This window comes from Leucobacter weissii (assembly GCF_017565745.1).
Classification (GTDB): Bacteria; Actinomycetota; Actinomycetes; order Actinomycetales; family Microbacteriaceae; genus Leucobacter; species Leucobacter weissii.
Window position 1 is genome coordinate 57,265 of record NZ_JAGDYM010000016.1, and the last position, 56,500, is coordinate 113,764.

Annotated in this window: 51 protein-coding genes, 1 tRNA gene and 1 pseudogene (2 of these 53 running past the window's edge); 10 read left to right on the plus strand and 43 right to left on the minus strand. The window is 71.2% G+C overall.

Going from position 1 to position 56,500, the window contains the following annotated elements; all coding sequences use genetic code 11:
• The 3 genes from J4H92_RS13690 to J4H92_RS13700 form a co-directional block, all read right to left on the minus strand.
• Window positions 1-298, minus strand: the start of a protein-coding gene (locus J4H92_RS13690) for a TatD family hydrolase (protein ID WP_208098750.1). The gene continues 638 nt to the left of window position 1, outside the view; only the first 298 of its 936 coding nucleotides appear in the window; it begins with the start codon at window positions 296-298; its stop codon lies off the left edge, out of view.
• Complete coding sequence (metG, locus tag J4H92_RS13695; protein ID WP_208098751.1) at window positions 295-1,890, minus strand: methionine--tRNA ligase; 1,596 nt, start codon at window positions 1,888-1,890, stop codon at window positions 295-297. Before metG ends, J4H92_RS13690 begins: the two co-directional genes overlap by 4 nt.
• Before the next feature lie 143 nt (window positions 1,891-2,033).
• Window positions 2,034-2,513, minus strand: a complete 480-nt coding sequence (locus J4H92_RS13700) for an OsmC family protein (protein ID WP_208098752.1) — start codon at window positions 2,511-2,513, stop codon at window positions 2,034-2,036.
• Window positions 2,514-2,614: 101 nt separating this feature from the next.
• Between J4H92_RS13700 and J4H92_RS13705 the strand changes: the two genes are divergently transcribed.
• On the plus strand, window positions 2,615-3,958 hold the full coding sequence (locus J4H92_RS13705) for an aminotransferase class III-fold pyridoxal phosphate-dependent enzyme (RefSeq protein WP_208098753.1): 1,344 nt from the start codon (window positions 2,615-2,617) through the stop codon (window positions 3,956-3,958).
• A gap of 13 nt (window positions 3,959-3,971) precedes the next feature.
• Here the strand turns inward: J4H92_RS13705 and J4H92_RS13710 are convergent, their stop codons facing one another.
• Genes J4H92_RS13710 through J4H92_RS13720 form a run of 3 tightly spaced genes read right to left on the minus strand, consistent with a single transcriptional unit; the run spans window position 3,972 to window position 6,657 of the window.
• A complete protein-coding gene (locus J4H92_RS13710) occupies window positions 3,972-4,886 on the minus strand; it encodes a PP2C family protein-serine/threonine phosphatase (RefSeq protein WP_208098754.1) in 915 nt (304 codons plus the stop codon).
• Window positions 4,887-4,940: 54 nt separating this feature from the next.
• Window positions 4,941-5,717, minus strand: a complete 777-nt coding sequence (locus J4H92_RS13715) for a YaaA family protein (protein WP_208098755.1) — start codon at window positions 5,715-5,717, stop codon at window positions 4,941-4,943.
• 37 nt (window positions 5,718-5,754) lie between these two features.
• Window positions 5,755-6,657 carry a DMT family transporter gene (locus J4H92_RS13720; RefSeq protein WP_208098756.1) on the minus strand — a complete coding sequence of 301 codons (903 nt, stop codon included), beginning with the start codon at window positions 6,655-6,657 and terminating at the stop codon, window positions 5,755-5,757.
• Window positions 6,658-6,702: 45 nt separating this feature from the next.
• On the opposite strand from J4H92_RS13720, the gene J4H92_RS13725 reads away from it, so the two are divergent.
• Window positions 6,703-7,200 (plus strand): CGNR zinc finger domain-containing protein, encoded by a 498-nt coding sequence (locus J4H92_RS13725; RefSeq protein ID WP_208098757.1) that lies wholly within the window; start codon window positions 6,703-6,705, stop codon window positions 7,198-7,200.
• A 136-nt stretch (window positions 7,201-7,336) separates the two neighbouring features.
• Here the strand turns inward: J4H92_RS13725 and J4H92_RS13730 are convergent, their stop codons facing one another.
• From J4H92_RS13730 to J4H92_RS13780, 11 genes are all read right to left on the minus strand, one after another.
• On the minus strand, window positions 7,337-7,597 hold the full coding sequence (locus J4H92_RS13730; protein ID WP_208098758.1) for a F0F1 ATP synthase subunit epsilon: 261 nt from the start codon (window positions 7,595-7,597) through the stop codon (window positions 7,337-7,339).
• A gap of 2 nt (window positions 7,598-7,599) precedes the next feature.
• Entirely contained in the window at window positions 7,600-9,045 is a 1,446-nt protein-coding gene (gene atpD, locus J4H92_RS13735) for a F0F1 ATP synthase subunit beta (protein ID WP_208098759.1), read from the minus strand.
• Window positions 9,046-9,071: 26 nt separating this feature from the next.
• Entirely contained in the window at window positions 9,072-9,962 is an 891-nt protein-coding gene (locus J4H92_RS13740) for a F0F1 ATP synthase subunit gamma (protein ID WP_208098760.1), read from the minus strand.
• A 78-nt stretch (window positions 9,963-10,040) separates the two neighbouring features.
• On the minus strand, window positions 10,041-11,669 hold the full coding sequence (gene atpA / locus J4H92_RS13745) for a F0F1 ATP synthase subunit alpha (protein ID WP_208098761.1): 1,629 nt from the start codon (window positions 11,667-11,669) through the stop codon (window positions 10,041-10,043).
• A 53-nt stretch (window positions 11,670-11,722) separates the two neighbouring features.
• Window positions 11,723-12,499 (minus strand): F0F1 ATP synthase subunit delta, encoded by a 777-nt coding sequence (locus tag J4H92_RS13750; RefSeq protein ID WP_208098762.1) that lies wholly within the window; start codon window positions 12,497-12,499, stop codon window positions 11,723-11,725.
• Entirely contained in the window at window positions 12,499-13,050 is a 552-nt protein-coding gene (locus tag J4H92_RS13755; protein WP_208098763.1) for a F0F1 ATP synthase subunit B, read from the minus strand. Before J4H92_RS13755 ends, J4H92_RS13750 begins: the two co-directional genes overlap by 1 nt.
• A 36-nt stretch (window positions 13,051-13,086) precedes the next feature.
• Window positions 13,087-13,311 carry an ATP synthase F0 subunit C gene (gene atpE, locus J4H92_RS13760; RefSeq protein ID WP_200132758.1) on the minus strand — a complete coding sequence of 75 codons (225 nt, stop codon included), beginning with the start codon at window positions 13,309-13,311 and terminating at the stop codon, window positions 13,087-13,089.
• Window positions 13,312-13,362: 51 nt separating this feature from the next.
• Window positions 13,363-14,190, minus strand: coding sequence for a F0F1 ATP synthase subunit A (gene atpB, locus J4H92_RS13765; protein ID WP_208098764.1), 828 nt, complete (start codon window positions 14,188-14,190; stop codon window positions 13,363-13,365).
• Between the two features lie 181 nt (window positions 14,191-14,371).
• Complete coding sequence (locus J4H92_RS13770) at window positions 14,372-14,857, minus strand: Cg1360 family ATP-synthase-associated protein (RefSeq protein WP_341783110.1); 486 nt, start codon at window positions 14,855-14,857, stop codon at window positions 14,372-14,374.
• Between the two features lie 75 nt (window positions 14,858-14,932).
• Window positions 14,933-15,598 carry an L-threonylcarbamoyladenylate synthase gene (locus J4H92_RS13775; protein ID WP_208098765.1) on the minus strand — a complete coding sequence of 222 codons (666 nt, stop codon included), beginning with the start codon at window positions 15,596-15,598 and terminating at the stop codon, window positions 14,933-14,935.
• A 136-nt stretch (window positions 15,599-15,734) separates the two neighbouring features.
• A complete protein-coding gene (locus tag J4H92_RS13780; protein ID WP_341783111.1) occupies window positions 15,735-16,733 on the minus strand; it encodes a N5-glutamine methyltransferase family protein in 999 nt (332 codons plus the stop codon).
• Window positions 16,734-16,853: 120 nt separating this feature from the next.
• Here J4H92_RS13780 and cysK point away from each other — a divergent pair, with 120 nt between their 5' ends.
• Together cysK and epsC are read left to right on the plus strand one after the other, a co-directional pair.
• Window positions 16,854-17,789 (plus strand): cysteine synthase A, encoded by a 936-nt coding sequence (gene cysK / locus J4H92_RS13785; RefSeq protein WP_208098766.1) that lies wholly within the window; start codon window positions 16,854-16,856, stop codon window positions 17,787-17,789.
• Window positions 17,786-18,358: pseudogene (gene epsC / locus J4H92_RS13790) on the plus strand (serine O-acetyltransferase EpsC). The gene cysK and the pseudogene epsC overlap by 4 nt, the downstream one beginning before the upstream one ends.
• Before the next feature lie 72 nt (window positions 18,359-18,430).
• Here epsC and J4H92_RS15820 read toward each other — a convergent pair.
• The 9 genes from J4H92_RS15820 to argS form a co-directional block, all read right to left on the minus strand.
• On the minus strand, window positions 18,431-19,474 hold the full coding sequence (locus tag J4H92_RS15820; RefSeq protein ID WP_208098767.1) for a D-alanyl-D-alanine carboxypeptidase family protein: 1,044 nt from the start codon (window positions 19,472-19,474) through the stop codon (window positions 18,431-18,433).
• 61 nt (window positions 19,475-19,535) lie between these two features.
• The gene (locus J4H92_RS13800) at window positions 19,536-20,939 is read right to left on the minus strand and encodes an MFS transporter (RefSeq protein WP_208098768.1); all 1,404 of its coding nucleotides are present in this window, start codon (window positions 20,937-20,939) and stop codon (window positions 19,536-19,538) included.
• A 46-nt stretch (window positions 20,940-20,985) separates the two neighbouring features.
• Complete coding sequence (prfA, locus tag J4H92_RS13805; RefSeq protein ID WP_208098769.1) at window positions 20,986-22,059, minus strand: peptide chain release factor 1; 1,074 nt, start codon at window positions 22,057-22,059, stop codon at window positions 20,986-20,988.
• Window positions 22,060-22,070: 11 nt separating this feature from the next.
• Window positions 22,071-24,254 (minus strand): transcription termination factor Rho, encoded by a 2,184-nt coding sequence (gene rho, locus J4H92_RS15825; RefSeq protein WP_341783112.1) that lies wholly within the window; start codon window positions 24,252-24,254, stop codon window positions 22,071-22,073.
• 200 nt (window positions 24,255-24,454) lie between these two features.
• The gene (gene thrB / locus J4H92_RS13815; RefSeq protein WP_208098770.1) at window positions 24,455-25,372 is read right to left on the minus strand and encodes a homoserine kinase; all 918 of its coding nucleotides are present in this window, start codon (window positions 25,370-25,372) and stop codon (window positions 24,455-24,457) included.
• Window positions 25,369-26,679, minus strand: coding sequence for a homoserine dehydrogenase (locus J4H92_RS13820; protein WP_208098771.1), 1,311 nt, complete (start codon window positions 26,677-26,679; stop codon window positions 25,369-25,371). Before J4H92_RS13820 ends, thrB begins: the two co-directional genes overlap by 4 nt.
• Before the next feature lie 106 nt (window positions 26,680-26,785).
• On the minus strand, window positions 26,786-28,177 hold the full coding sequence (gene lysA, locus J4H92_RS13825; protein ID WP_208098772.1) for a diaminopimelate decarboxylase: 1,392 nt from the start codon (window positions 28,175-28,177) through the stop codon (window positions 26,786-26,788).
• A gap of 23 nt (window positions 28,178-28,200) precedes the next feature.
• Window positions 28,201-28,950, minus strand: a complete 750-nt coding sequence (locus tag J4H92_RS13830) for an LmeA family phospholipid-binding protein (protein WP_208098773.1) — start codon at window positions 28,948-28,950, stop codon at window positions 28,201-28,203.
• A 2-nt stretch (window positions 28,951-28,952) separates the two neighbouring features.
• Window positions 28,953-30,641, minus strand: coding sequence for an arginine--tRNA ligase (gene argS / locus J4H92_RS13835; protein ID WP_208098774.1), 1,689 nt, complete (start codon window positions 30,639-30,641; stop codon window positions 28,953-28,955).
• A gap of 154 nt (window positions 30,642-30,795) precedes the next feature.
• Here argS and J4H92_RS13840 point away from each other — a divergent pair.
• Together J4H92_RS13840 and J4H92_RS13845 are read left to right on the plus strand one after the other, a co-directional pair.
• Window positions 30,796-30,871: transfer RNA gene (locus J4H92_RS13840), tRNA-Arg, on the plus strand.
• Window positions 30,872-31,048: 177 nt separating this feature from the next.
• Window positions 31,049-32,443 carry a YibE/F family protein gene (locus J4H92_RS13845; RefSeq protein WP_208098775.1) on the plus strand — a complete coding sequence of 465 codons (1,395 nt, stop codon included), beginning with the start codon at window positions 31,049-31,051 and terminating at the stop codon, window positions 32,441-32,443.
• A 46-nt stretch (window positions 32,444-32,489) separates the two neighbouring features.
• Here J4H92_RS13845 and J4H92_RS13850 read toward each other — a convergent pair whose 3' ends face one another.
• Entirely contained in the window at window positions 32,490-33,038 is a 549-nt protein-coding gene (locus tag J4H92_RS13850; RefSeq protein ID WP_208098776.1) for an NADPH-dependent FMN reductase, read from the minus strand.
• A 181-nt stretch (window positions 33,039-33,219) separates the two neighbouring features.
• Window positions 33,220-34,254 (minus strand): hypothetical protein, encoded by a 1,035-nt coding sequence (locus J4H92_RS13855; RefSeq protein WP_208098777.1) that lies wholly within the window; start codon window positions 34,252-34,254, stop codon window positions 33,220-33,222.
• Between the two features lie 178 nt (window positions 34,255-34,432).
• Here J4H92_RS13855 and J4H92_RS13860 point away from each other — a divergent pair, with 178 nt between their 5' ends.
• Window positions 34,433-35,533, plus strand: a complete 1,101-nt coding sequence (locus J4H92_RS13860; protein WP_341783113.1) for an Rv2578c family radical SAM protein — start codon at window positions 34,433-34,435, stop codon at window positions 35,531-35,533.
• A 42-nt stretch (window positions 35,534-35,575) separates the two neighbouring features.
• On the opposite strand, the gene J4H92_RS13865 is transcribed toward J4H92_RS13860, so the two are convergent.
• Window positions 35,576-36,505 (minus strand): ribokinase, encoded by a 930-nt coding sequence (locus tag J4H92_RS13865; protein WP_208098778.1) that lies wholly within the window; start codon window positions 36,503-36,505, stop codon window positions 35,576-35,578.
• A complete protein-coding gene (locus J4H92_RS13870) occupies window positions 36,502-37,485 on the minus strand; it encodes a nucleoside hydrolase (RefSeq protein WP_208098779.1) in 984 nt (327 codons plus the stop codon). Before J4H92_RS13870 ends, J4H92_RS13865 begins: the two co-directional genes overlap by 4 nt.
• Before the next feature lie 270 nt (window positions 37,486-37,755).
• Between J4H92_RS13870 and J4H92_RS13875 the strand changes: the two genes are divergently transcribed.
• On the plus strand, window positions 37,756-38,436 hold the full coding sequence (locus tag J4H92_RS13875; protein ID WP_208098780.1) for a 4'-phosphopantetheinyl transferase family protein: 681 nt from the start codon (window positions 37,756-37,758) through the stop codon (window positions 38,434-38,436).
• A 119-nt stretch (window positions 38,437-38,555) separates the two neighbouring features.
• Here the strand turns inward: J4H92_RS13875 and J4H92_RS13880 are convergent, their stop codons facing one another.
• Genes J4H92_RS13880 through glmS form a run of 8 tightly spaced genes read right to left on the minus strand, consistent with a single transcriptional unit; the run spans window position 38,556 to window position 50,187 of the window.
• Window positions 38,556-39,872 (minus strand): M1 family metallopeptidase, encoded by a 1,317-nt coding sequence (locus J4H92_RS13880; protein ID WP_341783114.1) that lies wholly within the window; start codon window positions 39,870-39,872, stop codon window positions 38,556-38,558.
• Between the two features lie 8 nt (window positions 39,873-39,880).
• Window positions 39,881-43,813 carry a Pls/PosA family non-ribosomal peptide synthetase gene (locus J4H92_RS13885; protein WP_424960873.1) on the minus strand — a complete coding sequence of 1,311 codons (3,933 nt, stop codon included), beginning with the start codon at window positions 43,811-43,813 and terminating at the stop codon, window positions 39,881-39,883.
• A gap of 49 nt (window positions 43,814-43,862) precedes the next feature.
• Window positions 43,863-44,978: a tRNA (adenosine(37)-N6)-threonylcarbamoyltransferase complex transferase subunit TsaD gene (tsaD, locus tag J4H92_RS13890; RefSeq protein WP_208098782.1), complete on the minus strand. Its 1,116-nt coding sequence runs from the start codon at window positions 44,976-44,978 to the stop codon at window positions 43,863-43,865.
• Entirely contained in the window at window positions 44,975-45,424 is a 450-nt protein-coding gene (rimI, locus tag J4H92_RS13895; protein WP_208098783.1) for a ribosomal protein S18-alanine N-acetyltransferase, read from the minus strand. Before rimI ends, tsaD begins: the two co-directional genes overlap by 4 nt.
• Window positions 45,421-46,182, minus strand: a complete 762-nt coding sequence (tsaB, locus tag J4H92_RS13900; RefSeq protein WP_341783115.1) for a tRNA (adenosine(37)-N6)-threonylcarbamoyltransferase complex dimerization subunit type 1 TsaB — start codon at window positions 46,180-46,182, stop codon at window positions 45,421-45,423. The genes rimI and tsaB overlap by 4 nt, the downstream gene beginning before the upstream one ends.
• Window positions 46,179-47,915: an alanine racemase gene (alr, locus tag J4H92_RS13905; protein ID WP_208098785.1), complete on the minus strand. Its 1,737-nt coding sequence runs from the start codon at window positions 47,913-47,915 to the stop codon at window positions 46,179-46,181. The genes tsaB and alr overlap by 4 nt, the downstream gene beginning before the upstream one ends.
• A complete protein-coding gene (locus J4H92_RS13910) occupies window positions 47,912-48,313 on the minus strand; it encodes a holo-ACP synthase (RefSeq protein ID WP_208098786.1) in 402 nt (133 codons plus the stop codon). Before J4H92_RS13910 ends, alr begins: the two co-directional genes overlap by 4 nt.
• Before the next feature lie 23 nt (window positions 48,314-48,336).
• Complete coding sequence (gene glmS, locus J4H92_RS13915; protein ID WP_208098787.1) at window positions 48,337-50,187, minus strand: glutamine--fructose-6-phosphate transaminase (isomerizing); 1,851 nt, start codon at window positions 50,185-50,187, stop codon at window positions 48,337-48,339.
• A 30-nt stretch (window positions 50,188-50,217) separates the two neighbouring features.
• Between glmS and coaA the strand changes: the two genes are divergently transcribed.
• The gene (gene coaA, locus J4H92_RS13920) at window positions 50,218-51,201 is read left to right on the plus strand and encodes a type I pantothenate kinase (RefSeq protein ID WP_208098788.1); all 984 of its coding nucleotides are present in this window, start codon (window positions 50,218-50,220) and stop codon (window positions 51,199-51,201) included.
• Between the two features lie 34 nt (window positions 51,202-51,235).
• Here coaA and J4H92_RS13925 read toward each other — a convergent pair whose 3' ends face one another.
• From J4H92_RS13925 to truA, 5 genes are all read right to left on the minus strand, one after another.
• Window positions 51,236-51,652, minus strand: a complete 417-nt coding sequence (locus tag J4H92_RS13925) for a DUF4190 domain-containing protein (RefSeq protein WP_208098789.1) — start codon at window positions 51,650-51,652, stop codon at window positions 51,236-51,238.
• Window positions 51,653-51,822: 170 nt separating this feature from the next.
• Window positions 51,823-53,172: a phosphoglucosamine mutase gene (gene glmM / locus J4H92_RS13930; protein ID WP_208098790.1), complete on the minus strand. Its 1,350-nt coding sequence runs from the start codon at window positions 53,170-53,172 to the stop codon at window positions 51,823-51,825.
• Window positions 53,173-53,184: 12 nt separating this feature from the next.
• Complete coding sequence (gene rpsI / locus J4H92_RS13935; RefSeq protein ID WP_208098791.1) at window positions 53,185-53,661, minus strand: 30S ribosomal protein S9; 477 nt, start codon at window positions 53,659-53,661, stop codon at window positions 53,185-53,187.
• Between the two features lie 55 nt (window positions 53,662-53,716).
• The gene (rplM, locus tag J4H92_RS13940; RefSeq protein ID WP_208098792.1) at window positions 53,717-54,163 is read right to left on the minus strand and encodes a 50S ribosomal protein L13; all 447 of its coding nucleotides are present in this window, start codon (window positions 54,161-54,163) and stop codon (window positions 53,717-53,719) included.
• A 128-nt stretch (window positions 54,164-54,291) separates the two neighbouring features.
• Window positions 54,292-55,110, minus strand: a complete 819-nt coding sequence (truA, locus tag J4H92_RS13945) for a tRNA pseudouridine(38-40) synthase TruA (RefSeq protein WP_208098793.1) — start codon at window positions 55,108-55,110, stop codon at window positions 54,292-54,294.
• Window positions 55,111-55,242: 132 nt separating this feature from the next.
• On the opposite strand from truA, the gene J4H92_RS13950 reads away from it, so the two are divergent.
• Window positions 55,243-56,500, plus strand: partial view of an acyltransferase family protein gene (locus J4H92_RS13950; protein WP_208098794.1) — the 5' portion only. Its footprint extends 698 nt past the window's final position; 1,258 of the gene's 1,956 nt are visible here — the first part of the coding sequence; it begins with the start codon at window positions 55,243-55,245; its stop codon lies beyond the right edge, outside the window.

A 56,500-nucleotide genomic window follows, 5' to 3' on the forward strand; every position in this document is an offset into this window, starting at 1 on the left:
CGGCGAGCACGCGAGGATCCCGTGCCGCGAGCTCGGCCCCCCAACGGCTCGTCTCCAGGTCGGTGCCGACCTGGACGACACCGCGCACGCCCACCGCCTGGGCACGGTCCAGCGAGTCGAGCGGATCGAGCACGTCCACGCCGTCCTCGAACTCGAGATGCGCATGATTGTCGTAGACGGGCACCGGCAGGGGCTCGGGCGACACCGGCCTGGTCAGGTCCCGCTTGCCCGAGCCGGCATCGCCGCGCTTGCGCAGCCCGCCCTGCGGCGCGCCCGAGGCGACGCCCGAATCGCTCATTTGCCCTCGTCGCTCTCGATCCGCGGGAAGAGCGCGTCGAGCGGCTGCTGCGGCGTCCCCTCCGGGAGGCGAGGCCAGCGCCCGGCCTCGCGGATCGGCTGCGCGCCCAACTCGCCCAGCGCTTGCTCGGCGCCGAGCGCCTTCCAGAGCTTCGCCGTGGCGATCGGGACGACCGGGTGCAGCAGTTCCGCGAGCGCGCGCAATCCCTCGGTGGCGGTGGCGAGCACCGTGCCCAGCCGCTCGCGCTGCGCGGGATCCTTGGCCAGCGCCCACGGCTCCTGCTCGGTGAGGTAGCCGTTGAGCGCGTCGACGAGCCTCCAGATCTCGGCGAGCGCCTCGTGGATCGCGAACGCCTCGATCCGCTCGTCGGCCGCGGCGGTGACGGCGGCGGCCAGTTCGCGGATGGCGCGATCCGGCGCCTGCTCCGCGCCGGCGGCGGGCAGCGCACCGTCGAAGTACTTCGCGTTCATCGCGAGCACGCGGCTGGCCAGATTGCCGAAGCCGTTGGCGAGTTCCGCCTGATACCTCGCGGCGAGATCCTCCCAGCTGAACGAGCCGTCCTGCCCGAAGGAGACCGCGCGCATGAAGTAGTAGCGGAAGGCGTCCGAACCGAAGGTGTCGGTGATCTCGTTCGGCGCGATGCCGGTCAGCTTCGACTTCGACATCTTCTCGCCGCCGACCAGCAGCCAGCCGTGCCCGAAGACGTGGTTCGGCACCTCGAGCCCCGCCGCCATCAGCATGGCCGGCCAGATCACGGCGTGGAAGCGCAGGATGTCCTTGCCGACGATGTGGCTGCCCGGCCAGCGCCTGGCGAACTGCGCCGCGGCCTCCGGCCCCTCACCGCCGTAACCGGTGGCGGTGATGTAGTTCAGCAGCGCGTCGAACCACACGTAGGTGACATGGGAGTCGTCCCAGGGGATCGGGATGCCCCAGTCGAAGGAGGTGCGGGAGATGGAGAGATCCTCGAGCCCCTGCTGCACGAAGGCGATCACCTCGTTGCGGGCGCTCGCGGGGCGCACGAAGTCCGGGCGCTCCTCGTAGAGCGCGAGCAGGCGGTCCTGGAACGCGCTCATCTTGAAGAAGTAGTTCTTCTCCTGCAGCAGCTCCAGCGGCTTCGAGTGGATGGCGCAGACCTTCTCGCCCGCGAAGGCGCCCTCGCCGTCGACGATCTCGCTCTTCGGCTTGAACTCCTCGCAGCCGACGCAGTAGAGCGCCTCGAACTCGCCCGCGTAGACGTGCCCCTCGTCGTAGAGCTTCTGCAGGAAGACGGCGACGCCCCGTTCGTGGCGCTCGTCGGTGGTGCGGATGAAGTCGTCGTTCGCGATGTCGATCGTGTCGAGCAGCGGTTTCCAGGCCGACTCGACCAGGCGGTCCGCCCATGCCTTCGGCTCGGTGCCGTTGGCGGTGGCGGTGCGCAGGATCTTCTGCCCGTGCTCATCGGTGCCGGTGAGCAGCCAGGTGTCGTCGCCGGCCTGACGGTGCCATCGGGCCAGCACATCGGCCGCCACCTCGGTGTAGGCGTGCCCGATGTGCGGCGCGTCGTTCACATAGAAGATCGGGGTGGTGAGGAAGAACCGCTGGTGTTCGGGCATGGGCATTATTCTATGGCCGATCCTGCCCCAGGCCCCACCCGTCACGCGATCAGGACGGTCGGCTCGTGCCGCACTGCACCGGGGCGCTCAGAGCACAGCATCGCTGTGCGCGCCGTATGCGCCGGGGCCGCCCTCGGCCCCGGTCACCTCGCGATTCGGATCTCAGGTTCATGTCTGACCGGGAAGTTCACCGAGGACGCGATGAAGCAGTGCTCCGATGCCTCGGCGTGCGCCTCGCGGGCGGCATCCGCCATCGACGCATCGGCCACGGTCACGACCGGCCGGAGCACGACCTCGGAGAAGGACCCGCCGAGTCCCTCCTGCCGCATCGTGCCCCGCGCGTCGTCGCGGTAGGCGGTGACGACGACTCCCGCGCGGACCGCCATGTGCAAGTAGGAGAGCATATGGCACTGGGCGAGCGCCGCGACGAGCAACTCCTCGGGGTTCCAGCGATCCGCATCGCCGCGGAAGGTCGGATCCGCCGAGGCCTCGATCTCGTGCTTGCCCTCCGGATCGGCGGCGCGCACGACGAGCTGACGCCCGTAGTCGCGGTAACCGCTCGTCCCCGTGCCCCGGTTGCCGAGCCACTCGATCCCGACCCGGTACTCGTGCGTGCCGCTCATACGCCCCACCCTACCTCTCCCCCGCTCCCGCTTACCGTCTGCGGCGCACCCCGAGACCGGGGAAACGAGGCGGTAACCTCCGCGGGAGTAAACTTGCGGGCATGACTGCAGACATCGAGATCGCACAGGAGCCCCGCGTCGTCACCGAGATCCCCGGCCCGCGCAGCCGCGAGCTGCACGCGAGGCGGCGGGCCGTGGTGCCGCCGGGCGTCCACAGCGTGCTGCCGGTCTACATCGAGCGCGCGCACGGCTCGATCGTCGTCGACGTCGACGGGAACCACATCGTCGACGTGTGCGGCGGCATCGGCGTCACCACCATCGGGCACACCGACGACGCCGTGGTCGCCGCGGCGACCGCGCAGCTGCAGAAGGTCACTCACACCCTCTTCACCATGACCCCCTACGAGCCGTATGTGCGTGTCGCGGAATATCTCGCGCAGCACGTTCCGGGCTCGACCGCAGCGGCCCCGTACAAGACCCTGCTGATGAACTCCGGCGCCGAAGCCGTCGAGAACGGCGTGAAGATCGCGCGGAAGCACACCGGCCGGCCGGGCATCGCGGTGCTCGAGCACGCCTATCACGGCCGCACGCTGCTCACGAGCAGCATGAACCACAAGGCGGCGCCCTACGCGCTCGGCTACGGCCCGCGCGCCGGCGACATCTACAAGGCGCCCAACTCCTATCCGCTGCGCGACGGTCTGAGCGGGCCGGAGGCCGCCGCGCGCACGATCGCGCACCTCGAGAAGTTCGCCGGGGCCGAGGATCTCGCCTGCCTCGTGGTCGAGCCGATCCAGGGCGAGGGCGGCTTCATCGTGCCCGCCGACGGGTACCTGCCGGCGCTCGCGGAGTGGTGCCGCGCGAACGGGATCGTCTTCATCGCCGACGAGGTGCAGTCGGGCATGGCCCGCACCGGCACCGTGTTCGCGATCGAGCAGTTCGGCGTGGAGCCCGACATCGTGCTCTCGGCCAAGGGCATCGCCGGCGGCCTGCCGCTCGCCGGCATCACCGGGCGCTCCGAGATCATGGACGCCTCCCAGCCCGGCGGGCTCGGCGGCACCTTCGGCGGCAACCCGGTCTCCTGCGCCGCCGCCGTCGCGGTCTTCGAGCAGATCGAGAGCGAGGGGCTGCTCGCGGAGGCCAAGCGGATCGAGGAGGTCTTCGGCGGCGGGCTGCGCGAGCTGGCGGAGCGGCACCCCGCGATCGCGGAGGTGCGCGGGCGCGGCGCGATGCTCGCGATCGAGCTGGTGAAGCCCGGCACCCTCGAGCGGGATCCGGAGCTGGTGAACCGGGTGATCGCCGAGGCCGCCCGGCGCGGCGTCCTGCTGCTCAGCGCGGGCATCCACGGCGAGGCGATCCGCTTCCTGCCGTCCCTGCAGTTCACCGACGAGCTCGCCGCCCTCGTGGTGCGCGTGCTCGACGAGACGCTCACCGCCGCCGGGGCGTAGTAGCGGACGCGCCTCAGTCGGCGACGGGCTCGGCCTCGAGCGCGCCGCCCCCGACGACCGGGGTCTCGGCCGTGTCGGCGAGCACGATGCCGCTGAGGTCCTGCGTGTCCCGATCGTCGCCGACCGCGTGCACGTCGATGACCACGGCGGTGACGTTGTCGCGGCCCGCGTTGTCGAGCGCGTGCTCCAGCAGCAGCGTCGCCGCCGCCTCCGCGGTATCCGCCTCGGAGAGGAAGTGCTGCAGGCCGATCTCGGTCAGCTCCTTCGTCAGACCGTCGGAGCAGATCAGCAGCCGCTGACCCGGGATCAGAGCGAGTTCGGCGAAGTCCGGGACCGGCTCCTCGTTGAATCCGACCGCACGGGTGATCACGTTCGCATGGGGATGGAACTCGGCCTCCTCCGGAGAGATCGCGCCCGTGTCGAGCAGGTGCTGCACGACGGAGTGGTCGACAGTGACCTGTGTGAGCGAACCGCGATAGAACTGATACACGCGGGAATCGCCGATGTTGAAGACCAGCCAGCTCGGCGCCCCGGGATCCGAGCCGAGGACCACGCCGGTGACGGTCGTGCCCGCGCCGAGCTCGCTCTCTCCAGCATTGAGCTCGATGTCCTCCACCGCGTCGCCGAGGGCCGCCTCGATGTCGGCGGGTCCGACCGCGCGGGTCCCTCCGAGATCCGCCAAGCGCCGGATCACCGCCTCCGAGGCGATCTCTCCCGCGGAATGGCCGCCCATGCCGTCCGCGACCGCGAACACGGGCGGCACCACCGCATAGCTGTCCTGATTCGTCTCGCGGCGGTGGCCGACATGGGTCACCGCGTGCCAGGAGAGCTCGACCTCCAGCTCCCGGGCGGGATCCGACGAAGTCCGCTCTCCCGGAGACGCGAACACGACGCGACGATGCGCGGCGTTCTCGCCCCTGGCGGTCATCGCGTCGTCCCCGGATTCACCCGAACAGCTTATCGCGCCGAAGGCGGTCCGGATTCACCGCGACCGGGCCGGGGCGCCGATTTCCGTAACAAGCGTGAACTCGTCATCGCCCGGTCCGGCGAGCAGTTCGAGGCCGTGAGCGCGACCCCATCCGATCAGCTCGTCCGCACCCGAGAGAGGGACGCTCGAGGACGCCAGGCGCCGCACCAGATCGCCCTTCGCCGCCTTGTTGAAGTGGTTGAGCGCCCGCACCTCTCCTCCGGGGCCGCGCTGCACGACGCTCAGGACCGACCCGCGGCCCGGCGGAAGCGGATTCAGCGCCGCATAGTCCTTCGAGCGCAGATCGAGGACCCAGCCGAGGGAGTTCCACTCGAGTCCGCGATGCGCCTCTCCCCAGACGCGCTTCAGCGGGGCGCCGAGCCCGGGCAGCCGGGATCCGGCCGACAGCCGATAGGCCGGAACGGGATCGGCCGCGGAGATCAGGCCGAACAGCGCCGACTGCACGGAGACGTGGGCGTCGACCCACTGCCGCGCCGCGGCGTCGAGCGTCTCGATGTCGATGGCGTCGTAGAGCACGCCCGTGTACCGCTCGATCGCCGGCAGCACGCCGCTCCCGGCGAGACGCAGATTGCGGGCCGCCTCGTCCCGGTTCTTGACGCCGAGCCCCAGTGCGCGAGCCGCGAGGTCCTCGTCGGCGCTCACCTCTTCGAGCGCCCTCCTCACCTCGGCGCGGGCGGGACCGAGGTCGCCCGCGCGGGAGAGGTCGGCCGGATCGAAGCTTCCTCCGCCGCCCGTTCGCTTCGTCTCGGACGGGGGCAGGAGGACATGCATCGTGATCCAATCCTACTGCGACGGGCGGGGCGCGCCGTCATGCCGCGAGCGCGAGCAGCACGCACCCGCCCAGCGCCAGGCCTATGCCGACGAGATGCGCTCGTGCGAGCCGTTCCCCGAGGACGAACCGCGCGAGGATCGCCGTCGTCACCGGGTAGAGGCATACGATCACGCCGACGACCGCGAGATCGCCGTTCCAGAGCGCGAGCATGAGCACGATGTTCGCCGCGCCCTGCAGACCGCCGGCCAGAGCGCCGAGGATCGCGCCGTGCCGGTCGAGGCGCACGGCCGTCACCACGCCGACGGAGCCCGCGATCCGACGCGCGCGCTCCGACCGGAAGACGATCGCGAGGAGCGCCCCGGTGATCACGAGCCCGCCCACCATCTCCAGGCTCGGCGCGAGCATCCCGGAGGTCGGCGGCGCCAGGTCGAGCGCGACCACCGCCAACCCGAACGCCACCCCCGCGATCGCGGCGAGCAGGAGCGCACGAGTCGTCGTGCGCACGGATCCGCGATCCCGGGCGCCGCTCCCCTCGGCCGCCCCGACCACGACGGCGCCGATGGCCGCCGTCGCCGCACCGGCCCAGGAGAGCACCGACAGCGGTTCACCGTGCACCCCCACGCCGACCACCACGGGAACGACCACCTCGGTCGCCGCCACGATCGCGGTGACGACGCCCATCGGCGCGAGCGCCAGGCTCACGTAGAAGGAGACGAACCCGACGGCGCTGCAGACCGCGGCGATGAGACCTCCGGTGATCGCGGAGGCGGAGGGCCGGCCCGGGTCCAGCAGGTGGACGATCACCAGGAGGGAGGAGGCCAGGAGATAGGTCAGCAGAGAGGTCCTGAGAGCATCCGAGCGCCGCGCGCCGAGGCCGGCGGCGAAATCGGCCGCTCCCCACAGCGCGCTGGAGAGGAACGCGAGGGCGAGACCGATCATGTAACCATCATAATGATTTGACCGGTTACATGACAGGATGGGACCATGACAGCGCACGATACGGAACTCGTCGTCGGCTTCATGAACACGATCGATCTCGAAACGGGACTCGACCTGCTCGATCGCGAGGCCTCCTACGCGGGATGGTGCCGAGAGCGATCGCTCGCACCCGGCGACCTCGATGCGGCGCGATCGGTGCGAGACGCGCTGAGGAACGCCGTCGTGCGACGCACCGGCACCGTCCGCGCGATGACCGACGGAGAGCTGCGCCCCGTGCGACTCCGCGCGACGCTGACCCCGGACGGGGTCGAGGTCGGAGGCCCCGACGCCCCCTCCGCCGTGATCGCCGCGGCGGCCAGGATCACCTCCGCGGGCCGGTGGGCGCGCGTGAAGATCTGCCCCGGAGACGACTGCGGCGAAGCGTACTACGACCGCTCCCGGAACTCCTCACGGGTCTGGTGCGACATGGCGGTCTGCGGCAACCTCGCCAAGGTGCGCGCCAACCGTGCTCGGAAGCACGATGGACCCGGCGCGAAACGCTGAACGCGTTCCGCCCTCAACCAGCTGACGCAGGAGCGCCAGCGGCGATCGCGGGAAAACGCTGATCGCGTTTTCCTCTCAACGATCTGACGCAGAAGCGCCAGCGGCGATCGCGGGAAAACGCTGATCGCGTTTTCCTCTAAACGATCGCCGCCTTTCCGGCGACGATGGTGACGGTGTCGTGATCGACGGAGAAGAACCCGCCCTCGGCGTCGACGGCGATCTTCTCGCCGCCGGACGTCGTGACGCGAACCTGGCCTTCGGCGAGCAGCGCGAGCATCGGCTCGTGCCCGCTGAGGATGCCGATCTCGCCCTCGACGGTCTTCGCGACGACCTGGGAGGCCTCGCCCGTCCAGATCTCCCGCTCCGCGGAGACGACGCTCACGTTCAGGCCGGCCATGATCAGGCGTTCTCCTTCTGGATCTGCGCCCACTTCTCCTCGACGTCGCTGATGCCGCCGACGTTGAAGAACGCCTGCTCGGCGACGTGGTCGAACTCGCCCTTCGTGATCGCGTCGAACGACTCGATCGTCTCCTTGAGCGGCACCGTCGAGCCCTCGACACCGGTGAACTTCTTCGCCATGTAGGTGTTCTGGGAGAGGAACTGCTCGATGCGGCGCGCGCGCGCGACGGTGATCTTGTCCTCCTCGGAGAGCTCGTCGACGCCGAGGATCGCGATGATCTCCTGCAGCTCCTTGTTCTTCTGCAGGATCTGCTTCACCGAGGTCGCCACGCGGTAGTGATCCTCGCCCAAGTAGCGGGGGTCGAGGATGCGCGAGGTCGAGGTGAGCGGATCGACCGCGGGGTACAGACCCTTCGAGGCGATCGCACGCGACAGCTCGGTGGTCGCGTCCAGGTGCGCGAAGGTCGTCGCGGGAGCCGGGTCGGTGTAGTCGTCGGCGGGCACGTAGATGGCCTGCAGCGAGGTGATCGAGTGGCCTCGGGTCGAGGTGATGCGCTCCTGCAGGACGCCCATCTCGTCGGCGAGGTTCGGCTGGTAGCCCACCGCGGAGGGCATGCGTCCGAGCAGCGTCGACACCTCGGAACCGGCCTGCGTGAAGCGGAAGATGTTGTCGATGAAGAGGAGCACGTCCTGCTTCTGCACATCGCGGAAGTACTCGGCCATGGTCAGGGCCGACAGCGCGACGCGGAGACGAGTTCCCGGCGGCTCGTCCATCTGGCCGAACACCAGGGCGGTCTTGTCGAACACGCCCGCCTCGTCCATCTCGTGGATGAGGTCGTTGCCCTCACGGGTGCGCTCGCCCACGCCGGCGAAGACCGAGACGCCGCCGTGATCCTGGGCGACGCGCTGGATCATCTCCTGGATGAGCACCGTCTTGCCCACGCCGGCGCCGCCGAAGAGGCCGATCTTGCCGCCCTGCACGTAGGGGGTCAGCAGATCGATGACCTTGATGCCGGTCTCGAAGAGCTGCGTCTTCGACTCGAGCTGATCGAAGGCCGGGGGCTCGCGGTGGATGCTCCAGCGCTCCGTCGCCTCGAAGGTCTCGCCATCGGGGAGGTTGAGCACGTCGCCGGTCACGTTGAAGACCTTGCCCTTGGTGACATCGCCGACCGGGACGGTGATCGAGTCGCCGGTGTCGATGACCTCCTGGCCGCGGACCAGACCGTCGGTGGGCTTCAGCGCGATGGCGCGCACCAGGTTGTCGCCGAGGTGCTGCGCGACCTCGAGCACGAGCTTCAGCGGCTCCTGGTCATCGCTGAACTCGATGGTGGTCTGGAGCGCGTTGTACACGGCGGGAATCGCGTCGTGCGGGAACTCGATGTCGACGACGGGGCCGGTGACGCGGGCGATGCGCCCGGCAACCTGAGTGCTGGCCTTCTCGGTCATGGTGTTCTCTCTCTTCGTAGGCGTGGCTAGTCGGCGAGGGCGTCGGCGCCGCCGACGATCTCGGAAATCTGCTGGGTGATCTCTGCCTGACGGGCGTTGTTCGCCAGGCGGGTGTAATCGCGGATCAGCGCATCCGCGTTGTCGCTCGCGCTCTTCATCGCCTTCTGCGTGGCCGCGTGCTTCGCCGCCGCCGATTCGAGCAGCGCGTTGAAGAGCCGGGACTCGATGTAGGCGGGCAGCACGCGGTCGAGCACGCTGTCGGCGTCGGGCTCGAATTCGTACAGCGCCTCCGGCCCGGTCTCCGCGTCGGCAACACCCTCCACGATCTCCAGCGGCAGCAGCCGATGCACCTGGGGAAGCTGGCTCACCATGCTGATGAGGCGGTTGTACACGAGGTGGATCTCATCGACGCCGCCCTCGCTGGTCTCCTTCGTGAAGGCCTCGAGCAGCGCGTCGGCGATCTCCTTGCCGTTCTCGAAACCCGGGCTCTCGGTGAAGCCGGTCCAGACCCGCTCGGCCGCGCGATGGCGGAAGGTGAAGTACCCCTGCGCCTTGCGTCCGATCAGATAGTAGGTGACCTCTTTGCCCTCCGAGCGGAGCAGCTCGGTGAGCTCTTCCGCCTCCCGCAGCACCTGCGAGTTGAAGGCGCCCGCGAGTCCGCGGTCCGAGGTGAAGATCACCACGGCGGCGCGGGTGATCGTCTCCGCCTCGGTGAGGAGCGGATGATCGATGTTCGAGTGCGTCGCGACGGCCGAGACGGCGCGGGTGATCGCTCGCGTGTAGGGCGTCGTCGCTTCGACGCGCGCCTTCGCCTTCTGGATGCGAGAGGCCGCGATCAGCTCCATCGCGCGAGTGATCTTCTTGGTCGTCTGGGCAGAACGGATCTTCTGCCGGTAGACCCGAAGTTGCGCTCCCATGTCTCTCCTGTGTCGTTGAAAACTGTGATGGTCGTTGCGTTGCGGGATCGGGTGGGCGCGGGGCGCCCACCCGACGCGCTACTTCTTGGCGACGACCAGCTGCTCCTGCTGGATCTCTTCCTCGGCCAGCTCTTCGAACTGCTCGTGCAGCGCCTGGCCCGACGAGGTCCGGAACTGGAGCTTGAACTCCGCGATCCTGGTCTCGAGCTCGGCGACCGTGTCGTCGTCGAGCACGTTCGTCTCGCGGAGCGTGCTCAGCGCGCTGCTGTTGTTCGCGACGTCGTCGAGGAACTCGCGCTCGAAGCGAAGGATGTCCTCCACCGGCACGTCGTCGAGGTAGCCCTTGGTACCGGCCCAGATCGAGACGGTCTGCTCCTCGACCGGGTAGGGCGAGTACTGGGGCTGCTTGAGCAGCTCCGTGAGCCGCGCTCCGCGCTCGAGCTGGCGGCGGCTGGCCGCGTCGAGATCGCTGGCGAACATCGCGAAGGCCTCCAGCGCGCGGTACTGGGCGAGCTCGAGCTTGAGCGTGCCCGACACCTTCTTGATGCTCTTGACCTGCGCGTCGCCGCCCACGCGGGACACCGAGATGCCCACGTCGACCGCGGGGCGCTGGTTGGCGTTGAACAGATCGGACTGGAGGAAGATCTGGCCGTCCGTGATCGAGATCACGTTGGTCGGGATGTAGGCGGAGACGTCGTTCGCCTTGGTCTCGATGATCGGGAGACCGGTCATCGAGCCCGCGCCGAGATCGTCGCTGAGCTTCGCGCAGCGCTCGAGCAGCCGGGAGTGCAGGTAGAACACGTCGCCCGGGTAGGCCTCGCGCCCCGGCGGACGGCGGAGCAGCAGCGACACCGCGCGGTAGGCCTCGGCCTGCTTCGACAGATCGTCGAAGATGATGAGCACGTGCTTGCCGCCGTACATCCAGTGCTGGCCGATGGCCGATCCGGTGTAGGGCGCCAGGTACTTGAAGCCGGCCGGATCACTGGCGGGCGAGGCGACGATCGTGGTGTACTCGAGCGCTCCGGCATCCTCCAGCGCGCCCTTCACGGAGGCGATGGTCGAGCCCTTCTGGCCGATGGCGACGTAGATGCAGCGCACCTGCTTGCTCGGATCGCCCGACTCCCAGTTCGACTTCTGGTTGATGATCGTGTCGATCGCGATGGCGGTCTTGCCGGTCTGGCGATCGCCGATGATCAGCTGGCGCTGGCCGCGGCCGACCGGGATCATCGCGTCGATGGCCTTGATGCCGGTCTGCAGCGGCTCGTGCACCGACTTGCGCTGCATCACGCCGGGGGCCTGCAGCTCGAGCGCGCGACGCCCCTCGGTGCCCGCGATCTCGCCGAGGCCGTCGATGGGATTGCCGAGCGGGTCCACCACACGGCCGAGGTAGCCCTCGCCGACGGGCACGGAGAGCACCTCGCCGGTGCGGGTGACCTGCTGGCCCTCCTCGATGCCGGTGAACTCGCCGAGCACGACGACGCCGATCTCGTCCTCGTCGAGGTTCTGGGCCAGGCCGAGCGTGCCGTCGGCGAAGCGCACCAGCTCGTTGGCCATGACGCCGGGAAGCCCGGCGACGTGGGCGATGCCGTCGGCCGCGTCGATGACGGTGCCGACTTCGGTCTTTCCGGCCTGCTTCGGATCGTACGACGCCGCGAACTCCTTCAGGGCATCGCGGATCTCATCGGGGCTGATGGTGAGTTCTGCCATTTCGTTCTCTCTATCTCTTCCGAAGGCTCGGCCCCCGGGCTGAAAAATCTGGTCTAGCCCGCCAACTGCAGGCGGAGGTCTTCGAGGCGCGAGCGCACGCTTCCGTCGATCACGTCGTCGCCGATCTGGATGCGCACGCCGCCGATCAGCCCCGGCTCGACCACGGTGGTGACGCGAACCGGTCGTCCTGCGCTCTGCTCCAGCAGTCCGGCCAGCCGGGTCTGCTGCTCGGGGGTCAGCGCGGAGGCAACGGTGACCGTGGCGAGCTCGCTGCCGCCCTGATCAGCCGCGATGCGCGCGCTCTGCCTGAGCGCCGCGCTGATCCGACGTCCGCGGGGATCGGCCACCAGGTGGGCGACCACGGCCAGGGCGCTGGATGAGATCTTGCCGGTGAAGAGCTTCTCGACGAGCGCGACCTTCGCGGCGGGATCCCCGAGTTTGCTGCCGAGGCCGAGTTCGAGCTCGTGGTTGGAGTCGATCACGCTCGCCGCGGCGAGGAGCTCGTCCGCCAGATCGGCGTGGGCCGCGGCTTGGGCGCGCAGTCCGAGTTCCTCGACCCCGGCGACGAGCTCGTCGGGACTCGACCAGGTCTGCTCCGCAGCCGCGGTGAGCACCGCACGCGTCTCGACCGAGGCGCCGGCGAAGAGGCGCCCGATGAGCTGGGTCTTGGCCGCGAGATCGGCGGAGCCGTCTGCCAGCGCGCTGAGCAGAGCCGGGGCCGCTGCGATCCGCGCCGATGCGTCCAGGAGCTCGCCCCCGACCGATGCCGCGGGCCGCTCGCCCAGTGAGGCCCTGGCGACGGCCAGGGCTCCGCGTGAGGCGCTCCCCATTACTGCTTCGCCTTCTCGGAGGCCTCGAGATCCGCGAGGAAGCGATCGACGATCGCGGAGGCCTTCGCATCGTCGGAGAGCTGCTCGCCCACGACGCCGGACGCGAGGTCGATCGCGAGGGTGCCGACCTCCTTGCGCAGCGAGACCACCGCGCTCTGACGCTCGGCCTCGATCTGGGACTGCGCGGACTGCGCGATGCGCGCGGCCTCGACCGAGGCGTCGTCCTTGGCCTTGGCCACGATCTTCGCGGCGTCGGCGCGCGCGGCATCCCGGATCTCTCCGGCCTCCTGGCGGGCTCCTGCGAGCTGCGCGGTGTACTCCTGCAGCGCGGCCTCGGCCTTCGCCTGCGCCTCGTCGGCCTTGGCGATGTTGCCCTCGATCGCCTCGGCGCGCTCGTCGAGGAGCTTCTGCAGCTTGGGCAGGAAGACCTTCCAGAACGCGACCAGGATGATGGCGAAGACGACCGCCGACCAGACGATGTCATAGGTCGCGGGCAACAGCGGATTCGGTGTTGCGCCCTCTTCGGCCGCAAGAATCACTGCGGTACTCATCGAGCCTCCCTTTCGAGACTGGGAAAGGTGGACGGCTTACTGGAAGATGAAGTGGGTCGCGATGCCGATGAGCGCGAGGGCCTCGGTGAACGCGATACCGATCCACATCAGCACCTGGAGGCGGCCGGCCAGCTCGGGCTGGCGTGCGACGCCCTCGATGGTCTTGCCGACGACGATGCCGAGGCCGATCGCGGGGCCGATCGCGGCGAGGCCGTAACCGACGGTCGAGATGCTGCCCGAAACTTCAGCGAGAACAGACACAGTGGGTGTTTCCTTCCGGTTGGTGAGTGCGGCGGCTGCCGAACCCGGTCGTTAGTGCTCTTCAGCCAGCGCGAGCTGGATGTAGACGCCAGTGAGAATGGTGAAGATGTAGGCCTGGAGGAACGCCACCAGGATCTCGAAGAGGGTGAAGGCGAAGCCGACCGCGAAGGTGCCGACGCCGAAGAGCTTGATCAGGCCCTCGCCCTGGAACAGGAAGAAGTCGGTCGCGCTGAAGAAGAGGACCAGCAGGAGGTGGCCGACCAGCAGGTTCATGAGGAGTCGGAGCGTCAGCGTGACCGGCCGCAGGACGAAGGTCGAGAAGAACTCGATCGGCGTCACGATCACGTAGAGCGGCCAGGGCACGCCTGCCGGGAAGAGCGAGTTCTTGAAGAAGTTCTTCGGGCTCTTCTTGACTCCCGCGTAGATGAAGGTCGCGTAGGAGACGATCGCGAGCGTGAGCGGCAGGCCGATGACCGCGGAGACGCCGATGTTGAAGCCGGGGATGATGCCCGTGATGTTGAAGGTGAGGATCGTGAAGAAGATCGCCGTCAGGATGGGCAGGAAGCGCCGCCCGTCGACCTTGCCGAGCAGATCCTCCGCGATGTTCACGCGCACGAAGTCGAGCGCCATCTCGGTGATCGACTGGCCGCGCGTGGGGATGACCCGCATCTTGCGCGTGCCGATCCAGAACAGGAGCAGCAGGAGGACCGTCATGATCACCCGGATGATCATGATCCTGTTCATCTCGAACGGGGTTCCGACGAACAGCACGCTCTCCGGGAAGAAGTCCGCGATCGAGGGCGGATGGAATCCGCCGTCTTCCGCGGTGAAGATGAGTGCGGGGGTCACGATGTGCACAGCGTTAGAAAACAGCGCCATTCTCCTGATTCGGGGTGCAGATCACCTCTGCACGGCGTCGAACGATAGTCGTGCCCCCAGTGCGCACAGTCCTGCGTGAAGCGCGGCCCTGCCGGGAACGTAACGATCCTATCAACAAGTTCGCCGTGAGAAAAACCCGTCCGTCCTGCGCCGCGCCCGCAAGAGGGCCGCAGGACGGTCGTCACGCCTCCGGTCGCGGGTCGGAGACGTAGGGGAGGCGGTTCTTCAGCATGACGTACGCATCGACGCCGAGCGAGACGAGCACCCCCGCGATGAGCGAGAAGAAGAGGATCTTCGGCTCGAGCCAGGGCTGATCGCGCAGGAGCACCGCGGCGACGATGAAGGCGATGAACTTCAGGAGCCACCCGCCGACGACGATGGCGAAGAACACCGGGACGTAGAGCTCGCTCTCGATGAAGCGGTTGGCGAAGGCGATGCTGCCCACGGTGAGCCCGAGGAAGAGCCCGGCGAACGCGGCGCCGAGCACGCCGCCCACCAGGCCCGGGGATCCGGCGATCCACCACCCGATCCCGCCGCAGACCACCAGCAGGACGGCGGTCGCTCCGGCTCCGAGGACGAGCGCCCGGATCAGCACCGGCTGGGACGAGGGCATGCGCGGGCCCTCCGGCTGCGGCGCGGCTGCGGTCTGGTCGCCGGCTTCGGTCACGGCTGGTCTCCTCTCGGCGTCCCGTCGGCGCGCTCCGGGATGGAGGCGCTCGACGGAATCTTCGGGTGCGGTGTCTCAGGCATCGATGGTCACCTGCGGCACCGCTGCGGCGATCTCGTCGCGCGCGAGGGCGCCCTCGCGGAGCACCCGCAGGCCGGCTCCCTCGGCGGCGAGACGGGTCGCATCGACGATCGTGGAGGCGGCGCCGGAGCCGGGGAGCTCGCCGGCGTCGAGGTAGACGGCGACGTCGCCGCCGAGCATCTCGCGCGCTCGCGCGACGCTCCGCGCCGCCGGCTCTCCCGTGCGGTTCGCGCTCGAGACCGCCAGCGGCCCGGTCTCCCGCAGGAGCTCGAGCGCCAGTTCATGATCCGGGATGCGCAGCGCGACCGTCCCGCCGGTCTCCCCCAGGTCCCAATCGAGCGACGGGCGCGCGGGGAGGACGATGGTCAGCGGACCCGGCCAGAAGGCCTCCGCGAGCTCGCGCACCGCCTCGGGGATCTCGGCGGCGAGCGCCGCCGCGGTCTCGATGCCGGGGATGAGCACGGGCGGCGGCGAGGTGCGTCCGCGGCCCTTCGCGTCGAGGAGCCGCTGCACGGCGTCCGGCGAGAAGGCGTCGGCCGCGACGCCGTAGACGGTGTCGGTCGGCAGCACGACGAGCTCGCCCCGGCCGATCGCCTGGCGGGCGGCCCGCGCGGCGGAGATCAGCTGATTCCCGTCGCTGCAATCGAAAACCTCGGACATAGGTTCCGATTCTACCGCCCGCGCGCGGTGCACGACTCACGAGGACACCGCTCCCCCGCGAGAAGGGTGCTCCCGGCCGGGAGGACGGGAGCATTCTCGTGGTGGAGCATGCCTTTCGCGAAAGCGGCGACCGCGCTCAGCGCACGGCCGTGGTCGCGCGATCCCTGCCGGTCTGGTCGGGGAACGTGGCGGGCGCGCGCCAGCCGTCCGCAGAGAGCAGCGCTCGGATCGCGGCGCCCTGCTGCTCGGCGTGCTCCAGCACCAGCGTTCCGCCCGGGGCCACGAGCACCCGCCCCGCTCGGCTGATCCGACGGATCAGATCCAGACCGTCGGCGCCCGCGTAGAGCGCCGACTCGGGGTCGTGGTCGCGCACCTCGGGGTCTCTCGGAACCATCGACTCGGGAACATACGGAGGATTGGAGACCAGAACGCGCACCCGGCCGGCCAGGGCTCGGATCTCCTCGATGTCACCGCCCGTCCCGCCCGAGCCACGGGCATCACGATCATCCCGGGCCTCCCGAGCGGACAGCATCCGGCGCGGATCAGCCGGTTCCCCGGACGAGGCCGAGGAGTCGGCGAAGGAGGGGTCGAGCGCGCGGACGTCGCCCCGGATCAGCCTGACCCGTCCCCGCCCGAGCGCCGACACGTTGCGCTCGGCCCAGGCCAACGCCTCCGGACTCCGCTCCACCGCCCAGACCCGAACGGTGGACAGCTCACTCGCGAGCGCCAGGGCGATGGCGCCGCTGCCGGTGCACAGGTCGAGGGCGACGGGCTCGGCCTCCGGCGCCGCGAGGAGCGCGTCGAGCGCGAACTGCACGACCGTCTCGGTCTCGGGTCTCGGGACGAAGACCCCCGGCCCCACCTCCAGCTCGATGGTGCGGAAGGGCGCCCGGCCCGTGAGGTGCTGCAGGGGGATCCTGCGGGCGCGCTCCTCCGCCAGGCCGAGCGCGGCGGCGCGATCCCCGTCCCGGATCGCGGCACCGGTGATGGCGAGCGCCTGCACGCCGCCGCGCGAGGCGCCGAGCACGTGCCCCAGGATCAGCTCGGCGTCGACGGCGGCGCTCTCGATCCCGGCGGCGTCGAGCCGATCTCGGATCTCGCTCAACGTCTCGTCGATGGTGCTGCCTCCGGCCACCCCCCAACTCTGCCACAGCCAGGGTCGTAACAACCGATAAGAGAGGATGAAACGTGGAATAAGTTGTCGATATAGTTTTGAGTGGCCGAAGCTCGCAATCGAGAAGAAGGACTCCTCACCATGGCACGCACCTACGCAAACATCACCGAAGCCGTCGGCAACACCCCGCTGGTGCGCTTGAACCGAGTCACCGACGGCGCGGAGGCCGAGGTGTACGCGAAGCTCGAGTTCTACAGCCCCGCCAGCAGCGTGAAGGATCGGATCGGCGTGGCGATCATCGACGCCGCCGAGAAGTCGGGCGAGCTGAAGCCCGGCGGCACCATCGTCGAGGGGACGAGCGGCAACACCGGCATCGCGCTCGCCTTCGTCGGCGCGGCGCGCGGCTACCGGGTGATCCTCACCCTGCCCGAGACCATGAGCATCGAGCGGCGCAAGCTGCTCCGCGCCTACGGCGCCGAGCTCGTGCTGACCGAGGGCCCGCTCGGCATGAAGGGCGCCGTGGCGAAGGCGGAGGAGATCGTGGCGAACACCCCGGGCGCCATCCTCGCCAAGCAGTTCGCGAACCCCGCCAACCCCGCGATCCACCGCGCCACCACGGGCCCCGAGATCTGGAACGACACCGACGGCGAGGTCGACATCCTGATCTCCGGCATCGGCACCGGCGGCACCATCACGGGCGCCGGCGGCTACCTGAAGGAGCAGAACCCCGACATCCGGATCGTCGCCGTCGAGCCGGCCGATTCGCCGCTCCTCAGCGAGGGCACCCCCGGGCCGCACAAGATCCAGGGCCTCGGCCCGAACTTCGTGCCCGAGATCCTCGATCGCGAGATCTACGACGAGGTGATCGACGTGCCGCTCGCCGACGCCATCGCCAAGGCTCGCTCGCTCGGCACCGACGAGGGCATCCTCGCCGGCATCTCCGGCGGAGCGGCGGTCTGGGCCGCGGTCGAGGTGGCGAAGCGCCCCGAGAACGCCGGGAAGAAGATCGTCGTGGTCGTGCCCGACTTCGGCGAGCGCTACTTCTCGACGGTGCTGTTCGACGACCTCGACGTGTGAGTATTCTCCGACGCGTCCGGGAGGACCTCCGCGCCGCGCGCCGCCACGACCCGGCGGCGCGCGGCGCGCTCGCGGTGTTCTTCGTCTAAACCCGCCGGCACGCCGGCAGGTGGCACCCCTGCTCGCACGCGCTCTGGCGGCGCGGTCTGCGGTTCCTCCCCCGGGCCCTGTCGCAGCTGACCCGCTTCTTCACCGGCGTCGAGATCCACCCCGGCGCGCGCATCGGGCGGCGCCTGTTCATCGATCACGGCATGGGCGTGGTGATCGGCGAGACCGCGGTGATCGGCGACGACGTGCTGCTCTACCACCAGGTCACGCTCGGCGGGACCGGCCATGAGCGGGGCAGGAAGCGGCATCCCACGATCGGCGACCGCGTCGTGATCGGCGCGGGCGCGAAGGTGCTCGGAGACATCGAGCTCGGGCACGACAGCGCGGTCGGGTCGAACGCGGTCGTCGTGAACTCCGCGCCGCCGCACTCGACGCTCATCGGGATCCCCGCGACGGCGCGGCCGCGGCGCGGCGCTCCTCAGCCCGAGCTGCCGGACGAGGCCGACTTCTACATGATCTGACGGATACCGGTTTCGACGGAGCCTCTGCGCCGCCCCGGGCCGGAGCGCCGGCGGTTGCCGGGACGCGGGCCGTCAGCGGTAGTCGGGCGCGGCTTTCAGCCCTCGGTACTGCTCCAGGGTGCGGATCTTCTTCCGCTTCATCTCCTTCGCCGCCTTCTCGCCGACGTAGCGGAAATGCCAGGGCTCGTAGGTGTACCCGGTGATGTGCGTGTATCCGCGCGGGTAGCGCAGGATGAAGCCGTACCTGTGGGAGTTCTTGGCGAGCCAGCGCCCGGCGCTGGTGTCGGCGAAGCACGTGCCGATGCCGCAGCCGCTCCAGTCCCCCAGGTCGACGGCGAACCCGGTCTGATGCTCGGAGTGGCCGGGACGCGCCGAATAGGTGTCGGCCCTGGCCCGCCCGTCGCGCGCGACATACGAGTCGTAGAGGCTGCGCTGGTAGTCGTAGCTGCGGAAGGCGCTGAAGATGCGGAAGTCGACGCCGTCCTTCCGGGCCGCCACGGCCATCCGCTCGAGCGCCCGCGCCGTCGCCCACCGCATCGGCTGCCCGTTGGTGTTCTCGATGCCCCTGGCGTGCACGAGCCCGGACGGCTGGTAGCGCTTCGGCTGCAGCGGCCGCAGCTTGTTCACCACCACCTGCGCGGACCTGGGGTCGTTGATCGCCTTCGCGCGGACGCGCTTCGTGGGGGACGACCGCTTGGTGACGGTGCGGTATCCGGTGGCCTTCGCGGTGACCCGCACCGAGATCCGGTGCTTGCGGTCCTTGGACCCCAGCCGGTACCAGCTCTTGTGCGCGCCGCGGATCCGCACGCCGTCGCGCAACCAGGTGTAGGTCAGCGCCGGCCGCACCGTTCCGGTGCTCTTCACCCGGGCGCGCAGCGTCTGCCCGATGCGCGCGGTGCCCTTCACCCTGGGCTTCGCGATCGCGAGCTTCTGCCCGGCGCGCTTCTCCGCAGGGACCCGGGCGGAGGCGTGGGACATCGCCTCGGCGGCGGGCGGGCCGGCGGCATCGCCGGAGACGTCCGGGATGTCGGCGACGACGAGCGTCGCGGCGAGCAGCACGGCGAGTCCGCCGCTCAGCAGCGGACGGGGGGTGCGACGGGAATCCTGGGAGATCACACCGTCACGGTATCATCTTCCGCGCCGGGGGTCACCGTCCCCTTGCGGCTCGGGCCGCAATTCAGCGCAGGCTGCGGCCGTGCCGGTTCATCCAGCGGCCGGTGCGGCGCATCTCGAGCAGGATCATCGCCAGGCCCAGCAGCCAGATCGGGATCTGCGTGGCGAAGGCCCAGCGGAACGCGGGGAGCGAGTAGTTCTCGGGCTCCCCGGCCCCTTGCAGGTCGAGTGTGAGGCCGATCAGGAAGACCGCGATCAGCGTGGCGATGAATCCGCCCATGTTCACGAAGCCGGTCGCCAGCCCGAGATAGCTGCGCGGAGTGTGCGAGCGAGCGACCTCGAAGGCGATCATGGAGGTCGGACCGCCGACCGGCACGACGAGCACGAGCACGACGAGCACCGCGAACGGGGGCGAACCCGGCCACAGCAGGGTGACCACCCAGACGAGCATCACCGCGCAGCTGCCGACCAGCACGACCCAGACGCGTCGCTCCATGAACCGCGAGGTGAGCGGGCCGAGGGTCGCTCCGGCCACCATGCTGGCCACCACGGCCAGACTCAGCAGTCCCGCGGAGGCGGTCGGGCTGAGGCCGACCCCTCCGGTGAAGAACGGCGTGCCCCAGAGCAGCAGGAGGACGTTCGCCGCGAACGGCGGAGTGAAATGGATCCAGAACGCGAGGCGGACCCCGGGGATTCGCAGCAGGATGCGCAAGCGCCGCCAGAAGCCGGCCGGGGGCGCAGCCGCGCCCCGGACCCCCACGATGCTCACGAGCTCCGTCGGCGGCGGTGCGACCGCCCCGAGCTCCGCCGTGCTCTCGTGCCCGGCGAAGGAGCGCGCGCCCCGGCTCATCCGGCCGATCCGGCCGAGCATCCGCTCCACGGCGGTGCCGCGGCCGGGCGCATCCCGCAGGACGACCGCTCCGATGAGGGCGATGAGCAGTCCGACCGCGGCGACGCCCGCGAACCCGACGGTCCAGCCGAATACGCTCACCGCGAGCGCCAGCGGCATCACCGAGATCAGCTGGCCGACCTGTCCGAGCAGCGCGGTGATCTGGTTGACGACCGGCAGCTGGCGCAGCGCGAACCACTCCGGGAGCAGGCGGATCACGCTGATGAAGGTGCAGGCGTCGCCTGCTCCGACGAGCACGCGGGCGAGGATCGCGAGGCGCACGTCGTGCACGGTCGCCATGACCAGCTGGCCCGTCAGCATCAGGATCCCGCCGGAGAGGATCATCGCCGTCGGCCCGAAGCGGTCGAGCAGGGTTCCCACGGGGATCTGCAGTCCCGCGTAGACGACGAGCTGGATCACGGCGAACATCGACAGGGCGGTCGCGTCGATGCCGAAGTGCTCCTGCGTCGCGGGGCCGAGCGCCGCCAGGGAGGATCGGTTGACGACGGCGATCACGTAGGCGACCACCGCGACGCCCCAGACCAGCCAGGGAAGAAGCGGTCGGCGAGCTGCGGTCACAGTGCCATGGTACTCCCGCCGCGATACCGCGGAGACCGCGTCCGCGTCACTGCCCGAGCTCGGCGAGCCGGCTTTCCTCGTCGGCGCGGATGCACGACTCGATCACCTGATCGAGCGCCCCGTTCATGACCTGATCCAGGTTGTAGGCCTTGTAGCCGGTGCGGTGGTCGGCGATGCGGTTCTCCGGGAAGTTGTAGGTGCGGATCCGCTCGGAACGATCCATCGTGCGGATCTGGCTCGAGCGGTGGACGCTGGCCTCCGCCGCGGCCTCCTCCTGCTGCTTGGCCAGCAGACGGGCCCGCAGCACGCGCATCGCCGCCTCGCGGTTCTGCAGCTGCGACTTCTCGTTCTGCATCGCCACCACGATCCCGCTCGGCACGTGCGTGATCCGCACCGCGGAGTCGGTGGTGTTGACCGACTGCCCGCCCGGTCCGCTGGACCGGTAGACGTCGATCTTGAGATCGTTCTGGTTGATCTCGATCTCCTCGGGCTCGTCCACCTCGGGGTAGACGAGCACGCCCGTGGTCGAGGTGTGGATCCGCCCCTGCGATTCGGTCACCGGCACGCGCTGCACACGGTGCACCCCGCCCTCGTACTTGAGGTGCGCCCAGGCGCCCTGGGCCGGGTCGCTCGCGTTGGCCTTGATGGCCACCTGGACGTTCTTGAAGCCGCCCAGGTCGCTCTCGTCCCGCTCGAGGATCTCGGTCTTCCACCCCTTGCTCTCGGCGTAGTGCAGGTACATGCGCAGCAGGTCGGCGCCGAAGAGCGCCGACTCCGCGCCGCCCTCGCCCCCCTTGATCTCGAGGATCACATCGCGCGCATCGTCCGGGTCGCGCGGGATGAGGAGGCGCCGCACCTTCTCCTGCGCGTCGGCCAGCTGCGCCTCGATCTCGGGCACCTCCTCGGCGAAGACCTCGTCCTCCCTCGCCAACTCGCGCGCGGCCTCGAGATCGTCCCCAAGCTGCTGCCACTGCTCGTGGGCGGCCTTGATCTTGCTCAGCTCGGCGTATCGCCGGTTGACCCGCTTGGCCCGCGCCGCATCGGCGTGGAGGGCGGGATCCGCCAGCTCGTCCTGCAGCCGCTCGTGCTCGGCGATCAGGGCTGCGACCTGTTCGAACATGCCGGCTGTTCTCAGAGCGCGCCCGAACGCTGCGCGAGCGCCAGGAACTCGACGTTGGAGGACGTCTGGCGGAGCTGCGACAGCACCGAGGCGAGCGCCTCCTCCGGGCTGAGTCGCGCGAGAGCGCGGCGCAGCCCGTCGGTGACCTTCAGCTCGGCCCCGCTCTTGAGCAGGTCCTCGCGGCGGGTGGACGAGGCGCGCACGTCCACCGCGGGGAACTCGCGCCGCTCGGCGGCTGCTCCGCTCAGCCGGAGCTGCGCATTGGCCGTGGCCTCGAGTTCGCCGAGCACCGCCTCGTCGACCCTGGACCCGGGCTGCGCCGAGACCGTGGCCACGATGGTGAGCGAACCGCCGTTCTCGATGTTGCGAGCGGCGCTCAGCAGCTTCTTGAGCGGGTGGATCGCCGTCGCGTCGAGTGTGCCCGCGGGAAGCCGGGTGGCGGCCGGGGCGAGGACGTTGTAGGCCCGTGCCAGGCTCGTCAACGAATCGATGAGCACGACGACGTCGTGCCCCAGCTCGACCAGCCGCTTCGCGCGCTCGATCGCGAGCTCCGCGATCGTGATGTGGTCCTCGGCCGGCCGGTCGAAGGTCGATGCGACGACCTCCCCGTTGACCGTGCGCTCCAGCTCCGTGACGTCCTCCGGCCGCTCGTCGACGACCACGAGCATCAGGTGCGCATCCGGCTGCTTCTCGGCGACCGCCGCGGCGATCTGGCGCAGCACCGTCGACTTGCCCGACTCGTGTGGGCCGACGATGAGCCCGCGCTGGCCCTTGCCGATGGGCGCGAACAGGTCGATCAGTCTCAGCGCGTGCTCGTCGGAGCCGGTCTCGAGGCGCAGCTGCTCGTCGGGGTGGAGCGGCGTGAGCGCGGAGAAGTCGGCGCGGCTCCGGTGCTGCTCGTCGGCCGGCTGGGAGTTGACGGTGTCGACGCGCACGATCGCGTTGTACTTCTGACGACCGCCGCCCTCGCCCTCCCGCGGCTGGCGGATCGCGCCGACCACGGCGTCGCCCTTCCGCAGAGCGTACTTCTTGACCTGGCCGAGCGAGACGTAGACGTCGCCCGTGCCGGGCAGGTAGCCGCTCGTGCGCACGAAGGCGTAGTTGTCGAGCACGTCGAGGATGCCGGCCACGGGAAGCAGCACGTCGTCCTCGGCGATCTCCGGCTCGAGATCGTCGTTCTGACCGCGGCGCTTGCGCTCGCGCTGCCGCGTGCGGCCGGCGCGCCCCTGGCCCTCGCCGTTGCCGTTGCCGCGAGCGCCGTTGCGCTCCGGCTTGTCGCCGGCCCGGTCTCCGGCGCTCTCTGACTCCTCGGCGCCTCCGTCGTCGGCGGCGGGGGCCTGCTGCCCCTTCGCCTGACCGCGCTCGTCCTTCGCACCGCGGGCCGACCGGCCCGAACGGCTGCGGGAGCGGGAGCTCTTGGGCTCGGCATCGCCGGACGCCTCGCCGCTCCGGGCGTCGTCCTGGCCCTCGGGCCGCGCCTCGGGAGCGCCGGCGGCATCCGCCGCAGGCGCCTCGGAATTCTCCGATGCCGCGTTCTCCGGCGCCGCGATCTCCGGGGCCTCGGCCTCCGGGGCCGCCGCCTTACGCCCCCGCCCGCGCGAACTGCGCTTCTTGGGCGGTGCGCTCGACTCGCTCGCGCCGGCCGACTCGGCGCCCGTCGCGTCGGTGTTCACCGCGTCGGTGTGCACCGCGTCGGTGTTCGCCGCGTCGGAATTGTGCGCGTCGGAATTGTGCGCGTCGGTGGCGGCCGTGGCCGTGCTCGCCGCATCGGAGCCGGCCGTCTCGGCGCCGGCCGTATTGGCGTCGCCCGCGGCGTCCGCCTCGGTCGGCGCGTCCGTCTTCTTGCGCGCCCGCGACACCCGCTTCTTCGGCGGGGCTTTCTCGGGCTTCTCGGTCTTCTCCGCGGCCGTCTGCGACGCGGGCTCATCGTCGCTCGGCGACGCGGGCTCCGCGACCGCGACCGCCTCCCCCGCGGCGGCACTCGCACGTCGCGAACGGCGTCGGGGTGCGGCGGCCGGTTCCGGCTCGCCGGCCGGTTCGGTCGCGGGGACCGCTGCCGCGGCCTCCGTCGTCGTCGACGCCGCGGACGCCTCAGGCGCTGTCGAGGTGGCTGCTGCGGCGTCGGCGCCCGGGGCGTCCGCGCGAGGGGTGTCGCCCGTATCGAGGCTCTCTGCCGCGTTGGAGGTTGGCTCCACGTTGTTCCTTTCGGGAAATTCGCCGCGACCGGCGCACCGGTATCGTGCGCCGTGCTTCACGGCTGCGCACTCGTCCGCTCTCGCGGATCGAGACGCTCGGTAAATCACCGGGATGCCCGGTGAGGGAATGATCCGCGATGCCGCCGCTTCGGCATGAACAGCGCCGAAACATCATGAATGCGACTGCAGGAGCGCAGCGACTACCGGCGGATCACCTCTACTGTAGCACCCTTGATGTCGACGGCGAGCGGCAGCGCGCGCCAGTCCTCGGGATGGGCCTCCGCGATGTCCATGGCCGCGAGTCGCTCCGCCGGGTCCGTCGCGAGCACCAGGATGGAGGGGCCGGCTCCGGACACGACGGCCGCGTGCCCGGCGCCTCGCAGTTCTCCGATCAGATCGCGGGTCGCCGGCATGGCCTCGGCGCGGTAGTTCTGATGCAGACGGTCCTCGGTGGCCTCGAACAGGAGCTCGGGGCTCTGGGTCAGCGCTGCGACGAGCAGCGCCGAGCGGGACAGGTTGAACACCGCGTCCTCGTGCGGGACCTGCTTGGGCTGCAGGCTCCGCGCGAGGGCGGTCGACATGCTGAAGCTCGGCACGAGCACGAGCGGGGAGATGCCCCGGTGCACCAGGAGCCGCTTGACGCGGGGGCCCCCGTCGCTCGTCCAGGCGATCGTGAGTCCGCCGAACAGCGCGGGCGCGACGTTGTCCGGGTGCCCCTCGAGCTCGGTGGCGAAACGCAGGAGTTCGTCCTCGTCCAGGTGGATCGGGTCGGGATCCTCGGCGAGCAGGCCGGCTGCGAGCACGACTCCTGAGACGATGGCCGCGCCGGAGGATCCCATGCCGCGCCCGTGCGGGATGCGATTGCGCGCCTCGAGGTCGAGACCCGGCACGGCCCGTCCGACGCGATCGAACACGTGCGCCACGGAGCGCACCACGAGATTGCTCTCGTCGTCGGGCACCTCCCCCGCTCCGACCCCGGAGACCCGGACCGTCGCACCGGGTTCGGGCCTGACTCCGGCGACGAGCTCGTCTGCGTAGGCCAGCGCGAGGCCGAGCGTGTCGAAGCCCGGCCCGAGATTGGCGCTCGTCGCGGGAACTCTCACCCGCAGTTCGGTCATGAGTTCCCCTCGAGCCTGAGCACGCTCGTGACCGCAGTCACCGCATCGCTGCCGCGAAGCGCCTCCACCGTCGCCGCGAGCTCGGCCTCCCGCGCCTGGTGGGTCCCGATGACGAGGGTCGCCGTGCCCTCCTCATCGTGGGTCACCGACTGCTCGACGCTGGCCGCCGAGACCCCGTGCTCGGCGAGCAGACTGGCGATCGTCGCGAGCACGCCCGGCTGATCGCGGACGGTGAGCATGATCTGGTAGGCCGTGCTCACCTCGCCGATGGGCAGCACGGTGAGCTCCGCATGGGCCGAGCCGGGGATGCCCGGCCCGCCCGCGACGTGCCGACGCGCAGCCGAGACGAGGTCTCCCAGCACGGCCGATGCGGTCTCGATCCCGCCGGCGCCGGCGCCGTAGAACATGAGCTCGCCCGCCGCCTCCGACTCCACGAAGACGGCGTTCTTGCCGCCGTGCACCGCCGCGAGCGGGTGGTCGCGGTCGATCAGCGCGGGATAGACCCTCGCCGAGACGCCCTCCGTGCCGTCCGCCGCGGTGAGTCGCTCGGCGATGGCCAGCAGTTTGATGACGGAGCCGGCGTGCCTGGCCGCTTCGATCTGCGCCGAGGTGATCCCGGTGATGCCCTCCCGGTACACGGCCTCGACCGGCACCTCGGTGTGGAAGGCGATGCTCGCGAGGATCGTGGCCTTCTGCGCGGCGTCGTAGCCCTCGACGTCCAGCGTCGGATCCGCCTCGAGGTAGCCGAGCTCGCTCGCGACGCGCATCGCGTCCTCGGCGCTGTCGCCGAAGCGATCCATCCGGTCGAGGATGTAGTTGGTGGAGCCGTTGACGATGCCGAGCACGCGCGTGATGTGGTCGCCGGCGAGGCTTTCGCGGAGGGGGCGGATGATCGGGATCGCCCCCGCCACCGCCGCCTCGTAGGAGAGCTGCGCGCCCACCTGCTCGGCCGCGTCGGCGAGCTCCGGCCCGTGGGCGGCGATGAGCGCCTTGTTCGCCGTGACCACGTCGGCTCCGCCCTCGAGCGCGCGGAGGATCAGGCCGCGCGCCGGCTCGATGCCGCCCATGAGCTCGACCACGATATCGGCGCCGAGCACGAGTTGCTCCGCATCAGTGGTGAACAGCTCGCGGGGCAGCTCGACATCGCGCGGAGCGTCGATGTTCCGCACGGCGATGCCGACCAGCTGCAGACCGGCGCCCGTGCGCGCCGCGAGTTCTTCGCGCTGCTCGAGCAGCAGCCTGGCCACCTGGGCGCCCACCGAGCCGCAGCCCAGAAGCGCCACCCGCAAGTCGCGGTACGCGGTCACGTCGATCTCCGTTTCGTCGTTGGATTCTTCTCTATGCAAGTATCAAGCAGCAACGGCGTCTGAACCGATGCGCTCAGTGTGGCGGCAACCGCCGACATTTCTCGCGTCACTGCTCGCCCGCGCTTCTCGCCAGCAACTCGTCTTCGGTGTCGCCGCGCACGATCACGCGGGCGGCGCCGTCGCGCACGGCTACGACCGGAGGTCTCGGCACGTAGTTGTAGTTGCTGGCGAGCGACCAGCAGTAGGCGCCGGTGGCCGCGACCGCGAGCAGATCGCCCGGGGCGACGTCTCCTGGCAGCAGGTCGCGCTGCACGACGATGTCACCGGACTCGCAGTGCTTGCCGACGACACGCACGAGCGCGGGCGCCGCGTCGCTGACGCGGTTCGCGATCCGGACCTGGTAGTCGGCGCCGTAGAGCGCGGGGCGGGCGTTGTCGCTCATCCCGCCGTCGACGCTGACGTAGAGCCTCTCGGCGTAGCCGCGATCCTCCCGCGCATCGGTCTCGGTGCCGTCGAGTTCAACCGCCTTGGTGGTGCCGACCGTGTAGAGCGTCACCCCGGCAGGGCCGATGATGCTCCGTCCGGGTTCGAAGGCGAGCGCGGGAAGGGCGACGCCCGCCTCCGCGCACGTCTCCGCCACGATCTCGGCGAGCTCCTGCGCCAGCTCGGAGATGTCCGGCGCGGCGTCGGCCTGCTCCGAGGTGTAGGGGATGCCGAAGCCTCCGCCGAGATTGAGCTCGGGAACAGGGCGCCCGAGGATCTCGGCGAGCTCGCGGTAGCTCCCGAGCAGTCGCCTGGCCGATTCGCGGAAGGCCGCGCTCGCGAAGATCTGCGATCCGATGTGGCAGTGCAGCCCCACGAACTCGAGTCCGTCATGGCCGTCGATCGCGGCGACCAGCTCGCCCACGCGCCGCAGCGGGAGGCCGAATTTCTGGTCCTCGTGGGCGGTGGCCAGGAAGTCGTGGGCACCCGCGTGCACCCCGCTGTTCACGCGCAGGCGCACGCGCTGCCGCACACCGGCGGCCGACGCAGCCGCGGCGACCCGCCCGATCTCCTGCTCGCTGTCGATGACGATGGTGCCCACGCCGGCCGCGACCGCGCGCGCGATCTCGCGCTCCGACTTGTTGTTGCCGTGAAAGCCGATCCGCTCCGGTTCGATCCCCGCCGCGAGCGCGACGGCGAGCTCGCCGCCGGAGGAGACGTCGAGATTCAGTCCCTCCTCGGCCATCCAGCGCGCGACCGCGACGCAGAGGAAGGCCTTGCCCGCGTAGTAGACGGTCGCCTCGGCACCGATGCGCCGGAAGGCCCCCTGGAGCGCCGTGCGCGCGTCGCGGGCCCGCTGCCTGGCGACGTCCTCGTCGATCACGTAGAGCGGCGACCCGAAGCGTTCGACCAGTTCGGTCGCGCGGATGCCGCCGAGCTTCAGCTGACCGCAGTCGCGTCCGCGACGCGCGGTCGCCGGGAACACGCGCGGGTCGATCGCATTGGCGTCGCTCATTCGTCTCAGTCTAGTGCCGCGTGTCAGCAGGTGCCGGGATTGCGCTGAGCGGGATCCGAGGCGAGTGTGGGAGAGAGGTCGGCCTCGATCGTCGCCGATCCCGTCGTCGAGAGCCGCACGCCCGTGAGCTCGACCCCCGCCGGCAGCCGATCACGCACGCACACCGTATGCGCCGTGAGGATCCCGTCGAGCGAGTCTCCGGCCGCCTCCCGGATCTGCTCGGTGCTGAGATCGAATCCGGCGGCGCTGATCCCGGTGGGCTCGATCAGCACATCGCCGTCCTCGACGGCGAGCGCGAGATCGACCGTGAGCTCCAGCTCGGTTCCGAACATCTGCGCGGTGCGCCCCACCACCAGCTCGCCTCCCTGCACCTTCCCGCTGTCGGCCGCGCCGCCGGTGAGCAGGCTGATGGCGGCCGGGAGCTGCTCCTTGCCGACGGTCACCTCGGCCCGCGCACCCGACAGCTCCCCGCCGTCGAGGAGGTCGAAGGGCACCGCGTCGGCGGACAGGAGGAGATCGGCGGGGAAGTCCTCGATCGCCTCCACATCCTCCACCGCGACCGTCACCTGGCCCAGCCTGCCGGTGACGGCATAGGCGGTGGCGAACCCGCCGAGGGAGACCTCGACCGGATGGTCCGCGCTGAGCTCGAGCTGCTGGCGCACCGCGGCCGCGACGACGCCCGGCACGATCAAGCGGAGCGCCAACTCGGCCGCGCCGACGATGAGCGCCAGGACGACGACGCTCACGACGACGGGCTTCAGCCAGCGGCCCATGCTCAGAGCCGCTCCGGGGCGGAGACGCCGAGCAGGTCGAGCCCGTTGCGGATCACCTGGCCCACCGCGTCGTTGAGCCAGAGCCGGGTGCGATGCAGATCCTCGACGGCGGCGCCGCCCTGCGGGATCACCCGGCAGTTGTCGTACCAGCGGTGGAACGCGCCCGCGAGCTCCTCGAGGTAGCGGGCGATGCGGTGCGGCTCGCGCAGCTCGGCGGCGCCGGCGACGATGCCCGGATACTCCTGGAGCCTGCCCAGCAGTTCGGTCTCGGTCTCGTGGGTCAGCAGGCTCGGGTCGAACGCGCTGCGGTCCACTCCGGCCGCCGCGGCGTTGCGATCCACCGCACGGGTGCGCGCGTGCGCGTACTGCACGGTGAAGACGGGATTGTCGTTGGTGCGGCTGCGGAGCTTCTCTCCGTCGAGCGAGAGGGGCGAGTCGGCCGGGTACCTCGCGAGCCAGTAGCGCAGCGCGTCGCTCCCCAGCCACTCGAGCAGGTCGTCGAGCTCGACGATGTTGCCGGCGCGCTTCGACAGTCGTGCGCCGTTCAGGTTGACGAGCTGGCCGATGAGCACGGTGATGTCCGCCTCGACGTCGTCTCCCGCGGCTCCGGCGATCGCGGTGAGGCGGCCGATGTACCCGTGGTGATCGGCGCCGAGCAGGTAGATCTTCTCCCCGAAGCCGCGATCCTTCTTCGAGAGGTAGTAGGCGGCGTCGGCCGCGAAATAGGTGAAGACGCCGTTGCCGCGGGTGAAGACCCGATCCTTGTCGTCGCCGAAGTCGGTGGTCCGCACCCAGATGGCGCCGTCCTCCTCGTAGACGTGCCCCTGCTCGCGCAGACGACCGATCGCGGCCTCGATCGGGCTGGTCCCGTCCGCCTCGGCGGCGTGCAGCGTGCGCTCGGAGAAGTACACGTCGAAGTGCACGTTGAAGCGCTCCAGCGAGTCCTTGATCTCCGCCAGTTGCCGCTGGTAGGCGGCCTCCTGCGCGAGGTCGAGCGCGCGGTCCCGATCCGCGGCGGCCAGCTCCGGCAGCTCCGGCAGCTGCTCGCGCACGCGTCGCCCGAGCTGCTGGATGTACTCGCCGGGGTAGGCGTCCTCCGGAGCGTCCTCGCCGAGCGCGGCGGCGAGGACCGAGCGCCCGAACTTGTTCATCTGCGAGCCCGCGTCGTTGATGTAGTACTCGTTGACGACGTCCGCTCCGGCGGCGCGCAGCACGCGGGAGATCGAGTCGCCGAGCGCGGCCCAGCGCGTGTGCCCGAGGTGCAGCGGGCCGGTCGGGTTCGCGCTCACGAACTCGAGGTTGATCCGCTGCCCGACGAGCGAGTCCCCCCGGCCGTAGGCGTCGCCCTGCTCCACCACGCGGCGGGCGGTCTCGCCCGCGCTCGCGGCGTCGAGGGTGATGTTGATGAATCCGGGGCCGGCGACCTCCGCCCGCGCCACACCGTCGACGGCCTCGATACGTTCGGCGATCCGCTGCGCCAGCTCGCGCGGGTTGGCTCCGACCCGCTTCGCGAACTTCATCGCGGCGTTCGACGCCCAGTCGCCGTGCTCGCGGTTCTTCGGGCGCTCCACCGCGGTGTCGGCCGAGGTCACGTCGGGACCGCCGGCGTCTCGGTCACTGCCGCGCCCGTGCTCGGAGATGATGTCGGCGAGGATGCGGGCGAGTCGGTCGGCGAGTTCTTGAGGCGTCACGAGGATCTATTCTACGGCGCTGTGCTCTTGCCGTCGCCCGGCGCCTCCCGCGCGGGCCCCGGCGCCGTCCGGGTGCTGAGTAGCGCAGGGTTCCGACGCCGCACACCCTGCACGACTCAGCACCCGCGAGCAAATACGCTAGGCTGGTCCGGTCGCCTCCGTAGCTCAGGGGATAGAGCGCCGGTTTCCGGTACCGTAGGTCGGGAGTTCGAATCTCTCCGGGGGCACCAGTCTTCGGGCCGCAGCATCACCGTTGCAATTCGGTGTCCGCGAGCCCACCGTCCGCCCAGTTTTCGGGCAGGAGCGAAGCTTCTGCGGACTGGGACTCGCGAGCCCACCGGCCCGGTCACGAGGCACCCCGGCGGAGCCGGGCCCGTCCTCGCCCCCGGTCCATTAGCATCGTGAGCATGCGCCGTGAGCCCGATCCGCCCGGAACCCATCTGCACGGCCACGATCTCCCCGCGGTGCGGACGCCGAGAGTCGCCCGGTCGATCGTCGTGGTCGTGCTCGCGTTCGTCGCCGGATTGACCGTCTTCGGCCTGGTCGCGCTGTGGCCGGACTACGGGACGACCGCGGGAGTCGCCGATCGCACTCAGCTCTCGGGGCAGCAGGTCTCCTACGAGCGCGGCGAGATCCTCGGCATCGACGAGGACTGCCGATGGGAGGCGCCGGCGGAGACGGGCGAGGATCCGTCCGACCCCGCCGGCGAAACCGGGGCCGCCGCCTCCGAGAGCTCTGACGAGCGGCCGAACGACTGCGCGCTGCTGAGCGTCGGCCTGCTCAGCGGTCCGGATGCCGGCCGCCTGGTCACCCTGACGGTGAGTGAGAAGTATCTCTCCTCGGGGCTGGCGAAGGGCGACACGATCGAGCTGATCGGATCCGAGCGGCTCGCGACGGACACGGGTGACGCCGACGACGTGGAGGGAGGCGCGGAGACCCCGGAGTCTCGCGGCGAACTCGCCAACAACTACAGCCTGTCCGGCGTCGAGCGCCACCTCCCCCTGGCCGTCCTCGCCCTCCTCTTCGCCCTCGTGGTCGTGGCGGTGGGGCGCCTGCGCGGGTTCCTCGCCCTGGTGGCGCTGACCATCAGCGCCGGGGTGCTGTTCGCCTTCGTCCTGCCCGCGATCGTGAACGGCGGGCCGGGACTGCTCATCGGCCTGGTGGGATCCTCGGCCATTCTGTTCGTGACGCTGTTCTTCGTGCACGGGATCAATATGCGAGCCACGGCCGCCCTGATCGGCACCCTCTGCGGCATCCTCATCGTCACGCTCGTGTCGCTGGTCGCCGTGCAGACCACGAGGCTCAGCGGCATCAGCGACGACGCCACGGCGCTCCTCTCCGGCCTGGGCACGGGGATCGACTTCCGCGGGCTGCTCACCTGCTCGATCCTCATCGCCGGCATCGGGATCCTGAACGACATCACGATCGCGCAGGCCTCCTCGGTCTGGGAGCTTCGCGCCGCCGCCCCGAACATGGCCCGCCGGGAGATCTACGCCCGTGCGATGCGCATCGGCCGCGACCACATCGCCTCCACCGTCTACACCGTCTTCTTCGCCTACGTCGGTGCGGCGCTGAGCGTCGTCATCCTGCTCTACCTCTACGACCGGCCCGTGCTCTCCCTGCTGAGCGGGGAGGACATCGCCATCGAGATCGTCCGGACCTTCGCCGGAAGCATCGGCCTGGTGCTCGCCGTGCCCATCACGACGGCGATCGCCGCGCTGCTGCTTCCGGCGGATCCGCCCGGGAGCGGTGCGGGGGTCGGCAGCCGCGGAGCAGGGCCGGACTCCGACGTCCGAGTGTGACTGAAGCGTCGGAGGCCGGCCCGCCGCGCATCGCGCTTCGAGGGCGTCAGCCGAGCTGCTTCTCGGCGAAGCTCGCGAAGGCGGTGATCCAGTTCCTCAGGAACTCGGCGGTGCCGTCGTTCGTGACCTCGCCGTCGTCGGTGATGAGGCCCTCGGTGAACTGGATGTACCCCTCGGGCTGGCCCAGGACGGGGGCGTCGCTGAAGAGCAGGATGTCCTTCAGGTGCTGCTGGGCGACCGCCGTCGAGATCGGCCCGGGAGAGGCGCCGATGGTCGCCGAGGGCTTGCCCAGCGAGTTCTGGCCCCACGGGCGGCTGGCCCAGTCGATCGCGTTCTTCAGCGCGCCGGGGATCGAGCGGTTGTACTCGGGGGTGACGTAGAGCAGCGCGTCCGCCTCGGCGATGGCCTGCTTGAAGTCCCGCGCGACCTGGGGATAGTCGGCGTCGAGATCGTGGTTGTAGAGCGGGAGCCCGGCGATGGGGATCTCGACCAGCTCGACTCCCTCGGGAGCGAGGCGGGTCAGGGCATTCGCCAGCTTGCGGTTGATCGAAACCGCCGACAGCGATCCGATGAATACGCCGATCTTCAGGGCCATGGGTGTCTACTTTCTCGGTGTGAACGCGCGCCCGTGCGAGCGGGCGAGGGTGTGCTGATGGATGAGCGGACGGCGACGCCGTCGCCCGACGGCTTCCGCCGCCTCCGACTACAACGCGGGGCTCCCCGATTTATGCCTGGGACTACGCCCGGCGTCGTCTCTTGCGCGACGCGCCGCCGGGTCAGCGGCAGGCGAGGTATCTCGCCGCGGCGGTCGAGGTCTTGCCCTTCCGCAGTTCGACCGCGACCTTCACCGAGGCGGGCTTCCGGTCGCCGAGCCTCAGCACCACGCGCTTGCCCCGCTTCAGGCTTCTGCCCTTGAGCGTCTTCACCGTCTTTCCGTTGACCTTCCAGGTGATCTTCTCGATCCTCTTGAATCTCGACGTACTCGTCGTGACCGCGGCGCTCAGCCCGTGCGTGGAGCAGCTGCGTGCGGCGCCGAGCGAGGCGTAGCGGAGGGCGGTGCCGCTGGGTTTCCCGACGGCCGAGCCCGTCGGGGAGAAGGCGATCTGAACCGTCCCCGCCGTCGCTTCGCCCAGGTCCGCGTCGATGGGAGCGAGCATGGACCCGCCGTGCAGATACAGCGTGTAGCTTCCCGGAGCGAGCAGGATGGTCTTGCTGCTCGATCCCCGCGTCCATCGGCTGTCGTACCAGAGGTCTGCGGTGTCCGAGATGCGGCTCTCGACCCTCGCGTTCGCGCTCGCCGTCGAGGTGATGGTGGTCCAGAGCGGCCGACTCACGGCGAGGGTGGCGGACAGGCTCAGAGAGGACCCCACCCCCAGTCCGCACGCGCCGACCTTGCCGGGGCCCGCCGCCGTGACGGCCCCCCGGAAGTCCAGGCTCAGCTTCTTGGGGAGACCCTTCTCGGTCGCGGCGCGGGCGGTGCCCCTCGTCCAGGTGGAGGCGACGAGCGTGTCGCTCCCGTTCTCCAGCCTCAGCGCGACCGAAGCGCTGCTCCGCGCCGTCCGCGCATCGTTCTCCTCGAAGGGGATGGCGGAGCTCGGCGTCGCGGTCTCCGGCCCGCCCGTGCAACTCGCCTCGGGATACTCGACGGCGAGGAAGGCTCCGCCGCCGGAGTACAGCTCGAGGGAGTCGAAGGCGGGAGAGGCGGCCGTCGCCGCGCTCGGGGCGACGGCGACACCGCCCGCGGTCAGTGCGCACGCGGCCGCGAGCGCGAGGATCCTGCGCAGGCGGCGAACGGTGGTTCCAAGCTTCATGATTGACGGTTCCCCCCATCGGGCAGGCTGCTCCCGCACGGCCCCATCGTAAGCCTGCGCACCCGGGTTGTCGAGGACCATTTCCGCGGCTCGCTCGGCACGCGCGGCCCCGGAGCACGATCCACCGACTCCTCGTGGCCACTTGTCTCGCATTCGAACATATGTTCTAATTCTTGCTGTGAGATGGAAGCAGCAGTTGGCAGACGGAAGCGGCTCGGAACCGCGGGATTCCGCGCTGCCCGGCCTCGGGATCCGCGACGTGGCGGCGGTGCCCGGCCATCTGCGGACCGTGCGCGCGCCGGAGTTCCGGGGCGCGGTGTTCCACGAGGTGCTCGCCAAGAGCGCCCTCAACCGCGTGCCGGGCGCCTCCTCGATGCCGTTCTCCTGGACGGTCAACCCCTACCGCGGCTGCTCCCACGCCTGCGTCTACTGCTTCGCCCGCGGCTCCCACCGCTACCTCGATCTCGACACCGGCCAGGATTTCGACTCGCAGATCATCGTGAAGGTCAACGTCGCCGAGGTGCTCGGCCGCGAGCTCTCCCGCCCCGCCTGGGCCGGCGAGCACGTGGCGCTCGGCACCAACACCGACCCCTACCAGCGCGCGGAGGGCCGCTATCGCCTCATGCCGGGGATCATCCGCGCGCTCGGAGGGAGCGGCACCCCGTTCTCCATCCTCACCAAGGGCACCCTGCTGCGCCGCGATCTCCCGTTGCTGACCGAGATGCGGGAACGCGTCGGGGTGTCGCTGGCCATGTCGATCGCGATCGGCGATCCCGTGCTCCAGCAGTCGATCGAGCCCGGCACGCCGAGCACTCGCGCGAGGCTCGAAACGGTCGCCGCGGCGCGCGAGGCGGGCTTCGCGTGCGACGTCTTCGTGATGCCCGTGCTCCCCCACCTCAGCGACTCCACCGCGCAGCTGTCGGGTCTGCTGCACGACATCAGCGACGCTGGAGCGCGCTCGGTGGTGTACGGTCCGCTGCACCTGCGCAGCCACGTGAAGCCCTGGTTCTTCGAGTGGCTGGAGCGCTGCCATCCCGAGCTCGTCGCACCCTACCGGGCGCTGTACCCCGGGACTGCGAGCCGGGCCGCGCAGGGGTACCGGATGCAGCTCGCCGCCCGGATCAAGCCGCTCATCAGGAGATATCGGCTGGAACGCGGCGCGACCCCGCCGACCTCGGGGGAGCCGAGAGGATCCGGAGGGATTCCGCGGTTCACTCGGCAGCCGATGACTCCCGGGACGCCCGCACGGGCCGAACCCGGGCCGCCGACCCTGTTCTGAGGACCGCCCCTGGCCCGCCGCACGCGGAGCGGCCGCGGGACCCTAGCGCTCCGCGGCGGCGATGAACGCCTCGACCTCGGACCGCTCGGCGTACGACGCCTGCGCGCCCACCCGCTGCACCGACACCGCGGAGACCGCGGTGGCGAAGCGCACCGCCTCGCTCAGAGCGGCGCCCGCGGCGAGTTCGGCGGCCACGGCGCCCACGAAGGCGTCGCCCGCACCGGTGGTGTCGGTCACCGGCACGCGGTATGCGGGGACCCGGGTGATCCCACCCGCATCGGCCACCACAGCACCCTCGCCGCCGAGGGTGATGACGACCGACCGCGCCCCGGCCGTGCGCAGCAGTTCCGCGAGCCGGGGGTAGTCCGCAGCCGCGGCATGATCCGCCCCGAGCCCGAGCGCTTCGCGAGCCTCGTGCTCGTTCACGATCAGCGGGTCGCAGAGCGACAGCGTCTCGCCGCCGAGGCGCGTGGCCGGCGCCGCGTTCAGCACGACCCGGACTCCCGCGTCCACCGCCGCCCCGGCGACGCCGAAGGCGGTCTCGCGCGGGATCTCGAGGCTCAGCACGGCGACGTGCGCACCGCGCAGGGCAGCGCCGACATCCTCGCCCTCCGCCGGGCCGAAGGCGCCGTTGGCGCCCGGTGAGACGACGATGGAGTTCTCCCCATCGGGAGTCAGCAGGATGATCGCCGTGCCGGTCGGGCGCTCCACCGAGCGGAGCAGCGAGACATCGACCCCGGCGCCCGCGAGCCGTCCGCGCAGGTAGTCGCCGTTCGCATCCGCCCCGACCCGCCCCACGAACGCGACCTCTGCCCCGCACCTCGCGGCGGCGGCGGCCTGATTCGCGCCCTTGCCTCCCGGCAGCTGCTGCAGATCACCGCCGATCAGGGTCTCGCCTCCGTCGGGGCGGCGCGGCACCCGCACCACCAGATCGACGTTGGCGCTGCCGATCACGACCACCCGGCGCGTCATCGGCCGACCCCCGAGCCGGCGCGCGGCGCACCGTGCGCGACGATCAGCTCGACCGCCTCGTCGGCGATCCGGCCGTCGACGTCGAGCAGCACCGAGCAGTGCGCACCGGCCTGCTCGGGATAGCCGCGGTAGACGCCGCGCAGGTCCGCGATGGTCTGGCCGTGGCCGGGTCCGCCGCTCGTGTCAACCTCGACGTGCACCACGGGTGCGAGGCGCACGTCGAGCGCTCCGGCGGCGGCGGCGACGGCGACGGTGTCGTGCATGGCGCACGCCCAGGTGCCGAAGGCGCGCTCGCGGTAGAACTCTCCGTAGTGCTCCAGGATCCGCGCCAGATACCGCCCAGCCTCGCCGGCCGCCGCCAGGCGCGCGCGATGCTCCTCGGTGATCAGGATCTTCATCGTCACGTCCAGCCCGGCCATGACGATCCGCCAGGGCGCGCGGAACACCGCGGCGGCGGCCTCCGCGTCGTGCCAGATGTTCGCCTCCGCGACCGGGGTCACGTTGCCCGGCGCCAGTGCCGCGCCGCCCATCAGCGACACCCCGGCCACCAGGCCCGGCAGTTCGGGCGCGATGGCGAGGGCGGCGGCGATGTTGGTGAGCGGGCCGACCGGCACGATCCAGACCTCGCCCGGGTGGGCGCGGACGAGGTCGACGATCTGCTGCGCCGCTCCGACCGGCGCCGCCGCGCGCACGGGCTCGTGGTCCGCCGCGCCGCCCTGACCGTCCCGTCCGTGCACGTCGTAGGCGTACTCGGCCGGACCGCCGGCGATGGGCCCCGCGGCGCCCTCCGCCACCGGCACGTCGCCCCGCCCCACGAGATCGAGCACGCGGAGCGTGTTCCTGGTCGCGAGCGGCACCTCCACGTTGCCCCACACCGTCGTCGCGGCGAGCAGCTCGACGTCGGGGTGCAGCGCGGCGTACATGATCGCCATCGCGTCGTCGACCCCGGTGTCGCAGTCGAGGATCATCTTGACCGCCATCGCCGCCCCGCTCTCCGCCCGTCTCCGCCAGTTTCCGCCCGAGAGTGCTTCTCGACCCGTGGGTCGAGTGTAGCGCCGACGTGCGCGCGGCTCTCTCGCCCATGCTCATGCACCAGGTTCATGCACCAGGTTCATGGCCCCGCCGAGATCCCGCGACGAAAGGCACCCACCGCGACGAGGATGACGCTCCACCCCCGTCGCGGAGGGTGCTCCTCGTGCCGGAGCACCATTCTCGCGGCATGACGCGCGGCCCGTAGACTCGAAGCTGCGATGACGGACGAAATGCGGATGCGGGGCGTGCGCCTCGCCTGGGGCGAGGCCGCGGACGGGGAGGACCGGCGCGCGCTCGGGCGGCGCCTGCTGCGCGGGATCGTCGCGCGCGGGGCCGATATCCTCTCGGTGTGCCCGCGGTGCGGCGGCCCCCACGGGAGACCGCTGGTCCGGATCGACGGCGCGCCGGGCCCTCTCGTCAGCATCGCCTACTCCGGCGCGACGGTGCTGGTCGGCGTCGCGCCGCCGGGCGCGACCGCCTTCGGGATCGACCTGGAGCTCGACACGGGGGCGCGCCGCCGCGCCGTGCTCGAGGCGATCGGCTCGCGGGAGCTCGTCGACTGGACCCGGCTCGAAGCGATCGCGAAGGCGCGCGGCACCGGGCTGCAGGGCGCACCGGCGCCACCCGAGGTAGAGCTCGCCGCCGACGGCTGGATCCTGCCGCAGCCCGAAGCCCAGCGGCCCGGCTCTCAGCAGCCCGGCTCCCAGCCGCGCGGAGCCCAGCCGCGCGAGGCCCAGCCGCGCGGCGCTCGGCGGCCCGGCGCCCGGCCGCTCGCACAGGGCTCCCTGCGGGGCTTCGACCTCGTCCTCGCCCTCACCCCGACGCCCGCGGTCCTCAGCGTCGCGCTCGACGTGCCCCCTCGCGTCGAGGGGCAGGTCGTCGACGACGGGGTACGTTAAGCACCCGCGATGCCGTACCCTCGGGACGACTTCGTACCCCCGCACGGCGGTGCCGGCGCCGAAGCGGCGCGAGCGGGACCGCACGGGGGTGCGGGCGCCGGCGCGGCGCGAGCGGGCGCTTACGGGGCGGGCGGGGGCAGCGGAGGAAGCTGCGGCAGGCGGGGCTCGCGGAGCCAGGCGCGCCACAGGGCGTCGAGCGGCTCGGCGCTCAGCGACTCCGCCAGGGCGATGAACTGCGCGGTGCCGACGAGGCGGTGCCGGTTCGCGGTGGCCCACTCCCGCAGCAGCCTCCGGAACGCCACGGCGCCGATCGTGCGGCGCAGCGCCTCGAGCAGCAGCGCGCCGCGCTTGTAGACGCGGTCGTCGAACATGTCCTTCGGCCCGGGGTCGCCCAGCAGCAGATCCTGCGGCAGGCGGGCGAGCCTGGCGTGGTGCGCTGCCGCCTCGGCGGCGATACTCGGCCCGCCCGAGGCGTCGGACCACACCCACTCGGCGTAGCAGGCGAAGCCCTCGTTCAGCCAGATGTCCCGCCAGGCCGCGATGCCGACGCTGTTGCCGAACCACTGGTGGGCGAGCTCGTGGGCGATGAGCCGCTGCTCCGCGGGTGCGTTGTGATTCACGCCGAAGGTCACCATGCCCTGCGACTCGAGCGGGATCTCCAGTTCCTCCTCGGTCACCACGATGGTCAGATCGTTCTGCGGATACGGGCCGAACCACTCCTCGAAGAGGTCCATCATCCGGGGAACGGGCGCGTAGGCGCGCAGGGTGCGCTTCGCCTGCGCCGCAGGCGTGACGAGCCGCCCGACCCGGGAGGCGTCGCGTTCCGAGAGCGGCAGCGGAGACGCCGCATAGCCGCCCACGTGCATCGCGACGAGATAGGTGGCGGTCGGCACGTCGAGCTCGAAGCTCCAGCTGCGTTTGCCGCCCCGCGCCTTGACGGGCCCGGGCACGCCGCTCGCCGCCACGAAGAACTCGCGGTCGGTGGTGAAGCGGATCGCGTATCGGGCGCGGTCGTCGATGCGGTCGTTGCAGGGGAACCAGCTCGGCGCGCCGGTCGGCTGGGCGGCGACGAGCGCGCCGTTCTCGAGCTCCTCCCAGCCGATCCTCCCCCAGGCGGAGCGCCGGGGCGACGGACGGCCCGAGTAGGCGATCTCGAGCACCAGCCGCTGCCCGGCGTCGAGTTCGCGGTCGAAACGGATCCGCAGGGCCCGCGGGCCCTGCTTCACCTGTCGGTGCGGCCGGCCGTCGACGCGCACCGAGCCGAGCTGCAGGCCGACCAGGTCGAGTCGCAGCTCCGCGGTGGGCCGCAGCACCTCGACGTGCAGCTCGGCGGTGCCGGAGAGCCGGTTGGTGCGCGGCGTGTAGCCGAGATCGAGGGCGTAGCGATGCACGGCGTAGCGCGGGTCGCCGCTCTCGGGAGTGTAGGGATCGGTCACCGCGCCCCTCACACCGTCGACTGGTAGGCGCGCACCTTCACCGCGCGCCAGGGTCCGATCGGGTTGCCGCTCCAGCGCGAGCCGACGGGCACGCGCTCGCCGCGCATCACGAGCGAGGCGGGTCCCACGGTGGCGTGCGCGCCGATGCTCGCGGCGGGCAGGATCACGCTGTGCGGGCCGAGCGTGGCGCCCTCCTCGAGCTCGACGGCGTCCATGCTCATGATGCGGTCGTGGAAGAGGTGCGTCTGCACCACGCAGCCGCGGTTGACGGTGGAGCCGTCGCCGAGGGTCACCAGGTCGGGCTCGGGCAGCCAGTACGATTCGCACCACACCCCGGTGCCGATCTTCGCGCCGAGCGTGCGGAGCCAGAGCGCGAGCGCCGGGGTGCCCGCCGCGGCCCGCGCGAACCAGGGGGCCGCGAGCATCTCCGTGAAGGTGTCGCTGACCTCGGTGCGCCAGACGAAGCTCGACCAGAGCGGCGCCTCGCCCTCGCGGATCGGGCCCACGATAGCCCACTTCGCCAGGGTCGACACCAGCGCGGCGACGGCTCCCGCCGCGAGCATGACGACGCCGGAGAGGAGCAGGGTCCAGATCGGGCCGAGCTGCTGCCACAGCCAGGCGAAGGCGAAGAGCACGGTCAGGCCGAGCGCCACCGAGAGGATCACCGGCACGATCCGGCAGAGCTCCCAGAGCGCGCGGGCGAGGCGGAGCGCGGCCCCCGGATGATAGGTGCGGGTGTCGTCGCTCGACTGCGCGACGCGGCGCAGGCGCACCGGGGGCGAGCCGAGCCAGGAGGATCCGGCCTTCGCCTTCTCGGGCGCGGCGGAGAGCACCGCGACGAGCGCGTCCTTCGGCACGCGATGGCCGGGGCCGGCCATGCCGGAGTTGCCGAGGAAGGCGCGCTTGCCGATGCGCACCCGGCCGATCCGCATCCAGCCGCGGTGCAGCTCGTAGGAGGCGACCATCGTGTCGTCGGCGAGGAACGCCCCGTCGTCGATGCGCGTCATGCTCGGCAGCAGCAGCACGGTCGAGGCCTCGACGTTCGCGCCGACCTTCGCGCCGAGCAGCCGCAGCCAGACGGGGGTGAACAGGCTCGAGTAGAGCGGGAAGAGCAGCCCGCGGGCGGCGTCGAGCAGGCGCTCCGTGGCCCAGGCCTGCCAGCCGATCCGGCCGAGGACGGGGAAGGTGCCCTCGCGCAGCCCGATGGAGAGCAGGCGCACCAGGATCACGACCGCTCCCGCGTAGACGACCCCGGCGACGAGCACCGCGGGGACCAGCGCGCCGAGCGCCGCGAGCCAAGCCTGCGCGAGGCTCTCCTGGCCGCGGATCGCGGCGGCGACGAGCAGTCCCCCGACGGCGAAGGCGAGGAACGGCAGCAGCGCGAGCCCGAGCGAGGAGAGCCCGTAGAGCACCTGCCAGCCCCTCGAGGGTCTCGGGGTGTCGTCGGGCCAGTCGCCCGAGCGCCCGCCGACGCGTACCGCCGGAGAGCCGGCCCACGTCTGCTCGGTCTTGACCCGTCCGAACACCGCGGAGCCGGGGGCGATCTCGGCGCCGTCGTCGATCCGAGTGCCCGGCGCGAGCGTGCTGCGCGCCCCCACGGTGACGTCGCGGCCGATCCGCACCTCGCCGAGGCGCAGCAGGTCGCCGTCGATCCAGTAGCCGGCGAGATCCACCTCGGGTTCCAGCGCGGAGCGATGCCCGACCTCGAGCATGCCGGTGATCGGCGGGAGCGTGTGCAGGCTCACGTCGCGGCCGATCTTCGCGCCGAGCGCCCGGGCGTACAGGGTGACCCAGGGTGCGCCGGAGAGCCCCACGGCGTCGATCTGCGCCGCGAACTGCTCGGCGAGCCACAGTCGCATGTGCACCCAGCCGCCGCGCGGATAGTCGCCGGCCCTGACCCCCGCGAGGAGGATCCGGGCGACGAGCACGGCGACCGCCATCCGCCCGAACGGCGTCGAGACGAGCAGGATCGCGATCACGAGCGCCCACCAGGGCACGGCGGGGAGCACCTCGAAGCCGGTGCTGAGGTTCAGGATCGTTCCCGCGGCGAGCAGATAGACGATCCAGCGCAGGCCGCTCGCGATGAAGAGCGGCGCGCCGAGCAGCGTCTGCGCCCACTGCGTGCGGCGGGGCGTCGGCTGCGGATGGTGGAAGCCGGCGTCGTCCGTCGCCTCGTCGACGGCCTGCACCGCCTTCGCCATCGCCCGCAGGCGGGGCACGTCGTAGATGTCGGCCATCGTGAACTCGGGCACCCGGGTGCGCACGCGCGAGACGAGCTGGGCCGCGGTGAGGGATCCCCCGCCGAGGTCGAAGAAGTCGGCGTCGGCGCTCGGCACCGGCACCCCCAGCACCGCCTGCCACTGCTCGGCGAGCCAGTGTTCCGCCTCGCTCAACCCGGCGACGATCGACTCTCCCGCGTCCGGGAGCGGCCAGGGCAGCGCGGCGCGGTCGACCTTGCCCGAGGTGCGCACCGGCAGGTCCGCGACCACGGCGAGCAGCGGCATGACCCCGGCGGCGAGGCGATCCGCGAGGTGCGCGCGAGCCGCGGCCCGATCGAGCGGCTCCTCGCCCTCGACCACCAGGTAGCCGACGAGCACGGGGCCGCCGGCCTCGCTCTCGCGGACCGCCGCGGCCGCGGCGGTGACGCCGGGCAGCTCCTGGAGCGCGTTCTCCACCTCGCCCAGCTCGATCCGGCGCCCGCCGACCTTCACCTGGTCGTCGGCGCGCCCGAGGAACACGAGCCCCTCGGCCTCATAGCGCACGAGGTCTCCGGAGCGGTAGGCGCGATCCCAGCCGAGCGAGGGCATCGGCGCGTACTTCTCGGCGTCCTTCGCGGGATCGAGATAGCGGGCGAGCCCCACGCCGCCGATGATCAGCTCGCCGCTCTCGCCCTCGGCGACCCGTCGCCCCTCGGCGTCGACCACGGCCAGATCCCAGCCGTCGAGGGGCAGGCCGATCCGCACCGGCCCCGCGCCGTCGAGCAGGCAGCCGCACGAGACGACCGTGGCCTCGGTCGGCCCGTAGGTGTTCCACACCTCGCGCTCCGGTTCGGCGAGCCGCGCGGCGAGCTCCGGCGGGCAGGCCTCGCCGCCGAAGATGAGCAGGCGCACGTTCTCGATCGCCTCGTGCGGCCACATCGCCGCGAGGGTGGGCACGGTCGAGACCACGGAGATGCCCTGCCGCACGAGCCACTGCGCCAGATCCTCGCCCGCGCGGACGAGGGCCCGCGGGGCGGGCACGAGGCAGGCGCCGTGCCGCCAGGCCAGCCACATCTCCTCGCAGGAGGCGTCGAAGGCGACCGAGAGGCCGGCGAGCACGCGGTCCTGCTGGCCGAGCGGCGCCTCCTGCAGGAACATGCGGGCCTCGGCATCGACGAAGGCCGCCGCCGAGCGGTGCGTCACGGCCACGCCCTTCGGCACGCCGGTAGAGCCCGAGGTGAAGATGATCCAGGCGTCGTCGTCGGGGCCCGGATCGACGATCCCGGACGGATCGCCGAATACGCCGTCCGCCCGATCTCCGGCATCCCCGGCGGTCGCGCTCGGCGCGTAGCCGCCGTTGCCGATGATGCCCGCGACGCGCGCCTCCCCGAAGACGAGCCGCGCGCGCTCGTCGGTGTCGTCGGCGTCGACCGGCACGTAGGCGGCGCCGACGAGCAGGATCGCGAGGATGGCGATGTAGAGGCCCTTCGACCCGCTGTCGACGCGGAGCCCGATCCGATCGCCGCGCTGCACCCCGGCCTCGCGCAGCTCGGCGGCGAGCGCCTCGGACGCGGCGAGCAGTTCCCGATAGCTCAGCGCCCCCGAGCCGTCGTCGAGCGCACTGGCGTCGGGATGCGCGGCGACCGTGGCGCGGAGGATGTCGACGAGCGTGCGCTCCGGGGCGGCGAAGCGGGCTCGGTTCAGGGGATCCTGAGCTGCGGCTTCGATCGCGGTGTCGTTCACGATTCAACCGTAACGCAAGCCGCCGACACCGCTGTCTCGGCGCCCGCGATCAGCGCACCTGCACCTCGGTGACCGGCAGGGTCGAGTCGGCGCCGAACGCGAAACCCGACGGCGCGTGACCGGCGGCAACGAGCTGGGCGCCGAGCGACGCGATCATCGCCCCGTTGTCGGTGCACAGCGAGAGCGGAGGCACCCGCAGCGCGACGCCTGCGGCGGCGGCGCGCTCCGCGGCCAGCCCGCGCACCCGCGCATTCGCGGCGACCCCGCCGCCGAGCAGCAGTCTCGGCACCCCGTGATCGCGGCAGGCGGCGATCGCCTTGGCCGTGAGCACATCGGCGACCGCCTCGCGGAAGCTCGCCGCCACGTCCGCGACGGGGATCGATCCCCCGTCGGCCTCGCGACGCTCCACCCACCGCGCGACCGAGGTCTTCAGTCCGGAGAACGAGAAGTCGTAGCGGTGGCGCTCGAGGTCCTTGGCGCGGGTGAGTCCGCGGGGGAAGGCGATGGCGCGAGGATCGCCCGACGCCGCCGCGCGGTCGATCTCCGGCCCTCCGGGATAGGGCAGGCCGAGCAGTCTGGCCACTTTGTCGAAGGCCTCGCCGGCGGCGTCGTCGATGGTCTCGCCGAGCAACTCGACGTCGTCCAGGAGATCCCGCACCAGCAGCAGGGAGGTGTGGCCGCCGGAGACCAGCAGCGCGACGGTCGGCAGCTCCAGCTCGCCGACATCGCCGGCGACGCCGCGCAGCCCGGCGCCCCGCGGCGGATCGGCCCTTCGCGGCGGATCCGGGTCGCGAAGCAGGTCGGCGCCGACGTGCCCGACGAGGTGGTTCACCGCGTAGAGCGGCTTCTGCAGCGCGATGGCGAGCGCCTTGGCCGCGGAGACGCCCACCATGAGCGCGCCGGCGAGCCCGGGACCGCACGTGACCGCGACCGCGTCGAGATCGTCGAGGCGGATGCCGGCGTCCGCGACGGCGCGCTCGATGGTCGGGGTGAGGGATTCGAGGTGCGCCCGCGCGGCGATCTCGGGCACGACGCCGCCGAAGCGGGCGTGCTCGTCCATCGAGGAGGCGACGGCGTTGGCGAGCAGCACGCGCCCGCGCACGATGCCGACCCCGGTCTCGTCGCAGCTCGTCTCGATGCCGAGGACTACGGGTTCAGCGCTCATCGGCGATCCTTCAGGTCGAGCCGCATCACGATCGCATCCACGTGACCGGGTTGATAATACCTCGGGCGCACGTCGATCCGCACGAAGCCGAGCGAGGCGTAGAGCGACTGCGCCACGGGGTTGTCGGCGCGCACGTCGAGGAACATCCGTCGCACGCCGCGCGCCGCCGCCTCGTCGAGCAGGGCGTTCATCAGCCGCCGCCCCTGGCCGGTGCCGCGCACGGCGGGCGCGACGGCGATGGTCTGGATGTCTCCGTCCGCCCCGATGGCGAGGAGGCCGCCGTAGCCGACCACGCGCTCGTCGTCCACGAGCGCCAGATACGCGCGATGGTCGGCGGTCAGCTCCTCATGCAGGGCGGCGCGGCTCCAGGCGTCGGTGCCGAAGGTCTCCTGCTCGAGCGCGCAGATCGCGTCCAGGTCGTCGGGGGTCGCCGAGCGGAGCCTCATGGGGTGGCCCTCTTCGGGCGACCGGGCGCGGCGGCGTCCGGCGGGCGCAGGTAGACGGCGCGGTCGGGCTCGAAGCCGCGGTTCGCGGCGAGTCGCCTCGCGGCGAGTCGCACGAGCCCGGAGGCGGGGATCCGCTCGGGCCAGACCTCGCGCGAGGAGGGGACGTGCTCGGCCCGCGGCACGAGCAGCGGACCGTCGCGGCGGACGGGGATGCCTGCGGCGTCGGGCCGCGCGTACTCGGTCACGAACAGCTCGCGCCGCCGCGCATCCTGGATCACGCGGAGCCGGTCCTCCGGACCCTCCGAGAGGACGGATCCGCCGGCGTCGGCCGTCCCCTCCCAGGCCTCCAGCGCCACCGCCTCGTGCCCGTGCAGCGGCAGCAGCGACGCGCGGCGCGCCAGCGCGAACGCCTGCGCCGCCGCGACGCCGACCCGCAGGCCCGTGAAGGGACCGGGGCCGATCCCGACGACCACGCCCGTCACCTCGGCGGGCCCGGCCGCGCACTCAGCGATGCCCGATGCGGCGGCGAGGGCGAACACCCGGGCGACCAGTCCGCCGATCGCCTCGGCGTGGCCGCGCGGATCGTCGCTCCACGCCTCGAAGATCCGACCGCCCGCGCCCAGCGCCGCACCGGTGCCGATCGCCGTGTCGATCGCGAGAAGCACGTGCGGCCCGAGTTCGGCGGCGGCCTGCTCGCGCTCTCGCGGCCCCGGCGCGCTCGACCGCTGCCCGCTCGGCCGGATGCCCGGTCGCGTCACGTCAGCACTCCGCTCCGCCATCTCGGGCCGTGCCCGGCGACCGCGACCGCGCGGGGCTCGACGGACTCATCTGCGAGACCGTCGCCGTCCACGGTATCGCCGGGCCCGGTGGAGCCGGTGGGCCGCTCGATCGTCACCTCGATCCACGACCCGTGCTCGTCGAACAGGCCGCTCCCCCACTCCGCCACGACGACCGCGCCGTCGAGGTCGAGGTCGAGGTCGTCGAGTTCGCCCGCCCCGGCGAGCCGGTAGGCGTCGACGTGGATGAGCGGCGGCCCGTCCCCGAGCGGGGGATGCGTGCGCGCGAGGACGAAGGTGGGACTGGTCACCGGACCGCGCACGCCGAGGGCCTCCCCGATGCCCCGTGCGAGGGCCGTCTTGCCCGCGCCGAGCGGCCCCGTCAGGATCACGAGATCCCCGGCCGCCAGCCGGCGCCCGAGGCGCCGGCCCAGCTCGTGCATCGACTCGGGATCGGCTATCTCGATGCGCTCGATGCGGGGGGCTCCGTCCCCTTCGACACGCTCAGGGGGCGGAACAGCGACCCCGCTCCCCGAGCCGGTCGGGGGGAGCGCGGCAGGCCCCGCCGGAGGGAACGCACCCGGGCCGTCGTCGTCCACGGCGACGCGCCGCACCCGCGAGCCGATCCCCACGACGATCTCGTAGTTGATCGTCCGCATCAGCTCCGCCCACACCTCGACCGGCGGGACCCCGGTGGCGGGATCGCCGAAGAGCACCACCGGATCGCCGATCCGCACCTTGCGTCCGAGGCTCCCGAGGTCGACGATGCACTGATCCATGCCGATGCGCCCGACGATCGGGCAGTGATGCTCGGCCACCGAGACCGTGGCGCCGCCGCCGTTCAGGGCGCGGGGCATGCCGTCGGCATAGCCGATCGGCACGAGCCCCAGGGTGGTCTCCCCCTGCGTCAGGTGGTTGTAGCCGTAGGAGACGCCCGTGCCCGGCGGCACGTCGCGGAGCGCGACGATCTGCGAGCGCAGCGTCATGGCCGGGATCAGGCCGAGATCCGCCGAGGTGCGATCGGCGAAGGGGCTGAGGCCGTACACCACGACCCCCACGCGCACCGTGTTGTAGTGCAGTCGCGCCGAGGAGAACGTGGCGGCGGAGGCCGCGAGATGGATCAGATCGGGGTCGCAGCCGGCCGCGCGCAGCAGCTCGACCGCGCCGTCGAAACGCCTGGCCTGCTCCAGGTCGTTGTCCTCCCCGGCGTTGGCGAGATGGCTGAATACGCCGCGGACGCGGACGCGCCCCTCCGACTCGAGCTCGGCGCCCCGCGCGAACAGCGCGGGCCACTCCGCGGGGGCGGCGCCGTTCCTGCTCAGGCCCGTGTCGACCTTGAACTGGACGATCGCCCGACGACCGGCGCGCCCCGCGGCCGCGGCGAGCGCCTCGAGCTGGGCGAGATGGCTCACGCCGATCTCGAGATCGGCCTCGACGGCCGCGTCGAAGTCGGCCGCGGCGCCGTGCAGCCAGCAGAGGATCGGCGCCTCGATACCGGCGTCCCGCAGCGCGAGCGCCTCCTCCAGGTCGGTCACACCGAGCAGCGCGGCACCGCCCTCGATCGCGGCCCGGGCGACGATCTCCGCGCCGTGCCCGTAGCCGTTGGCCTTGATGACGGCGATCACCGTTCCGCCCGTGTGCTCCCGGATGCGGCGCACGTTGTGGCGGATCGCGGGGACGGAGATCTCCGCGATCCGCATCGATCCGGTTTTCACAGCGCCTCCCGTCCCGACCTGTCCGGGGTGCTCCCGGTTTCGGGACCCGATGCCTCCACGATAACGAACGCGGTCGCGATCCCCCCGTCATGGCTCAGCGAGAGGTGGACCCGGCCCGCGCCGCGGAGCGCCAGCTCCCGGGACAGTCCGGGGGTCCGGGCGAATCCGGGAGCGCGCCCCGGGATCCTCGGCACCTCGAGGTCGTGCCAGCCGAGCGCGCCCGATCCCCCGAGCGCCTTGATGAGCGCCTCCTTCGCGGCGAAACGCGCGGCGAGCGAGGCGAGCGGCAGGCCCGCCTCGCGCTCGGTGAAGAGCCGCGCCAGCAATCCGCCGGCCCTCCCGAGCTGGCGTCCGAGCCGTTCGATGTCGACGGTGTCGACCCCGATGCCGATGATCATGGCACGATCCTGCGCGAGCCGCGTCACTCCACCGTGACGGACTTGGCGAGGTTGCGGGGCTGATCCACGTCGAGCCCCTTCGCCGTCGAGAGCTCGAGCGCGAACCACTGCAGCGGGACGACCTGCACGAGCGGCTCGAAGAGCGGATCCGTGAGGGGCATCCGGATGACGTCGTCGGCGTAGGGCAGCACGGCGGTGTCGCCCTTCTCGACGATCGCGATGACGCGGGCGCCGCGGGCGCGGATCTCCTGGATGTTCGAGACGACCTTGCTGTGCATCACCGGCGAGCGGCGGGGGCTCGGCACCAGCACGAACACGGGCTGGCCGTGGTCGATCAGGGCGATGGGGCCGTGCTTCAGCTCGCCGGCCGCGAAGCCCTCGGCGTGGATGTAGGCGATCTCCTTGAGCTTCAGCGCCCCCTCGAGCGCGGTCGGATAGCCGACGTGGCGGCCCAGGAAGAGCACGGAGCGCGTGTCCGCCATCCAGTGCGCCAGCTGGGCGATCTGCTCGTGCGTCTCGACCGCCTCGGCGACGGCCTGCGGCAGCTGCTCGAAGGCGCTCGCGGCTTGCGCCTCCTCCTCCGGCGAGAGCGTGCCCCGCACGCGTCCGAGGTGCAGCCCGATGAGGTAGAGGGCGGTGATCTGCGCGGTGAAGGCCTTCGTCGAGGCGACGGCGACCTCCGGGCCGGCGTGCGTGTAGACGGCGGCGTCGCTCTCGCGCGGGATCGTGGCGCTCTGCGTGTTGCACACCGACACCGTGGTGACGCCCCGGTCCTTGGCGTACTTCACCGCCATCAGGGTGTCCATCGTCTCGCCGGACTGGCTCACCGAGATCACCATCGTCGAGGGGCTGAGCACGGGATCGCGGTAGCGGAACTCGTGGCTGAGCTGCACTTCGACCGGCACCCTCGCCCACCGCTCGATGGCGTAGGCCCCGATCTGCCCGGCGTAGGACGCCGTGCCGCAGGCGATGATGACGATGCGGTCGACCTCGCGCAGCCGCTCCTCGCCGAGCGCCGAGAGCTCGGGGATCTCCACCCGGCCGTCGACCACCCGTCCGCGGAAGGTGTTCGCCACCGCTTCGGGCTGCTCGGTGATCTCCTTCGCCATGAACGAGGACCAGCCGCCCTTGTCCGCCGCCTCGGCGTCCCAGGCGATCTCGTACTCGGCGAACTCGACGGGATCGCCCGCGAAGTCCGTGACGCGGACCGACTGCGGAGTGATGACGGCGATGTTGTCCTCCTCCACGGCCACCGCGCGGCGGGTGAACTCCACGAAGGCCGCCACGTCGCTGCCGAGGAAGTTCTCGCCCTCGCCGAGCCCGATCACCAGCGGCGAGTTGTGCCGCGCCGCCACCACCGTGTCGGGGGCGTCCAGGTGAACGGCGAGGAGCGTGAAGGTGCCGCGCAGCCGCCGCACCACCGCGCGAAAGGCCGTCTCCAGATCCCCGACCCGCTCCACCTCGCGGCCGAGGAGCGCGGCGACGACCTCGGTGTCGGTCTCGCTCAGGAGGGTGATCCCGTCGCGTTCGAGTTCGGCGCGGAGCTCGGCGAAGTTCTCGACGATGCCGTTGTGGATGAGCGCGAGTCTCCCCCCGTCGCCGAGATGGGGATGCGCGTTCACGTCGGTGGGGCCGCCGTGGGTCGCCCACCGCGTGTGCCCGATGCCGGTGCCCGACGCGCTCACCGGGGCGTCGTCCAGCAGCTCGACCAGACGGGAGAGCTTGCCGGAGCGCTTGCGCACCGAGAGCCCCCCGGAGGGATCGATCACCGCGATACCCGCGGAGTCGTATCCCCGATACTCCAGTCGCTTCAACCCGCCCAGCAGCACCCCGAGGGTGTCATTCGGGCCTACATACCCTACGATTCCACACACGGCATCAGTTTAATGGAAGCATGGGAACCGATGACTGAACAGAACACAGGATCGCCGGCGCCCGATACGCATCCGATCACGAAACACGACGCGCTGAGCCCGTTCATCGAGATCGATCGAGCGGAATGGTCGCGGCTGGCGGGCGAGACCCCGATGCCGCTGACCGAGGAGGAGATCGCGGCCTACCGCGGGCTCGGGGACCCTCTGGACCTCGTGGAGGTCAGCGAGGTGTTCCGCCCGCTGAGCCGCCTCATCAACCAGTACGCCATCGCCAACGGCGAGATGCACCGGCGCACCCGCAGGTTCCTGAAGCGGGGCCGGGATCGCCCCTCCCCCTTCGTCGTCGGCATCGCCGGCTCGGTCGCGGTCGGCAAGTCGACGGTGGCGCGCGTGCTGCGGGACATGCTCGCGCGCTGGCCCGAGACGCCGGAGGTGCAGCTGGTGACCACCGACGGCTTCCTGTATCCCAACGCCGAGTTGGAGCGGCGCGGCATCACCCACCGGAAGGGGTTCCCCGAATCGTACGATCGGCGGGGCCTGCTGCGCTTCGTGTCGCAGATCAAATCGGGGGCCACCGAGGTGAGCGCTCCGCACTACAGCCACCTCAGCTACGACATCGTGCCCGGCGAGTTCACCGTCGTGCGCCGCCCCGACATCCTGATCATCGAGGGGCTGAACGTGCTGCAGCCCGCGTCGGCCGAGCGCCCGCTCGCCGTCAGCGACCTGTTCGACTTCTCGATCTACGTCGACGCGCGCACCGCGGACATCGAGCAGTGGTTCACGGAGCGGTTCCTCAAGCTGCGCAAGGCGGCCTTCAGCAACCCGAACTCGTACTTCCGGCGCTTCGCCAACCTCGAGACCGACGAGGCTCGCGCGCTCGCGCACGAGTACTGGAAGGGCATCAACGAGCCCAACCTGATCGAGAACATCCGCCCCACCCGCGCGCGAGCCTCACTGGTGCTGCGCAAGGAGGCGGACCACCGCATCCAGAAGGTGCTGCTCCGCAAGCTGTGATCCGAGCGGAGCACGGCTTGCGGAGCCGTCACCGCTACTGGTACTGCTGCTCGAGCAATTGCTCGCAGTCCTGCGGAACGCCCAGCACCTCGACCGTCGCCGCACCGTCGAGGCAGGCCTGAACCGCCTCGACGCCCGAACCGATGGCGCTGAAGATCGCGATCAGGATGAAGACCCAGATGATCGTGAAGATCGCGCCGAGAATGATGGCGATGATGCCGGGGATGTTGCCCGCACCCGCCTTCCGCGACTGGATGACCGCGACGATGCCCAGGATCAGGCCGATGATCGGCAGGAAGAAGGCCAGGATCAGCGAGACGATCCCGAGCGTCTTGCCGGGCGTCGAGGTCTGCGGCTGGCCGGGCGCCACGGGCGGCGCCGCCGAATAGGCGGGCGCGCTCTGCGGCTGCTCGGGGGGCTCGGGCGGCTGGGTGGGCGGGTAGCTGCTCATCGGAAGATTCCTCTCACATCCGTCGCTGACGACGCCTCGTCGAGAACGCCTCGTACCCGGCAGTCTACCGAACACCTCCGACGGCTGAGAAGAGCCGTCGCGGCTCAGGGGCGCTGATCGCCGCTTCGGCACGAGCGCCGTCCGGTGACGAAAGCCCGAGGGCTCTCGCCCTACACGGCGAGGCGTTCCGAGACGATCGCCGCGAGATCGTCGGCCAACTGCCTGGCCGCGTGCTCGTGCTCGGCCTCCACCATCACCCGCACCACCGGTTCGGTGCCGGACGGGCGCAGCAGCACCCGCCCCTTCCCGGCGAGGGCGATCTCCGCCTGGGTGACGGCCTGCTGCAGCACCTCGTCCGAAGCGACCCGGCTGCGATCCACGCCGCGAACGTTCACCAGCACCTGCGGGTAGACGCTCATGCAGCGGGCGAGCTCCGCGAGGGGCTTGCCGGTGCGCACCACCTCCGCCGCGAGATGCAGGCCGGTGAGGATTCCGTCACCGGTGGTGCCGTACTCGCTCATGATGACGTGCCCGGACTGCTCGCCGCCGAGCGAGAAACCGCTCGCGTTGAGCTCGGCGAGCACGTAGCGATCGCCGACGGCGGTCTCGACCACGTCGATGCCGTTGTTCGCCATCGCGAGCTTGAGGCCCAGATTGCTCATGACGGTCGTCACGAGCGTGTTCCGGTTCAGCTTCCCCCGACCCGACATCGAGAGGGCGAGGATCGCCATGATCCGGTCGCCGTCGACCACCGCACCGTCCGCGTCCACGGCGAGGCAGCGATCCGCGTCGCCGTCGTGCGCGATCCCGAGATCGGCGCCGTGCTCGCGCACCGCGTCCGCCAGCGGCTCCAGATGGGTCGAACCGACCCCGTCGTTGATGTTGAAGCCGTCCGGGTCGTTGCCGATCACCGTGACGCGCGCGCCGGCGTCGCTGAACACATCTGGCGAGATGCCGGACGCCGCGCCGTGCGCGCAGTCGAGCACGACGTGGAGCCCGTCGAGGCTCACCCCGTCGAGCGTGCCGAGCAGATGCACCAGGTACCGGTCCTCGGCGTCGGCGAAGCGGCGGATCCGCCCCACCTCGCGCCCGGTGTTGCCCGCGTGGGCGCGGGACATGGCCGCCTCGATCTCGTCCTCGACCTCATCGGGCAGCTTGCGCCCGCCGGCGGCGAAGAACTTGATGCCGTTGTCCGCAGCCGGATTGTGCGACGCCGACACCATCACGCCGAAATCGGCGCGCGTATCCGCGACCAGGTAGGCTGCGGCGGGCGTCGGGATCACCCCGGCGTCGAGCACGTCGACGCCGGCGGAAGCGAGCCCCGCGGCCACTGCCGCCGAGATGAACTCGCCCGACACCCGGGGGTCGCGCGCGAGGACCGCGGCGGCTCGGCGGCTCTCCGTGCGAGCCTGCCGTCCGAGCACGAACGCCGCTGACTGGGCGAGGCCCAGGGCCAGCTCGGCGGTGACATCCACCCCGGCCAGACCCCGGACCCCGTCGGTGCCGAATAGGCGACCCATGTACGCCGCTGCTTAGCGCTTCGAGTACTGAGGAGCCTTGCGGGCCTTCTTCAGGCCGGCCTTCTTGCGTTCCTTGATCCGCGCGTCGCGGCTGAGGAAGCCGGCCTTCTTCAGCTTCGGGCGGTTGTGCTCCGCGTCGATCTCGTTGAGGGCGCGGGCGATGGCGAGGCGCAGGGCACCGGCCTGACCGGAGGGGCCGCCGCCGATGATGCGGGCGGTCACATCGTAGGCGCCGCCCAGCTCGAGCACCGTGAACGGGTCGGTGATGAGCTGCTGGTGCAGCTTATTGGGGAAGTAGTCGGCGAATTCGCGCCCGTTCACCTTGATGGCGCCGGAGCCGGGAACCAGGCGCACGCGCGCGATGGCCTGCTTGCGGCGGCCCACGGCGGCTCCCGGAACGGTCAGCGCGGGGCGCGGGGTCGAGGCCGGCGCCTGATCGGCGGGGGTCTCGGTCGTGTAGCTCTCTGCGGCCACGTTCTCTTCAGTCACGTTGAAAGTCCTCTTACTCGTCTGTGTTCGCTCGTCGCTGTGCGCTTCGCGGCGCTTACTGGGCGACCTGGCCGATGGTGTACGGGGTCGGCTGCTGCGCAGCGTGCGGGTGCTCCGAGCCCGCGTAGACCTTCAGCTTGCGGAACTGGTCGCGGCCGAGCGAGGTCTTCGGCAGCATGCCTCGGATCGCCTTCTCGACGGCCCGCTCGGGGTTCTTCTCGAGCAGCTCGGTATAGGTGACGGAGCGCAGTCCGCCGGGGTAGCCGGAGTGCCGGTAGGCGAGCTTCTTGGCCGCCTTGTTCGCGGTCAGGACCACCTTGTCGGCGTTGATGATGATCACGTGATCGCCGCCGTCGAGGTGCGGGGCGAACGTGGTCTTGTGCTTGCCGCGGAGCAGGGCGGCGGCGTGCGAGGCGAGGCGCCCGAGCACCACATCGGTGGCGTCGATGACGAGCCAGTCGTGCTTCAGCTCGGAGGCCTTCGGCGAATACGTGCGTGTCACTGTATGCTGCTTTCGGTTGAAATGGAGTGGTTCGTGGATCCCTCCCCGTGCCGGGTCCCTGGCCGCGCTCGCGGATCGGATGCACCTGCGGTGGGGGGCTCACATTTCGGTGCTCATGCACCAGCGGCTTACTCTAGCACAGGATCGCGCCTGGCTCGCGTCTGCTCGGCCCGCGCGGCCAGATCCTCCTCGGGAGGGTACGAGATCTCCTCGAGCGACAGCCCGTGCGCCGGCATCACCACGAATCGGCTGGTCCGCGCGCGGGCGTCGCGCAGCTCGCGCAGCTCGCCGCGGTCGATCCGCGCGCTGCCGACGGCCACGACGGCCCCCACCAGCGCGCGCACCATCGAGTGGCAGAACGCGTCGGCCTCGATCACCGCAGCGTAGGCGCCGTCCTCGGTCGCGCGCCAGTCGAAGCGCAGCAGCTCTCTGACTGCGGTCGCGCCCTCGCGAGCCCTGCAGAACGTCGTGAAGTCCTGCAGGCCGAGCAGTTCGCGGCTGGATCGGCGCATCGCATCGAGGTCGAGCTCTCGCGGGACCTCGGCGGTGAACCGGGCGGTGAGCGGATCCCGGCGCGCGGCCGCATCCCGCACCCGGTACTCGTAGCGCCGGCTGAGCGCGCCGAAGCGCGCGTCGAAGGCGGCCGGAGCCGCGCGCAGCCCATGAATCGTCACATCGGGGGCGCGCCGCCGCAGCACGCCCTCCAGCCTGCGCGCGGTCACCCGCTCGGCGAGCTCCGGCGCCAGGTCGAGATGCGCCACCTGTCCGCGCGCGTGCACCCCGGCGTCGGTGCGGCCGCCCACCGTCAGACGGTGCGCCTCCGGCTCGGCGCGCAGCAGGACCGCGAGCGCGGCCTCGATCTCTCCCTGCACCGTGCGGAGCCCGGGCTGAGCCGCCCAGCCGTGGAAATCGGTTCCGTCGTATCCGATGTCCAGCCGCAATCGCATGCGCATAGACTATACGCGTCGCACTGAGCCGGCTCGCATCGGGCGAACGTTCGCAGCGAATGAAACGCAGTCGCGGTGAATGAACGCAGTCGCGTGCCGGTTCGATCCCCGAACCAGCGCCCTTCCTCCATCATGAGACATGCCACCCTGCCGACGAGCGCCGAGCGGCGCGCCGCGGGCGAGCGACGCTTCAACGGGCTCGACGGGATGCGCGCGATCGCCGTCTCGCTCGTGGTCGTCTACCACCTGTTCCCCGACGCCCTCCCCGGAGGATTTCTCGGGGTCGACGTCTTCTTCGTGATCAGCGGCTTCCTGATCGCTTCGCTGCTGCTGCGCGAGCGGCGTCGGAGCGGGCGGATCGACCTGCTCGCCTTCTGGCGCCGCAGGGCCAGAAGGCTGCTTCCGGCTCTCGCGCTCGTCCTCCTGATCTGCACCGCACTCGCGCTCGCGATCAGCGGCGGGGGCGACGCCGACCTCCTGGTCGGCATCGGCGCGCAGCTGCTCGGGTCGGCGTTCTTCGTGAGCAACTGGGTCTTCGTCTCGCTCGGCGGGGACTACTTCACGCGTGATGATCCCGAGCTCTTCCGCAACACCTGGTCGCTCTCCATCGAGGAGCAGTTCTACCTCGTCCTCCCGCTGGTGCTGCTGCTCGTCCTGCGCGTGAGATCACGGGAGACGCGCGCGCTGATCTTCTCCGTGCTCGCCGCCGCGTCTGCGGCGCTGATGGCCGGGTACGCGTTCGCCGGCGCGGACCCCACCCGCGTCTACTTCGGCTCGGACAGCCATGTCTTCGGCCTGTTCGCCGGAGTCGCCCTCGCCACGGCGCTGAATCCGCGCGAGGATGCGCAGGGACCGCCGCCCGGGCACGGGATTCCGGCGCAGCTCGGATTCTCGCTCGCCGCTCTCCTCGGTCTCGCCGTCCTCGGCTGGCTCGCCTGGACGCTCGAGGAGGCGAGCAGGGAGAGCTTCCTCTGGGGCTTCCAGCTCGCCACCGCTGCGGCGCTGCTCGTGATCTGGGCGATCACGCGGAGGGGGTCCTGGATCGGCCGCCTGCTCGACGCCGCTCCCCTGCGGTGGATCGGCAACCGCTCCTACGGCATCTACCTGTGGCACTGGCCGCTCCTGCTGCTGGCATCGGAGGCGCTCGGATCCGCGCCAGCTCCCTGGCACCTCCTCGTCGCCCCCGTCGCGCTGACGCTGACGGTGGGGCTCGCGAGCTGGTCCCACCGTTTCGTCGAACAGCCGGTCCGCCGCCTCGGCCTCCGGCGAGCCCTGCACTCGATCGTGCTCCCCTCTGCGAACGGTGCGGTGCATCGGACCACCGCGGTCGCGGTGACGGGGGTGCTGCTGGTCACGGTCCCGGCCACCGCGGTCGCGGTCGCAACGGCCC

Excerpts from the sequence above, each read along its gene's own strand:
- tsaD (WP_208098782.1), bottom strand. The coding sequence starts at position 44,978 with ATGAGCGCTGAACCCGTAGTCCTCGGCATCGAGACGAGCTGCGACGAG.
- J4H92_RS13925 (WP_208098789.1), bottom strand. The coding sequence starts at position 51,652 with ATGAGCAGCTACCCGCCCACCCAGCCGCCCGAGCCCCCCGAGCAGCCG.
- rimI (WP_208098783.1), bottom strand. The coding sequence starts at position 45,424 with ATGAGGCTCCGCTCGGCGACCCCCGACGACCTGGACGCGATCTGCGCG.
- J4H92_RS13775 (WP_208098765.1), bottom strand. The coding sequence starts at position 15,598 with ATGTCCGAGGTTTTCGATTGCAGCGACGGGAATCAGCTGATCTCCGCC.
- J4H92_RS13845 (WP_208098775.1), top strand. The coding sequence starts at position 31,049 with ATGCGCCGTGAGCCCGATCCGCCCGGAACCCATCTGCACGGCCACGAT.
- atpD (WP_208098759.1), bottom strand. The coding sequence starts at position 9,045 with ATGACCGAGAAGGCCAGCACTCAGGTTGCCGGGCGCATCGCCCGCGTC.
- J4H92_RS13700 (WP_208098752.1), bottom strand. The coding sequence starts at position 2,513 with ATGAGCGGCACGCACGAGTACCGGGTCGGGATCGAGTGGCTCGGCAAC.
- J4H92_RS13910 (WP_208098786.1), bottom strand. The coding sequence starts at position 48,313 with ATGATCATCGGCATCGGGGTCGACACCGTCGACATCGAACGGCTCGGA.
- J4H92_RS13875 (WP_208098780.1), top strand. The coding sequence starts at position 37,756 with ATGACGGACGAAATGCGGATGCGGGGCGTGCGCCTCGCCTGGGGCGAG.
- J4H92_RS13830 (WP_208098773.1), bottom strand. The coding sequence starts at position 28,950 with ATGGGCCGCTGGCTGAAGCCCGTCGTCGTGAGCGTCGTCGTCCTGGCG.
- J4H92_RS13740 (WP_208098760.1), bottom strand. The coding sequence starts at position 9,962 with ATGGGAGCGCAACTTCGGGTCTACCGGCAGAAGATCCGTTCTGCCCAG.
- J4H92_RS13865 (WP_208098778.1), bottom strand. The coding sequence starts at position 36,505 with ATGACGCGCCGGGTGGTCGTGATCGGCAGCGCCAACGTCGATCTGGTG.
- J4H92_RS13705 (WP_208098753.1), top strand. The coding sequence starts at position 2,615 with ATGACTGCAGACATCGAGATCGCACAGGAGCCCCGCGTCGTCACCGAG.
- J4H92_RS13710 (WP_208098754.1), bottom strand. The coding sequence starts at position 4,886 with ATGACCGCCAGGGGCGAGAACGCCGCGCATCGTCGCGTCGTGTTCGCG.
- lysA (WP_208098772.1), bottom strand. The coding sequence starts at position 28,177 with ATGAGCGACGCCAATGCGATCGACCCGCGCGTGTTCCCGGCGACCGCG.
- J4H92_RS13730 (WP_208098758.1), bottom strand. The coding sequence starts at position 7,597 with ATGGCCGGCCTGAACGTGAGCGTCGTCTCCGCGGAGCGGGAGATCTGG.
- J4H92_RS13750 (WP_208098762.1), bottom strand. The coding sequence starts at position 12,499 with ATGGGGAGCGCCTCACGCGGAGCCCTGGCCGTCGCCAGGGCCTCACTG.
- J4H92_RS13755 (WP_208098763.1), bottom strand. The coding sequence starts at position 13,050 with ATGAGTACCGCAGTGATTCTTGCGGCCGAAGAGGGCGCAACACCGAAT.
- J4H92_RS13720 (WP_208098756.1), bottom strand. The coding sequence starts at position 6,657 with ATGATCGGTCTCGCCCTCGCGTTCCTCTCCAGCGCGCTGTGGGGAGCG.
- truA (WP_208098793.1), bottom strand. The coding sequence starts at position 55,110 with ATGCGATTGCGGCTGGACATCGGATACGACGGAACCGATTTCCACGGC.
- cysK (WP_208098766.1), top strand. The coding sequence starts at position 16,854 with ATGGCACGCACCTACGCAAACATCACCGAAGCCGTCGGCAACACCCCG.
- atpB (WP_208098764.1), bottom strand. The coding sequence starts at position 14,190 with ATGGCGCTGTTTTCTAACGCTGTGCACATCGTGACCCCCGCACTCATC.
- J4H92_RS13715 (WP_208098755.1), bottom strand. The coding sequence starts at position 5,717 with ATGCATGTCCTCCTGCCCCCGTCCGAGACGAAGCGAACGGGCGGCGGA.
- coaA (WP_208098788.1), top strand. The coding sequence starts at position 50,218 with ATGACTGAACAGAACACAGGATCGCCGGCGCCCGATACGCATCCGATC.
- J4H92_RS13850 (WP_208098776.1), bottom strand. The coding sequence starts at position 33,038 with ATGGCCCTGAAGATCGGCGTATTCATCGGATCGCTGTCGGCGGTTTCG.
- glmM (WP_208098790.1), bottom strand. The coding sequence starts at position 53,172 with ATGGGTCGCCTATTCGGCACCGACGGGGTCCGGGGTCTGGCCGGGGTG.
- J4H92_RS13855 (WP_208098777.1), bottom strand. The coding sequence starts at position 34,254 with ATGAAGCTTGGAACCACCGTTCGCCGCCTGCGCAGGATCCTCGCGCTC.
- prfA (WP_208098769.1), bottom strand. The coding sequence starts at position 22,059 with ATGTTCGAACAGGTCGCAGCCCTGATCGCCGAGCACGAGCGGCTGCAG.
- thrB (WP_208098770.1), bottom strand. The coding sequence starts at position 25,372 with ATGACCGAACTGCGGGTGAGAGTTCCCGCGACGAGCGCCAATCTCGGG.
- J4H92_RS13725 (WP_208098757.1), top strand. The coding sequence starts at position 6,703 with ATGACAGCGCACGATACGGAACTCGTCGTCGGCTTCATGAACACGATC.
- J4H92_RS13870 (WP_208098779.1), bottom strand. The coding sequence starts at position 37,485 with ATGGCGGTCAAGATGATCCTCGACTGCGACACCGGGGTCGACGACGCG.
- atpA (WP_208098761.1), bottom strand. The coding sequence starts at position 11,669 with ATGGCAGAACTCACCATCAGCCCCGATGAGATCCGCGATGCCCTGAAG.
- metG (WP_208098751.1), bottom strand. The coding sequence starts at position 1,890 with ATGCCCGAACACCAGCGGTTCTTCCTCACCACCCCGATCTTCTATGTG.